Raw genomic sequence first — 56,565 nt, 5'->3', positions numbered from 1 at the left:
GGCTCTTTTAGTTCTATCTCCACATGATACTTTTCTTGCAACAGTGCACTAATCACTTCCATTTGTACTTTCCCTAAGAAAGAAAGTATAATTTCATGTGTCGTAGAATCCACGTAATATCGTAGAAGCGGATCACTATCTGAGATTTCCAAAAGGGCATCAAGCAACATTTCTCTCTGTTCAGGTTTACTCGGTTCAACAGTTGTTTGTAGTAGAGGGTGCGGATTTTCAATCTTTTTTCTCTGTGGCAATAGTTTTGTATCTCCAAGAACACTATTTAACTTCAAAAACTCATTTTGCAAAATAACAATTTCTCCAGAATAAGCTCTATCAATCTTACATAATTCACCATTTATTGAAGTATACATTTCTGTAATTTTTATTTTTTCCTTTTCCGATATTCTAACCGAATCTCGCAAATGCAGTACGCCACTATAAAGACGTATATATGCAAGACGCTGTCTTTTTTCCGAATACTCAATTTTGAAAACTTTTCCGCAAAGTTCAGACTGACCTCGATGTGTTGATGAATAAAATTTATTCGTAATCACTTCTATAAGGTTATCAATCCCTATATTGTTTTTTGCACTTCCGTGATAAACAGGGAACAGAGAACAATTCTGAAATCTTATGCTTTCCTCTTGTTCGAGTTCCAATGCTTCTAATGATTTACCGGACATATATTTCTCTAAAAGGTCATCGTTTCCCTCTATTACCGTATCCCATTGTTCAGATTCGGTAAAGTTCGTCACACACATATTAGGATACAGTTCTACCTTCTGTTTGATTACAATTTCGGCAGAAAGTTTCTCTTTAATATCCTGATAAACCGTTGATAAATCAATTCCATTTTGGTCAATCTTATTGATAAAAAAGATTGTGGGAATCCCCATTTTCCTAAGTGCATGAAATAATATACGAGTTTGTGCTTGTACGCCATCTTTTGCAGAAATCAGTAGAATTGCCCCATCTAAAACTGATAATGAACGATATACTTCTGCTAAGAAATCCATATGTCCTGGCGTGTCTATGATGTTCACCTTCGTATTTTCCCACTGAAAAGAGGTTATTCCTGTCTGAATTGTAATTCCTCTCTGACGTTCTAAAAGCGTATTATCCGTCCTCGTTGTACCTTTGTCCACGCTTCCTAATTCTGTAATCGCTCCACTGTTATATAATAAGCTTTCTGTTAAGGTAGTTTTTCCTGCATCAACATGAGCTAAAATTCCAATATTAATAATTTTCATGTGATTTTCCTCCATTCAAAAACCCAAAAGGGCATAAAAATCCCAGTGATAAATACTCTTATCACTGGGATTTTTATGCATAACCATAGGCATACAAAGCATACAGATATTCTCCGGATACTTTAGAATCACATGATAAAGGTATTCTTAAACTGGGTACAAAAAACTAAGCCCTCCTAAAAAAGGACATCCAATTATTTGTTCCCACTATCAAATTGACAGTTTATTTAAGAATACCTTGCCGCATATTTATTAACTCCTTTTAAATAGATACTTAAATAATAGCACGTAAGAGCATATTTGTAAAGGAATCTCCAATTTTTTATCAAAGAGAGTACGTGATTACAAAATAGCTGTAATAATGTACCAATATTTGTTATTCTATAATCTTCCAATTACTCCCGTTCTTTTCAAGTACCAAATCAAATTGAGATACCTGCGTTGCTTTGGTCTGCTGGTCGATATACTCCACTGTCAGCGATACCGTGACTTGATTATCCTTACGATTGTGAATAGGATTTACCAGTTCTTGAAAGATGTACTCTTTTCCGATTGGTTTTAATATCCCGTCATTCACATAGTAGGAAAGTTCACTGGCTGTCGCTGTAGGATAGAGCTTGAAGAACGTCGTTAAAAACTCATTGATTTCATTGGTTGTAATGGAATCAACCGTCCCCTCACTTTCAATGGCTTTTGGTTTATAACTTGATTTCTTAGGTATGTTGGTAATGGTCGGATTCTTAACCAGTACCATATTTCCAGAACCATCTACATAGACACTCACTATATAAGCAGAGTGGACGGTCTTTGTATTTTCTCCCTCTGTAATGAGCTGGTCTACACTGTAGGTTACATTAAACTCATTGTCGCCAGTTGGCTCTACCGTCCATATCTGAAATCCTCTTACAGAAGACGATACAGGAATATCTTTGCGTACTGTATCAACATTGAGAGCTTGAAGTTCATCTGTCAGATAGCCTTTTAGACTTTCCATTCGATTATCAATGGACTTATCGGATTGCTCCCATGAATAGTAGACTTTCGCAAAGTTCTCTACAAAATTTTCTACATGATGAGTATCAACGTATTCCTTTTCTATGATAGTTGTTTCGTGAATAGTATGAGTATCTATAGCTGTAAAGTGCTTGAATATCGCAAAGCTGAAACTAAGCCCTAAAAGTACCCACAAGGCAATCACAACCTTTTTATGAGGATTGACCTTATAGTAGACACGAGGTTTCTTTTCCTTTGGTATCTGTTTTTCTTTATTCTGATTTTTTCTAAATTTCATCATTAAATCTTCCTTTCTCATTGTTTGATTCGTCCTGCTCCCACTAAATGCTGTTGCCAGTAGGGGCTTGTTAAGTCGGCATAACCGATTGGGTCGCCTGCATGAAACATACGGTTATTGCCAAGGTATATCCCAACATGAGTAATATAAGAGCCAGCGTTATAGGTAGAATGAAAGAAAACCAAATCGCCAGCTTGTGCTTCCGATAGTGGGATATGCTGGGTCACATCATATTGCTGTTGTGCGGTTCGTGGTAAGTTAATTCCAGCTTTTCCATACGTCCATTGTGTCAGTCCGCTACAATCAAAAGAAGTAGTCGGGGAAGCTCCACCGTAAACGTATCGCCAGCCCTCATATTTCAGTGCTTCGTCCATGATGGCTTGTACCGTATCATCATCAAACTCTGTTGTGACAAGATACTGCGTTACCAGTTGCACATAAAACATATTGCCATAGTTGTATCGCCAGCCCCCATTGATAGGTATGGCTATGGGATTGGGGTAAGACACTTTTTCGCCACCTGAATACTCTTTTGAGAAACTTTGAGCCAGTTCAAAGGTATATTTATTTCCACGATTAGCCACATACCCTAAGAAACCACCACCATAATTGTAGGACTGGATAACCGATTCTAAATCTACACTGAGCCTTTCGCTACTGGCTAATAATTCACTGAAATACTTCACACCTTGCTTAATGGATTCTTCTGTACTCAATGAATTAGGTGGAAGACCGAGGGATTCCGAGGACTGCATAACATCTTCCGCAGTACCGCCCGATTCCACCTGTATAATCGCAAGAAGTATGTTGACATATTCTTCAACGCCATATTCTTTGGCATATTTTTCTACCATAGGCTTATGAGCCAGCACTTCTGCGGAAACATTCACACCTCCATAATGAATATTGGAAATTCCGCTGTCCTGTTCATCTGAAAATAAAATGGCAACAAACAGAAGCAGTGAGAAGACCATCAAGAATAATCCAGAACCACCAATCACTAAAGTTTTCAACTTCATGGTTTCTTACCGACTTTCTTAATGGTGGCGGTTTTGATTGGTGGTCTACTTCTTGTATTTTGTAGTGGTACTCTTTGAACAGTAGACGGACGTTCTTTTGTGATTGGACGTTGTGAAGTTCTATCTGCTGTAGTGGTTGAAGTTGCTGGCTTTTGAACGGTTTTTTCTTGAACGGTATTGCCTTGGCGTTCCACTTTTGGACTTGAAAAATCGGACTTAACTGCTGGACGCTCTTGTTTGGCTTGTTGAGATTCCTTATATGAAGTCTGAATATTAGACTGTTTTGAGGTCTGTTCATCATGATATTGTTCTTGTCTTGTAGTCGGTCTTTCATGAACAGAAGAAGCAGGCTGTTTTTTCTGTTTGACCTGTTCCATTTCAGAGCGACGCTTCGCAATGGTTTTTCGCCTTTGTTCCTGCTGTTCCTTGCGTCCACTGGCTCTGTCCGCTTTGGTTTGAGAAATACTACTGGTTAAATCACGGACATTCTCTTTTACTTTGGATTTTCCTTGATATACTGCATATCTTGCATTGGTCGGCAAATCTTTAACCTGTTCTTTCAAACCACTAGCAGTGTCTACCATTCTGTCTTTGGTATCAGCTACTGTACCGATGGTTTGACCGATACGTTTTCCAAGTGTTGATTTTTCCTTTCCGTCTGGTCGGGAGTGATCTGCTTGTGTCCTTGCAGAACTCCCCGAACCCGACTGTCCTTTTTTACCTGTAACAATGGCAGACCCAGCCCCTAGAGTAGTCATGGAACGTCCAAGTTTCCGCTGTAGACGGTGCATGTGAGCGTGCATAAGCATACGAGGTTTTCTCATCACACGACTTCCCACACTTTGAGAATCGTTACTCTGTAGAGAAAACATACTCATTAAATCGCCCAGCTTGAAGTAGATTCCTGCAAAGGTCACAATCTGTAGAAAAGCAATCAAAAAGAACGGATAACCAGCCGATAAGGTATAGAGCATGGTTGAAATACTAAATGCTGTCGTAATAATCAATGTGATTCCAGCTCGTGTCAAAATGGTATTAAAGAGCTTTGTTATGGCTCGTTTTGACATACCATCAAATGATGGAATCATGCTTAAAATAAAGCTCACAGGCAGAAACATAGCATAGATGATAAAAAGTACCTGCGAGAAAATCATGATTCCTGTTAATAGGAATACAAATATGGAAATCCCAATATTGAAGACAAATAGGAAGAAGACTGTACCTAAACGGTTAATGGTCTTTGTAATGGTTAGATTGGTATTGCTTCTGTCTTCAATTTCTTCCGCAACAATTTTTTCTCTGTCTTCGCCATTGTTGGAATCTGGGCTGGTGGAGAGCAGGCTTTCCACACGGTCAATACCGATACTTTCAATGTCTGAACTGTTGTATTGAAGCAGTAGCCACGGTTGCTGAACCTGTATGGAAAACAGGCTATCTCTGATTAAGTCCACGCTGTCCTTGCCTTGACTATCGGAATGGGGCATGACAATCTTCGTGCCAAGTGATAAACTGGCATTACTGATGTCTGATGAAAAGTCATTGATTTTTTTAATGTAGTCGGGAGCGTAGGCAATAAAGGAAGCCGATAGGATAAACACCAGCACAAAATTCATAATGGCATGAATTGCCTTTGTGGTTTCTCTCTTTATCAGTCCCGTATAGGCAACATAAACCCCAAGAACCAAAATCAAGAGTAAGAGGAATCCAACATAGAAACCCTCTGTTGAAAATCCGTTTGCACTCACACCAGCTAAGGTCTGCATATTCTTACCAATGGAATCTGCTGTAGCGGAAATGAAGTCTAAGGAATAGGCTTCCTGTACTAAGTAACCTGTCGCATTGGAAACATACAAACTGATTGTCCAAATAAAATTGGTAATGGCATATAGTCCATACATGACCTGTTTTCCAATCCCGTCCGACCAGTTCCACGGAAGCCAGCCCCAGCTATTATCCACATAAAAATCCAGTTGATAGTTTTCAAGTGGGTATCGGCTGTATTCATTTGCCACATTGACCGTATCATCTACCAAGCCCGCAGCTTGAACCACCGTTCCCAGCATGGCTAAAAGAAAAATGGCAATCACAAGTGTGAAAGCCACTGTCATTGCCACTTTACCTAGACGTTTCAGCGTCCAGTTTGATTTTATTCTGTTTACTATTGATGGTTTCACATTTACACCTCTTTTCGCACAGGTGGTCTGGTATCAAAGGCATGGAGCAGTTCTTCAAATACAGGGTGGAACTGTATCACACCGACACGACCATATAAATCACTGATAAGGCATTGCCCGTTTTCCAAATCACGCAATCGCTTCTGATTGTTTTCGTCCTCTGGGTCTACACCAAAAAAGGCTAAGGTCTTTTTAATCTCGTTAAGGTCAGTGGAACGAAATGCAAATTTTAAGCCGAGGTTATTTTTCAGTTTTTCATCTAAGAGGTCGTCTGTATTTTGGGTCACGAAATATACCCCAGCGTTCATAGCACGACCAGCCCGAACCAGCTTCATAGATAGTGTTTTTCCTTGTGCTACCTGTAAAAAGCTCCATGCTTCGTCTAAATCTACAATCTTGAAAATGCTTCGGTCTGTATGGATAAAGTCTAAAGCAAAGGTACTAATGACAATCAGCATAGCAACGGATAAAAGCTCCATAGTGGTATATTCCTCAAAGGAAGTTTCCTTGTCGGGAAGTACCAAGTCCGCAACCTGTATAATGTTCAGTTGTTTTTCTAAGCTGATAGACTGCTCCACATAACCATTACTGAATAATAAATGTGCAAAGTCATAGTCTGTAAAACTTTCGATATGGTCGGCTATACTGGTACTTAGTGGCGTATTCTCAACCCGTAATTCCTCAATCACTTTCATCAACCCTCGTACTTCACTATTGGTTACTGCACGAATGGCTTTTCTAAGGATTGGGAAGCGTTCCCCATCACGAGAGGAAATCCCCGTAAGGAATGTCAGAATATCAATAGCCAGTGATTCAGAATCTTTGGGATTTTTCATAATCACATAAGGGTCAAGTAAGCCTTTGTTTTTCTCATCAGAAGTCAGAGTGACGATATTGATTTCATGGGAAATCTCTGGCAAGGTTTCTTTCCATCTGCCACGTTCTGCTTTTGGGTCTACAATCACTGCTTGTGCCCCATAAAGCACCGCATAATAGACGATAAGGTTATTCGCAAAGGATTTACCACCACCCAGCGAACCAACAAAAGCCGACGCTAACGCATTGGTTACTGAACCCTTAACCCCTTGACTGGCAAGAGCAGGTTTCAGATAGACATTGCGTCCAGTATCTAAGCTGTAGCCAACATAAATCCCCTCATTTTCCCCCAGCATTTGAGTAGCACCAAAACCTAAACCAGCGAGGAAATCAGAGGTCACGTATTGAATATAATCATTCATATAACGCTTGCTGGCAGGTAAAAATTCTTCATGTAAGCCGAGCATATCCCCAAATGGTCGTACCAGTTTTACGCTTAAATCGTCATAAAAATCTTTCACTTCATTACAACGACGTTTGAGTTCGTCAAGATCATTTGCTGATACCCTTACCACATAAGACAGCTTGTACATAGATTCCTTGCTTTGGTCTAAATTGGTTTCCAGCTCATTCACACTTTCCAGAGCTTCCGCCACATTGGAGCTGGTTTCATTATCACTTTGCCAAGCGTGGTTATCCAAGTCTTTCAGTTCTTTCTTTTTATTGCGGACAGTAGATAGGGCTTTACGATTCGCTACAATTTCCACATTCATTGACGTATCAATCGGGAATGTAAATTGCTGTTGCTGGTAGTAGAAGATTTCAGAGGACGGGAAGTCCAGTTCTCCGACAATGCTGTTAATGGTAAAGTAAGCTACATAGACGGTTTCATCTTCCTGCTGGATTTTCAAATATCGCTGTTTTTCTTCCACCAAACAGCGAGTAGGCTTAATCAAGTCATAGTATTTAATCAGCGTTTCATTATCCAGCTTTTTCTTTGATAGATGGTACTCATACTCTTCATAGGCAGTGCCTGTCTGTCCGTAAAGGTGTTCAATCAGATAGCCGAAGTCGTCCTTATCTAACCTGCGGATTTTGAAACGACGAGAGATTTTATTTTCTAAGAGCTTTTCCATCTTCTGAAAACGCAGGATTTCATCATTACTCATACTAACAAAATCGCCCATCAGCTTATGGTTCACATCATAGACAAAATCAGACAAAGCATTTTTTGCTTCAACGGTAAGACTTTTCATAGAAAACTCCTGATCGTTGAGAAGCAACTTAAAGCCGATAAAGAAACGGTAGTTCACTTGATTTTCGCCAATCATGGATATTAAAGCGTCTGTCTGTTGGTCGATTTTGTCATAGGCAACCGCTTTGAGCTTGCCAGTGACTTCATTTTTGGAACGCTCTTGTGCAGAACGTATGCTGGATTCTGTACTGATTTGTAAAGCATGAATTTTGCCATCACGATTTTGTGCGATAAGCTGTCTGAAAGAATCATGCACTTGTATTTTCTGTTCTGGACTTAGAAATGAGTAATTGTAAGGAACAAGCTCATAGTAAGCATAACATTCCCCGTCTTTATTCCAGACGAGATTGTTTTCAATGTATTTAATTGGATATGCCATAAAATTCACTCCTAACTGCTGTAATGGCTTCTTGTGGCTGGTTTCTGCCAAGCGTTACTTTTTTTCCTGCATAGGTCAGCTTTGGTCGCAGTGCATAAGCAATGACAGACTTCAAAAATCCATAAGGCTTTTTACCATCAAAAGTTTTTGTAGACATAAACCATGTGAAAGCCACAGGAATCCCAAAGTATTTGAGAAATGCTCCCTCTATCATGGAAAGAGGGGGCAAGTTGCCAAGTATCATCACTGCAAAGAGTGACACGACAAACCATGTCATTTGCGTAAAGGTTATGGGAAACGGAAGTCTAAAATCATTGATAGAATACAGTACCTTTTCCACAGACCAGATACTGGTATAGCTTCGTATTTTCTTCATGTAATCAATCCTTTCATAAAAAATAGGGGTAGCTGATTGAGCCACCCCGTAAAATAGAAAATCTGCCAGTAGTAATGTACCGACAGATTTAATAGACGATTTCAAAAATCCCATGATTGGTTGAGATAAACGTTCCTGAAAGGTCTAAATCCCGACCATAGGCTTGATAATCAATATAGTTTTGAAGACTAGCTGGTACTTCGCCTAAAGCACCCGTTTCTTCAATGTAGTAGCGTGCCACGTCATACATATCATCACAATCGGAATGAATGATAATATCCTCTTGATGTTCGCTTAGTTCTTCAATGCTTGAAAAATGAGTGAGCAGAGCAGATAGCTCCGATTGTAATTCTTCGGGTAATTCCGATACCATTTCCCATAGTCGATTGAGTTCGCCAATGGAAGTGTATTCGTCAACCGTAAAGGGTAACTCGTAGTCATGAATGGCGTATTCCTCATATTCATCATTCAAGCCGATTTTCTCTTTGACTTCCTCAAAGTCAATGGGAAAGGTAAACCACGCACCGACCAATTCGCCCTCATTGTATTTGCCTAAATTCGCAATATAGACTTGCATATCGTCCATATATTCACGTCCTTTCTTTGTAGAGATTCAAAAATCCCTACCGCACTTCGTTTGGTGTACCATTCCTTTGCGGAACATAAGAAAACCACTTATATTCCACAAAAGAACGGTTTTATTTAAGCACCAATAATGCGATTGAATAGCTCTAGTAAAATGTCTTTTACTCCAGCAGCGTTGAAGACTAAGCCAACCGCAATAATCGCAATAATTAAAAAGCCAATCAGTTTGCTAAACTCACGCTTGAAGCCAAGATACAAGCCAATCACAACGATTGCTAAAAGCACCAGTGATTGAGCGTTTGATAGAAACCAGTTATAAAGGTTTTGTCCAAAATTCATAAAAATGTTCTCCTCTCTATATTCAATGAATTTGTATTTGAGTTATTTTTTTGTTGTTATCACGTCCTGTTCTTTTACTGACTGTTGCTTCAAAATCTGCTTGTGTCGGTCTGTCAGTTTCGCATGGTCGAGAATGTCTTTTACAACCTGCGTCTGGTTGATTTCATCAAGTTTAATCGCAACCTTTAAGGTCGGGGCAACTTGATGAGATAGCCAGTCCAGCGTCCTTTGGAAGGAGTAAGGCTCTGGTTTTGTGGTTAGTTTTAATCGTTCACGATTGTTCCCAATAAACCAAGCCCATTCTTCATTCAGTTTCCAATCAGAACGAGGTTTGGAATCGTCTTTATCTACAAAACGGATATACCGATTGATAATTTTAAAGGCGGTATGCTCTGGATTGTCATAGACGAGTAAATCACGGACTGCATAATAGGCACGCTCATTTTTCAATCGAATCTCAAAACGGTTTTTTACTTCTGCGTCTTCAATGGGAATATCATTTTTCTTGTACTGCTCGTAGTCCTTTTCATAGATACAGAAATAAACTTCACTTTGTAATGAACCGATATAGAGGGTGTTTCCCATACATTCCTTTTCCTCTTTGCGTACCAGTTCGCCACTGCGATAGCTTTTAAAACTGCGGAAGACGGAGATACATTCTTCCTGTTGGCACTTTTCAGTGAGTACAGGGATATTCAAAATCCCTGTCTTATCGTTAATGGCAAGGTCAAGGCGTTTCATCACACCGCCAGCCACCAAAACGTCCATAAAGAACTCATACCAGCTTCTTTGTTGTGCCAGAAGATAGCTTTCAAATTGTCTGCACCCACGACCTTTCAATTCCACCAGAACTCCTTTGTCCAGTTCATGGGAGCAAAGGACGAATATGTCGCCTAAAGCATAATGCTCTGAATAAGAATAGAAACCATAGTCCTCATGAAGAAAATAGGACAGTTTCAGTTGTAAGATGTTTTCGACCACCTGCTGTACGTCTGTTGTCGGAAAGCGAATCCTTACATAATCAAACAGCATTTCAAGGGGAGCGTCGGGATTGAAGCGTTCCAGAGCTTCCCAAAGGGACTGCTGTAAATCCTCTAATGGCTTGACTTTTCCTGTTTCAATATCGCTTAGATACTGCCTTGTAATACCAGTCGCAACAGCTAAACGGTTTTGAGATAGTCCATAAGCCAAGCGTTTTTCTTTTAAATGCTGTAACCAAGTTTGTTCATTCAGTAAAAATCCCTCCAATCAAAAAGGCGTATGTCAACTTTTAAAGCCCATTTGACATACGCTGAAATTTTGTAAATCCCTTGTAACCAAAGGATTTTCTAATGTTTTTTTGACTGTTTCCTGTCGATTTGTACCCCCCTGTTAGATACGGGGGGTTAAGTGCTGGCGTGGCTATTGCCACACCAGCCAGCAAGATCAGTCCACACCTGCGACTTCCGCTTCGCACGTCGCCTGCGTGGACTGTCTGCTGTTGGATAACTTTTTAATTTCCTCCAAGAAATCATATCCTTTTGGTACAAGGGGAGTATAAAACTCTGATATGACACTTGTTCCTACATCAACATAGCCACGACCTTTGATTCGCTTTAAGAAGAAATCCTTTTGTACGTCACTGCCAAACATCATGCCATAGCCCATTTCAGACATACGACCTAAAGCCACTCTGAAATTAAACTGATCACGGATTCCGTCGCCTAAATATTTTGCGTCTGGACGTTGACAAGCCAGTATTAGAAAGAAGCCAGCTTGACGACCTAACATGACAATCTGTTTCAGCTTATTCATAACTGCGGTGTTTTCTTTTGTTCCCAGCATTTCCATGAAAGCGACGTATTCATCAAAGATTAAGAAGTGTGCCGGGAGACCTAAGTAAGCATAATTTTTGCCAGTCTTATAGTTCTTCATCTGCTTCATTTCCTCACTACGTTTCATCATTTCTTCATAGAATGTTTCAATGCAAGAAAGCAAGTCTTCTTTTCTATAGTAGACATTTGCCATCACAGAACCTAAGTCCGCAAGGTCAGCATTTTTCGGGTCAAGAATATACAGTTTTGAATCTGTATGAAGCAAGGCTTCAATCAGTGTCAGTATAAAGTAAGTTTTACCGCCACCTGTACCACCAGCAATCAACATATGAGGGAGCTTATCATATTCCCACCATACGTTTTTCATTAAGCGAAGTTTACCATCTTTAGCTTCTACTTCATCAATAGAAATACGACTGGCTATGGTGTCATAGAGCAAAGTATATTCCACATAGGAATCCTTTAACTCTTTATCCGTCAGCTCACAGTACAAGCCACTCTCTAATTTCTTTTCCAAGTGTAAGAGTTGGTCTTGATATTTTCCCAGCGTGATTTCCACCCGTATCTGTATCAAGCCATTTTTAAGTCGATAATACATTTTAGGGAAGTAGGTTATCTTTTCCTTTGTACGACCAGCACTATCTTTAAAGAAACCCTCTGTTTTGACCTGTTCAGATTCATACCACTTGTTTTCAAGTATCATCTTTGCCAGTTTTTGACGGTGGTAAAGTTGTTTAACCGTATCATAGCGAACCCGTTTGAATACAAACGCTACCAGCAAGCAGATAAGAATTGCGACACTGAAACTGATAATTAAATAGGGAATGTCAATCTTATCTGCTTGTGATAGGTTAAAATCCTGCCAGTTGATCTGCTGGATTGTCTTCACATGAAACAGTCCGACAACCAGCAGGAAAACAGGCAGGAGTGACGCTATCGTAAAATGAAAGACTAAATCTTTACCAGATGGGCGAATCCTTTTACCACGCTGTTTCATGCGAAAAAGTCTCCTTTCTACCTAGCGACTATTTGTCTTGTGTCGGTTCTTTCTTTGCTTGTGGTTGAGCTTTGAATGAACTAGAATCCTTTGTCAGCACAATATCGTCTGCCTTGATATACCAGTCAACATCTGCTCCTTGATAGGTGGCAGTAGCAACGGTGTCCGCAATGGGATTGATAAGTTCCACCCGTGCGTTATAATCAAACTCTTTCAAAGGCACGCTGGCAGGAATACTTACTTGAATCATGCGTCCTTGTCCTTTGGATTTTAAGTCATAGGTACGTTCCTTGATTTCATCTGAAACCGACCCGTCTTCATTTTGGATTCTCACTTCACGACGTAGAGCAGAGAATTTCAATTCTCCAAAAGTCGTGTCTTTATCTAATACAATGCCATTTGCTAATCTCATCATTTTTCCTCTCTTTCTTTATTCTTTTATCATGTCGTCAGCATGTAAAAGGTAATTTGTAAAACCACGAGTGCCGATTTTGTAGCCCTCTGCGGTAATACGTGGATTGACTAACTTCACACGTTCCTCAAAGCCGAAATGTTTTTCGCCAGCTTCAGCAGGAAGCACCACCACAATATCATCTGCTCTTTGAACATCAGAATAGAGATTATAGCTTCTTGATAAGACAGTTAGCCGTCCGTTGATTCTTCGCTGAACGACTTTATCCTCGCCAGCAAATTCTAAATTGCCGAATGTTTTTTCCATGTTGGGAATCACAAATTTAAGTTCCATATTTTTACCTATCCTTTCTTTTTTATTGGCTGAATGAATGTTTGATGGTCTTAAAGAGTGGGGAACGACCTTTTGATTCTTGATTTTTTGTTTTCATAAGTTCACTTCCTTTCAAAATCGGGTAAAAAAATAGACACCTCATTTTTTGAAGTGTCTACCTATTAAATATTCAAATTTTATTGGAAGTATCTTTATATCTTCACTTTTCAAGGATAAATCGTCGTATCAAAGCTCATTCATAAGTAGTAAATTAGTAGTAAATTGAGTGGTTTTGACCTTGATAAAGTGTGATAAGTCCAGTTTTTATGCGGATAACTAGATTTTTATGCTATTTTTAACACGAAAAAAAGGGCTAAGCCCTTTTTTACATATAAGCCAGAGAGACATTTAGCCTTCTTTGACTTTTCCTGTCCAGTAATCAAAGCCATCGTTTAAGACATACAAGTTTGTAAAACCTGCTCGTTTTAGCGTTCTAATCACGCGTGGAAGGGCAGTGCTTCTGCTTTCAGCGTACAAAAGAACGGGTTTGTCCTTGCGAATAGCTGATAATGACAAGTCTATCTGGCTTGCTGGAAGGTTGCGTGCACCCATGATGTGTTTGGCTTTAAAAGAAGTCGCTTCACGAATATCAATCACTTGACTGGTATGAATGCGGCTTGCAAAGTCAGCATTGTCAATAAAATGCGCTGCACGGCGAATGCTGTAATAATTCCACGCAAACCAAGCCACAACAACAAGGATAACCAGTATAATAATAATCCAGTCCAATGTTTTCCCCTTAATCTAAGAATTGGCTTGCAAGGCTAGCTGCACCGATGATACCAGCATCGTTACCAAGTTCTGCAATTTTGATTTTAGTTGATTGGCGAACTTGTGGGAAAGCGTATTGGATAAAATATTTTTCCACACGGATACGCAAGAATTCACCAGCTGCAGATACCCCACCACCGATAACAACAGAATCTGGGTTCAATATGTTAGCGATGTTAGCTGCTGCAAGACCAAGGTAGAAACCAACTTTTTCAACAACAGAATCCGCAAATTTATCACCAGATTCAGCCGCTTCAAAGATGTCTTTACTTGAAACCGCATCGCCATTGTCAATAGCTGCTTTGATGCTAGAATCACCTTCGTAGCTTTCAGCCAAGTAGCGTGCCACACGGACAATACCTGTTGCAGAAGCAACTGTTTCCAAGCAGCCTTTGTTACCACAAGTGCATTCAAAACCGTTATCAGGTTCAATAATCATGTGACCAATTTCGCCACCAGCGCCTGCAACACCGTGGATAAGGTTCCCATCAGCGATAACACCACCGCCAACTCCAGTTCCTAGAGTGACAAAGACAACGTCTGGATTGTTAGCACCAGCACCAACCCAACGTTCACCAAGCGCCGCAACGTTAGCATCGTTATCAATGGCAAATGGAATACCAAGTTCACGTTCGATAACATAGCCCACTTCTTCTGTGTGTGCCCAGTTCAAGTTGAAAGCACCTGTAACTGTTTTTGCTTCACGGTCAACCGCACCAGGAGAACCCATTCCGATACCAACGAAATCGTCCTTAGTCAACCCATACAAGCCCAAGCGATGTTTCAAAGAAGCCACGATATCTGGTACGATGTGTTTACCATCTTCAAGGATGTTTGTGTCAATCGCCCATTTTTCTTGAACTTCACCTTTAAGGGTCAAAATCCCAAATTTAATGGTTGTTCCACCCAAGTCGATTCCTAGTAATTTTTGTGTCATTTATTTTCTTTCTCCATTTCTAAGCGGTGCTCATGTCGTAAAACTAATTCAGCCTCTAGGTATTCTGTCTTATCAATCAAGCCATTCTCATACAATTTTTCAAGTTCTAATTTCATGACTTCGATATCATAAAGACGTTTCCCAATATAGATGTAAATGCCAAACCGTTTTAGCAATTGTTGCACATCGAATAAAGTTTTCATGATAAGCATTTTATCAAAAAAAAAAACCATTTTCAACCGCTAACGCAAACTATTGCAATCGTTTTCTTAGAATCTGCTTATTGGACATAAAAATAAGGACAGACCCTAAAGACTATCCTTATATTCTTACCCTATTTATTTAATTCTTATTTAATTCCTGATGCTTGGCCACGTTCTGCTTGCAACATCCAGATAGTCTTTTCAGCTTCAGCTTGCGCTGCTGTGAAAAGATCATTAGATGGTGCATCGCCTTCTTCATCAGTCACATCAAGACCTACTTGATAAAGAGCTGATAAATAAGTATAAACATCTACCAAACGTGCCAAGTGTTCATCCATTGTTTTTTCAAATGAACCTGGCACCTCTTCTAGTTTTGAATGGTCATCAAATTCTTTAAGCGTTGAATAAGGTGCTCCCCCGATGGTAATCAAACGTTCACTCATTTCATCTAGTGAAGCATTAAGACTGTCCATCAATTCGTCCATTTTTGGGTGCAAGTAATAGAAACCTGCTCCACGCATGTACCAGTGAACTTGGTGAACAATTGAGACAGCCTTTGACAAATCAGCGACCGCCTGGTTAAGAACAGCTTTTGTTTTGGCATTTTTAGCAGTTGATTTTTGTGAGATATTATGTGTTACAGATGCGTAAATGTTTTCAGTGATTGTTTGAGTCATAATAAACCTCCTCGTCAAATAACATTTTGAGACACTTTAGGATTTCTCATCCTTTACTTTACAATCCTATTTTATAATAATTCTAAATAAAGAGCAAATAATATGCTCTCTTTTTTAATTATTTTTCGAATAAACTAGTATGGACATTTTATTATTCTTTTTTCTAGGGGCTTCTTTAGCCTCTTTTATCGGTGTTGTGGTCGAGCGTTTTCCTGAAAAATCCCTCATTACGCCAGCTAGTCATTGCCAAGCTTGTGGTACAACCTTGCCTACTTGGGACTTGATTCCCATCTTGTCTTTTTTGATCAACCGTGGGCGTTGCCGTTTTTGTCAGGTTAAATTGCCCATTTGGTACTTGCTTATTGAGTGTTTCTTGGGAATTGTTAGTGTCGGTTACTACCATCATATCTTATCAGGACAAATCTGTATGACCATTCTCCTGAGCGTTTTGCTTAGCCTTTACGACTTGAAATCCCTTGGCTTTCCTATTCTGGCTTGGCTACTTCCGACACTTGGCTTGTTCTTTTTTGCTCCCCTTTCCCCTATCTTTCTCATCCTTTGTTTGCTTGGGATTTTAGCAGAAATGACAGATATTAAGATAGGCAGTGGGGATTTTTTCTATCTCGCCAGTTTGAGCTTAGGACTTAGCCTTACGGCATTATTATGGGTAATTGAACTAGGGGCTTTGGCAGGCATTCTCTCCTATTTATTAAAATTAAAGCGTTGCAAACACATTCCCTTGGTGCCTTTTTTATTTTTAGGATACTTGTTAGTTATCTTTTTTAAGTTAACTTAATTTTTTAGTTAAACAGACTTTATTTTTTGAGCTTTTCTGATATAATAGGTTTTAGAAATATACAGAAAAGAGGTTGGGGTTTGGAAATATCTACAACTTACTCAAAATCACTTGGTGAGGTCAATCAAAGTATCGCTGTTCCTCAAAACGCTCCCTTTTGGCGCACGTTGAAAGCTTTTATCGGTCCTGGTGCTTTAGTGGCTGTTGGATACATGGACCCTGGTAACTGGATTACAAGCGTTGTTGGTGGAGCAACTTATAAATACGTTCTTTTGTCTGTTGTCTTAATATCATCTCTCATTGCGATGCAGTTACAACAGATGGCTGGAAAACTAGGCATTGTGACAAGGCAGGACTTGGCGCAAGCAACCGCCGCTCATTTGCCAAAAGGGCTTCGTTACGTGCTCTTTGTCATCATTGAGTTGGCTTTGATGGCAACGGATTTGGCAGAAGTTATCGGTTCTGGGATTGCCTTGCATTTGCTGTTTGGTTGGCCCTTGCTCTTTTGTATTTTACTGACAGTCTTGGATGTCTTTTTACTGCTATCCTTGATGAAACTTGGGTTTCGTAAAATTGAAGCAATCGTGTCAACCTTAATAGCAACGATTTTACTTATCTTTGTCTATTTGGTTTACCTCTCACACCCTAGTGTGTCAGGCATTTTTCAAGGTTATATCCCACGCGCATCCATTTTAAATCCTAAGCAAGTCGGTGGGCATAGCCAGCTAACTTTAGCCTTGGGGATTATCGGGGCAACGGTGATGCCACATAATCTCTACTTGCACTCTTCCATTTCGCAAACTCGGAAAGTGGATTATGACAATCACAATTCTGTTAAACAAGCTGTTCGCTTCATGACTTGGGATTCCAACATTCAGTTGAGTTTGGCTTTTGTGGTCAATTCTCTGCTCTTGGTTTTGGGGGCTGCCTTGTTCTACGGTCACGCCAGTGACATTGGTGCCTTTTCTCAAATGTATGATGCACTTCAAAATTCTGCCATTGCTGGTAGCGTGGCTAGTTCCGCTCTATCAATCTTATTTGCGGTCGCTCTTTTGGCCAGCGGGCAAAATTCAACCATTACAGGTACTTTAACAGGGCAAATCGTTATGGAAGGCTTTTTGAAACTCCGTTTGCCACAATGGCTTATTCGTTTGGTTACCCGACTCTTAGCCTTGACACCCGTCATTATCGTAGCCTTGATGTATGGTAGTCAAGAAGAGGTTTTGGACCAATTGATTGTTTATTCTCAAGTCTTTCTTTCATTAGCTCTGCCATTTTCAATCTTCCCACTGCTTTACTTCACATCTAATAAGAAAATCATGGGTGAGTTTGTCAATGCCAAGTGGAACACCATTTTAGGCTATGTGGTTGCTGTCGTTCTAACCGTTTTAAACCTCAAATTGATTTTTGATTTGTTTTAATAACAATTCACCTCACTAGTATTTACGCATGATTAAAAGCCTCCGTTTGGAGGCTTTTTTAATTTGCATAGGTAGCACCATACTGGATGAAGTTTGCTAATACTTCCAAATGACCTTGGTGCAAATCATTGACGATTTTGGTTCCAACAATGACACCGTCTGATACTTTGTTAAAGCGCTCAATGTCCGCTGGAGTTGAGACACCAAAACCTGTTAAAACAGGAATGTCAGCAATGGCTTTAAGATTGGTCAAATGTTTATCCAAATCCTCACGGTAATGACCTGTTTTACCTGTGACGCCATTAACAGCCACAGCATAAATGAAACCTTCAGCATCTTTACATAACGTTTTTTGACGTTCAATACCTGTTGTCAGGCTAACCAGCGGCACAAGAGCAATATCTGTGTCGGTAAGATATGGTTTTACCATATTTTCATGTTCGTGTGGTAAATCAGGAATAATCAACCCTTTAACAGACGTATTTTTCAAGTCAGCAATAAATTTCTCAATGCCGTATTGATAGACAGGATTGATGTAAGTCATGATGACCAAAGGAACTGTCGTTTGTTTTTCTTGTAATTTTTGAACAATCGCTGTTAAACTCACATCGTTAGCCAAGCTTCTTTGTCCTGCGAGTTCAATAACAGGTCCATCAGCAACGGGGTCAGACCAAGGAATTCCCACTTCAATGGCAGAAGCTCTGCTATTTTCCAAAAAAGCAATGGTGTCGTATAAACCGTCTAGGCCTTTTTCGTGGTCACCTGCCATGATATAGGGCACAAAAATCCCTTTTCCACTTGCCTTAATTTTCTCCAAATGTTGCGTGAGTGTTTTGGTCATGGGCTACTTCCTTTCTGTTTCCAAACGTTCTTTGACTTGCATGACATCCTTGTCGCCACGACCAGATAGGCAGACGATGATCGATTTATCTGGCCCCAATTGCTTGGCGACTTTCTTGGTCAAGGCAATAGCGTGGCTGGATTCGAGGGCTGGGATAATACCTTCCAAGCGAGATAGGTGCATAAAGGCTTCTAAGGCTTCTTCATCTGTAATGGCATCATAACTAGCACGGCCAATGTCTTTAAAGTGGCAATGCTCAGGGCCGACACCTGGATAATCCAGCCCAGCTGAAATGGAGAAGGCTTCCATGATTTGCCCGTGACGGTCCTGAAGCACCGTCATCAAAGCCCCGTGCAAAATACCAGGACGACCTTTGGCAAAGGTTGCAGCGTGTTTTTCCGTATCCAATCCATGACCAGCAGCCTCAGCCCCATAAAGGGCAACAGATTCGTCCTCGACGAAAGGGTAAAACAAACCAATGGCATTGGAACCACCGCCTACACAAGCCAGAACAGCATCAGGCAATTGCCCACCTGATAATTCCGCGTATTGCCGCTTGGCTTCTTTACCAATGACCGATTGGAAATCTCGCACCATTTCAGGAAAAGGGGCTGGTCCAAGAGCTGAACCCATAACGTAATGCGTATCCTCGATGTTTTCCACCCATGCACGCAAGGCAGCATTGACCGCATCTTTCAAAACACGTGAGCCATCGGTCACCGAAAAGACCTTAGCCCCCAGCAACTCCATGCGAAAGACATTGAGAACTTGGCGTTTCACGTCTTCTTCTCCCATGTAAATGGTACACTCCATGTCAAATAGGGCAGCGGCTGTGGCTGTGGCAACTCCGTGTTGGCCTGCCCCTGTTTCGGCAATGATTTTCTTTTTCCCCATGCGTTTAGCAAGCAAAACTTGTCCGAGAGCATTGTTGATTTTATGGGCACCTGTGTGGTTGAGATACTCGCGTTTCAGGTAAATTTTCGCCCCACCAAAATGCTTGGTCAAACGCTCCGCATAATAAAGCGGCGTTTCACGTCCCACATAATCTTTCAAAAGTTGATTCAATTCTTCTTTAAAACTAGGATCTGCTTTTGCTTGGCGGTAAGCTTTATCCAGCTCTAGCACCGCAGTCATCAGCGTTTCAGGGACAAATTGCCCACCAAATTTTCCATAAAATCCCTTACGATCAGGTTGGTTATATGTCATTGTTTCACACTTTCTATAAATCTCGCTATTTTCTCTAAATCTTTTTGACCATCCGTTTCAACACCAGAAGAAACGTCAACACCATCAGGGTGAAAGAAAGTTATCGCTTCTCGGACATTGTCCCCCGTCAATCCACCTGCTAAAAAATAGGGTTTTGAAATGGTCTTATCTTTTAACAAGTCCCAATCGAAAGTCTTGCCCGAGCCAGCTAAAGGAGCGTCAAATAAAAGGTAGTCCGCTTGGGTGTCGATATCTTCCAGTATTTGATGAACAGGGATGGCACGAATGATAGGAACGTCAAGGTGATTAAAGAGGCTATCATCACATTCTCCGTGAATTTGCACCATGTCAAGAGGTACTGTTCTAATCGCTTCCTTTAGTTCCCGCAAGGTCGGGCTTACAAAAACACCTACTTTTTGGACGGTTTTAGGAACAAACTGTGCCAAATAGCTGGCTTGTTTTAAGCCGACCTGTCGCTTGCTTTTAGCAAAGACAAATCCGATATAATCCGCTCGGCATTTGACGGCCTGCTTGACCGCCTCCTTGCTTGAAAGCCCGCAAATTTTAACCTTTGTCAATCTGCAACTCCTTCACTTTTTCAGCTACATTTTCCGCCTGCATCAAGGCTCTTCCCACTAAAATCCCATTAAAGAAGGGGGCAACTAGAGCTGCGTCAGTTTTGGTCAAAATGGCTGATTCTGAGATATATACAGGTTTCTCTTGAAAATGCTCGGATAAAGCCAAGCTGGTGTGTACATCTGTCTCAAAAGTCTGCAAGTTGCGATTGTTGATGCCGATGATTTTGACGCCTATCCGATGGGCAATTTCCAGCTCTGCCAAATGATGCGTTTCAACCAAGACTTCTAAGCCCAACTGGGTCGCAAAATCATACAAGGCCTTCAAACGTTGTTCTGGCAAAGCTGCCGCAATCAGCAAAATCACCGTTGCGCCAGCATTACGACTGCGAATAATCTGTTTTTCATCGATGATAAAATCCTTAGCCAGCGTCGGAATGCGCACCTGACTGGAAACCTGACGCAAATCCTCAATACTGCCTTTAAAAAAATGTGGGGCGGTCAGCACGGAAATCATGGCTGCCCCGTTTTCTTGATAGCATTTTGCTTGCTGGTCAATAGCCACGTCAAGATTGATATCGCCAAAGCTGGGACTGGCTTTTTTCACTTCTGCAATCACTTGTAACTGCTTAGGGGGACTTTTGAGGTAATCGTAAAGCTTGTAGGTATCACGCAAGGGTTGCAATTCTTCGGTTGCCATCGTTTCAACTTCCTTGGCTTTTTCGGCTAAAATGCGCGAAAGAAATGTCTGTGTCATACTTGTACCTCTCTGAGTTGCTGCAATTTGGCTAAGGCAGAACCATCTGCCAACAATTGACGAGCCAAGGCAATGCCTTCTTCTAGACTAGCCACCTTGCCATTGGCGTAAAAACCAAGTCCCGCATTGAGCGCTGTTGTTTCCAGATAGGGACTAGGTTCATTGTTAAGAACGCTGAGCAAAATAGCGGCGTTTTCCTTGGCATCTCCGCCGACAATGTCATCCAAAGTGACTTTTGGCATGCCAAGATCTTGATAAGTAAATTGGTGTTGGCTGATATGGCCATTGTCGAGGAGGGTGTAGGTGTTGGTACCGTAAAGAGCGGCTTCGTCCATGTGATTGGGGCCTGTGATGATAATGGCACGCTTACGCCCCAATTGCTGCATCACTTGAGCAGCTGTTCCCTGCAAATCCTCACTGTACAAGCCCATCAATTGCGTTTCAAGGTCCAAGGGATTGGCCAAAGGGCCTACCAAATTCATAATAGTCGGAATGCCAAGTGTCTTGCGGGCTGGAGCAATAAAACGCATGGCTGGGTGCATGGTTTGGGCAAAGATAAAGGCAAGTCCCACTTCTTGCAAGGCTTGGGCTAAGGTTTCAGGAGCAGCCGCAATGTTAATACCTAAAGCCTCCAGCACGTCGGCAGAGCCAGATTGTGACGACACCGAACGATTACCAGCCTTGGCCATCCGAATGCCACCCGCCGCTAAAATAAAGCAAGCTGTTGTCGAGATATTGAAACTATAAGATTGGTCGCCGCCTGTCCCACAATTACACATGGCATCTTCAAAGGTCTGTGGCAGAGAAACCGCATGGCGTTTTAGCGCTCGCACAATGCCTGTAATCTCAGCAGATGTTTCTCCCTTGACCCTAAGCCCCATAAGAAAAGCAGCCAACTCGCTTTCAGACACCTCTTGATTTAAAATCGCGTCAAACAAAGCTTCTACTTGTTCTTGTGTCAAATCTTCTCCATTAGCCATTTGATGAAATACTTCTTTCATTTTCTCTTCTCCCTTTATCTTCCCTAACCAATTGCACAAATTGCTCTATCATCTGCAAGCCATCTGGCGTTCCTATGCTTTCTGGGTGAAATTGCAGCCCGTAAATCGGTAATTCCTGATGTTGAATGGCCATGATTTCTTGGTCATCAGTTGTTTTGGCCACCACCTCAAATCCCTTAGGCAAATCCGTCACCACGATGGAGTGGTAGCGCATAATCAGCAAAGTACTTCCCATTCCTTCAAAAAGCGGTGAATCTGCTATCACTGCCATCTCACTTTGTTTGCCGTGCATGACCTTATGAGCAAGTCCAAGCTGACCGCCAAAGGTTTCAGCGATGGCTTGATGCCCAAGGCAAATCCCCAAAATAGGCTTTTCTTTCGCAAAGGTCTCAATCAAAGCCTCCATTTTTCCAGAGTCGGCTGGCCAACCTGGACCTGGGGATAGGACCAAAGCGTCTGCTGCTTGGGCTGCCACTTCTAAGCCTACGTCGTCATTTCGCAAGACCTGAACCTCAGCAAAGGTTCCTAGGTATTGGGCTAAATTGTAGGTAAATGAATCATAATTATCAACTAATAAAATCAACGGCTTTCCCCTATTCGTGTTATGGCTTTGGCTTTATTGAGCGTTTCAGCAAATTCCTTTTCTGCTACGCTATCGTAAACAATTCCTGCTCCTGCTTGCACATAAGCTCGCTGATTTTTGAGAATCATGGTGCGAATGGCAATGGCAAAATCCATATCACCCGAGGCAGACAAATAACCAATAGCACCTGCGTAAACACCGCGTTTTTCCTGTTCCAATTCGTAAATGCGTTTCATGGCTCGAATTTTTGGCGCACCTGATACCGTACCAGCAGGCAAGGTCGCCTTCAAGGCTTCAATGCTCTGCACCCCAGGCAGCAATTTTCCCTTAACCACACTAGTCAAATGCATGACGTAGCGAAAATATTCCACCGCCATATAGGTCGTAACCTTGACCGTTCCATTTTGAGAAATCTTGCCAATGTCATTTCGGCCCAAGTCCACCAACATACGATGTTCAGCCGTTTCTTTGACGTCGGTTTGTAAATCCTTGGCTAACGCAGCATCTTGAGCATCATTTTGCCCCCGCGGACGCGTCCCAGCAATGGGATTGGTGGTTACCACATCTTTTTTCACCGATACCAGACTCTCTGGACTAGCTCCAATAATCTGATAATCCCCAAAATCAAAGAAATAAAGGTAATTAGACGGATTAGCCACGCGCAACTGACGATAATAATCCAAAGGCTCACCAGAAAAGGGACTTGAAAAGCGCTGACTCAGCACACATTGAAACATATCCCCCTCACGAATGTAGCGCTTAGCCTTTTCCACCACCTTTTCAAAAGCCGCCTTTTCCATATGCGGTTTAAAATCCAAAGAGGAAGGCCTTAGGGGCGCACATTCCTTGTCAACTTGCGTTTGTAACTCCTTAGTTACCTTGTCAAGCGTTTGACGCATAGCTTTTTGATCACGCTGGCTATAACAATTATCCTCAACCACGTGGACTTTTTCGGTTTTATAGTCAAAAATCACATAAGATTCGTAAACAAAGAAACGCAGATCTGGCATGCCAATGGTATCCTTGGGAATATCCCCGATCGCCTCATAAAGCCCGATCATGTCATAACCCACAAAACCAATTGCCCCACCAGCAAAAGGCAAATCACTCTCACTATTTTTAACCGTTAGATGATTGAGGTAATCCAAAGGATCTGCCGCAATCTCCTTTCCATTTTGAGTCAACTTGCCCTCGTCAAAACTGATGTCAAAAACGGGATTGTAAGCCACGATGGAAAAACGAGCATTTTCTTTTTCTCTGGGAATAGACTCCAAGATAACCTTATGTTTTCCTTGAATGCGTAAGTAAGCCAAAATAGGCGTCAAAGTATCAGCTGTTAAAATCGTTCTCATACATAGTCCTTTCTATTCTTGAAATATTTGGGTTATCAGCTGATTCGCCAGCCTTTATCGCGTCTTTTCATCAGTCACCTCCAAGGTAAAGAAAAAGCCCCACACAGCAAAAAATAGCTGTGTGAGGGCGTCTATTTAGCGCGGTGACACCTCATCTTGACGGAAAAAAGTTATCAAACTGCCGTCATCTCTATCTCCTCTAACAAGGAGTTGCACGATAAGGGGTGCCTACCTGAAACTTGCCGCCCATAACCTGCCTAGATCATCAGCGTTCATTTCACTATTATAGGATTGAAAATCTTATCACCATATAAAACAAAAACCCTCACACAGAAAAAAACTATCTGTGTGAGGGCGTCTATTTTAGCGCGGTGCCACCTCATTTTGACGGAAAAAAGCTATTAAACTGCCGTCATCTCTATCTCCTCCAACAAGGAGTTGCACGATAAGGGGTGCCTACCTGAAAAACATGTGTTATTTTCAACCATTACCATCAGCCCAATTTTCACAAAAAAACATTACCTATTCGCAGTTACCATGGGCTCCCTGAAAATCATTTTCTGTTACTTTCTGATTGCCTTATATTATACGAGCTTCAAATAGGCTTGTCAATAGATTTTTTTAAATTTTCTAAAAATATTGTTTTCATTAAAAAATCTCTTAACCAAACGAGGTTAAGAGATGAGTTTTTTTATTCAATGGTTAGGTGCACGATTTTCTTATCCGTCACGATGAGTTGCTCTAAGTGGTTGAACAGCCTTATCAGCCAAGTAAAGGCCAGCAAGAAAGCGCTGATTTCAAAGGCAGTCAAAGACAAGTAGTGCACACCTTGGAAGGCAATCTGCAAGACAACTAGCATGCCACCAATGGCGTAAGACATAATCAAAAAGTCCTTGGTGACATTGGGCAGTAGCCAGCGAACACTGATGATTAAAGCGATGATAATCAAAACCAAATAGCCTGCCACACGCGTATGAAGAACATGAGAATTGGCATTATTTGGGAAATAACCAACCGCTCCCAAATCAAGCCCCAGCAAGGTCAACATCACGCGCATCAGCGTCAATTTCCAGTTTTTAGCGTATTTTTCACCCAAGGCGACAAAGAGGTAATCCACCAAGGTCACTAAAATCAAGGCAGACAGCATCAAAGTCAAGTTGAATTGCCAACTGTCCCTTGCCTCTTGCGTGCCTAGGAAACTCAGGTTAAAGTGCCACCATTCCCTAGAACTATTGGAAGCCATGGAAGCAAAGACACCGCTAATCATGATAATGGTAAATACAGTGGTCAACCAAGTCGCCCTAATCTGCTCTGCTATTTGTCCCCAAAAAACGCTGACGGCATAAAGGGCAGCGCCCAAAATCAAGCTAGCCGTGAATTTGTCAAAGGATGCTCCTGTGAAAATCTGCTCCAAAAGCCAGCCCAAAGCCAGCAAGGCCAGCAGCAAAATCACCGTAAAAGATGCCACGATGATGGGCAACATCCGCCAGAATACACGCGCCTTTAGTCCTCCTAAAAATAGCTGACGGTTTCGAATCAAATTGATGGTGAAAACCGTCATCCCTAAAACCCCCGCAAAAGCAATAAGGAAGGTAATAATCGAATAATCCCCCACTAATAAAATTTGGTTTCTATTTTGAAGAGCACTAAGGGCATAAAAAAGCGAACATAGAACCAGTGTTGCCACGATGACGACCCAGCTGGATAGCGTCTGACGCTTGGGTTCTTCGCCCGTTTGGATGAGCAGGCGATTGACATCTAACTCCGCTTCTACCACCTGCCCCTTCTCCAAATGGAGCTGCTGAGCAATCTCTTGGTTTAAAACAATTCGAACATTTTCATTTGCCATACCTACCATTATAATACGCCTACGGAAACTTGTAAAACCTAGGAGAACGTTTACATCATAAAAACCAATTTGCCAAGGCAAATTGGTTAATGACTTGGGTTAAGAAGGCGCACCAGCCAGCGATAAACCAGAAAGGCCAGTACACCACCCAAGGTATTTGTCCATAAGTCATCAATCTCAAAAACACGGTTGGCATTGTACAAGACATCCACCAACAATTGCGTGCTTTCAATGCCTAGGCTAATCAAGAAGGCTAAAAGCGCTGCTTGGCTCAGACTTCGCCACCTTGGAAAAAGGGCAATCAAGCCCAACATCAAAGGAAAGAGTAAAAAGACATTCATGACATTTTGGAGAATGACCCAAAAGATTTCCTTGAAACCTTCTAACTGCCCAAAGGACAAAAAGGTATTAAAAGGTACAAGCAATAAACGCAAACGACCGTAAGCAATCAAGTTTGGGGTTTCGACACCATCAATGATAATGGGTTGTGGAGAAAAGCACATCCAAGCTACCATGAGGGCGTAGAGAATTACCAAGATGCGCGTTAGACGACGCATGGAAGGCACGAGTTCCCCACGGCTATCCAACCAATTAGGCATCTGCTTGCTCTTTCACCGCTGCTTTTTGACGGTCTTTTTTCATGGTATTTGAACGCAATTGACCACAAGCCGCATCAATATCAGTTCCGTGTTCTTGACGCACCACACAATTAACGCCGTTTTTCTTGAGCACATCGTAGAAGGCTGCCACACGCTCCTTACTTGAGCGGCTATATTGGTCGTGCTCTGATACAGGGTTGTAAGGAATCAAGTTGATGTAAGATAATTTGCGGATTTTCTTGGTTAAATCAGCCAATTCTTGAGCATTTTCTGGCGAATCATTGACACCGTTTAGCATGATGTATTCAAAGGTTACACGGCGGTTAGTGGTTTCAATGTAGTATTCAATCGCTGAAAAGAGTTTTTCCAGTGGGAATGAACGGTTGATGCGCATGATTTGAGAACGCAATTCATTGTTTGGCGCGTGAAGAGAAACCGCAAGGTTGACTTGCAAGCTTTCTTGGGCAAATTCACGGATTTTATGAGCCAAACCTGAAGTTGATACGGTAATATGGCGGGCACCAATAGCCAACCCATTGTCATCGTTAATGGTGCGTAAAAAGCGCAGCACATTGTCATAGTTATCAAATGGTTCACCAATTCCCATGACCACCACATGGCTGACGCGTTCACCTTGATGACGTTCGTCAAAGTATTTTTGCACCATCATGATTTGTGATGTGATTTCACCGCTGGTCAAGTCACGTTGTTTTTTAATCAAACCGCTGGCACAAAACGAACAACCGATGTTACAACCCACTTGGGTCGTCACGCAGACTGACAAACCATAGTGTTGACGCATCAATACGGTTTCAATCAGCATGCCATCTGGCAATTCAAATAAGTATTTCACCGTTCCGTCAGAAGCTTCTTGAACAATGCGTTGTTTCAAAGGATTGACACAGAAATTCTCATTTAAAACCGCGATAAAGTCTTTAGAGATGTTGGTCATTTCTTCAAAAGATTGGACGCGTTTGCGGTACAACCAATCCCAAATTTGTGTCGCACGGAATTTCTTTTCCCCGTGTTCAATCGCCCATTCAATCAATTCATCGCGTGTCAAGCCATAAATAGAAGGCTTAACTTCTTTTGTTTCTGTTTGCATGTTGTAAATACAAAATCCTTTCTATCGTTTCTTTTTGGAAATCACAAAATGGTGTGATGTCGAAGTAACTTCTTTTTTGGTCTGACGTTCAGTCAGTGGTTTTTGTTTTTTATCAGAGTGGTGTTTTTTGGTAAAAGATTTGTGATGAGAGCGTTTACGCCCTTTGTCATTCATTTCTTTTGATGCGGACGCTGAGCACTTGCTATGTCGGCTGCTTTTACCTTTTCGGCGCTCATCTGCCTTTTCCTTTCTCGGTGCCTTGTTTTCGAGCACAAAGTAAGCACACCCAAAATTACAATATTCTTTTAAATAGTCTTCTAAATGCGAAATGCAACGTGATTTTTTGACATATCTGTCATCTTTATAAAATCCCTTAAGACGTAACTGGTCGTTGCCCCAGTCACCAACAATGTAATCGTATTTGAGCAAAATATCTGAAAAACGTTGGCTAAAGACAGTCACATCAAGGGCATCTTTTGTATTTTCCAAAATGAACAACTCAATCGTTTCACTTTTAATACGGTCAGGAAAGGCCACAAACTGTGGACCAGGAAACTTGTTGTAGTTGTACATTTCAGGAGAGATCTCTTTTCTCATCGGTCTCCTCTCAATCCATAGTTAAACGCATGCTGCCAGCAAAAAACTTGCTCATTAAAAAAGCTTGGTGGCAGTCGTAACCTTTTTATTATACACTATTTTTTGATTTTTGAAAATCGCCAACCGCTAGTCGCTAGAAAGCTTCCAATAGACTAAAAAAGAAGCTTGTCAGGTTCTTTTGACGCACTTCTTTTTTCTTTTGGTTGACAAACGAGGCTTAACTCCCACTTCTTGCTGATTTGCGACGTTTAAACAGCACATACCCTAAAATCTGACCCAGACACACAATCGCGTAGCAAAGTGCCCAAACAAAGAAGGTTTCCCATTTCATTGCCGTGGTCTGATAAATCCCTTCGTGGTTAATCGAGCGAACAAATATCAGTAAACTGACATCTAAAAAAACAAACAAAATGGCCAAGTTAAACCAGATGATAAAGCGCTTCTGCCAGTTTTTCATAAGTTACTCCTACAAACAATCTATTATTTACGCTTAGTGACATTGTAGCGGAGAAAGCTTAAGAAAAAATTAAAAAATTCATTAAAAAGCCCCTAGGACCTTCTTTCTGCTAGGAGAAGAAGAACTAGGAGCTTTGTTTGTTTATTTATCCGTGTCACGAAGATAGTCAATGGCTTCTTGAACCGTTGTGACAGGGACGATTTTCATATCTGTATCGATGCTTTTGGCAGCCTCAACCGCTTCTTCATAGTTGGTCTTAGCATCGGGGTCTTGCTTCAAGGTTTCCTCATCTACCGGGTTATTTGGCACGAATAAAATATCCGCACCTGATTTTGCCGCAGAGATAACCTTAAGAGCCGCTCCACCGATGTCGCCCACAGAACCATCACTTTCAATGGTTCCTGTTCCAGCAATCTTGCGCCCTTTACGAAGGTTTTCTTGGGTCAATTGGTCGTAAATATCAAGGGTGAACATCAAACCAGCACTTGGACCGCCAACACCACTGGTGTGAAAGTCAACAGGAATGTCTGACGATACTTTGGTATGGTCCACCAAACCAATACCAATTCCATTTTTACCATTTGACAATTCAATGATTTTACCCGTTGCTTCTTTGGCCTTGCCGTCTGAAGTGTATTGAACCGTTACTTCAGAACCCAAATCCAAATCAGCCACATAAGCCATCAGCTCTGCCGAACTGTTAAAGGTCTGACCGTTAATGCCAGTTACAGTATCGGCGATGTTTAAAATGCCCTTGAAGGTTGAATTATCGCTGACGTTTAGGACATAAACTCCTTCATAATCAAGAGTAACAGGTTGGCCAGCCAAAGTCAGTGCTTCATAAGTAGCTGTATTTTGTGAGGTCTGCATATAATAATCATTGATACGCAGGTAATCCTCATTACTGTAACCACCTGTGGTTTCCTTAGCTGTGGAAATCTCGGTATGCGGAGTCAACCAAGCATAAACCAGCTGGGCCAAGGTCGCCTGACTGACCGATACCGCTACAAAATTATAAGACCCTTCTTCGTCATCCTCTTTATTATTAACCGTCAGAACACTGCGCACATCATAGGCACCACCAGGCATTTCGATATAGTAATTCAGCGGGTAAAAGAGGCTAAACAGGAGAAAAAGAACTCCCACAACACCTACAATCCACCACTTAAAACGCTTCAAAAAATGACCGACTTTGCCGAGTGTCTTCTTAAAGCCATTGTTTTTTGTCATTAATTTCCTCCACTTTTGTCATCACACTTTTTGGCACAAAATCAGCAATATCTGCTTGAAAAGCAATCAATTCACGAATGCGGCTCGACGAAATGTGTTGCCACTGAGGCGCTGTCAGCAAAAAGACACTCTCAATCTCTGCTGCCAAATGGTGATTGTAAAAGGCCAAATCTGCCTCGTATTCCAAATCTTTAGCATTTCGAATACCACGCACCAAGTAGCCAACACCCAAACGCTTGGCAATAGCTACCGCCAAGGAATCGTGCGCCATAATCACCGTCACATTGGAAAAAGCCGCCAAAGCTTCTTCCAGCATTTGCTTGCGTTCTTCCACGCTAAAAAAGCCTTTTTTATCACGATTGTAAAAAATGCCCACATACAGCTTATCAAACAAGCGACTTGCACGCGCAATGATATCCAAATGCCCATTTGTCACAGGGTCAAAAGAACCCATCATTAAACCAATTTTAGCCATATGCTTTCCTTTCCAATAGCTCTTATCTCACGTAAACCGTGACCTTGCTAATACCGTAGGTCTTTTGCTTCCAAATACCAAAATGAGAAATCTCCTCAGGCAAATCCACCGCCTTATCGGACTCACAGACAATCATGACCTCCTCAGACAAAAGCCCAGCATCCTCCAAATCCGTGATGTTTTTGATAATCTCTTCCTTGGCATAAGGCGGATCTAAAAGCACCAAATCAAACGGACCTTTGAGCACACCAATTGCTTTATTGGCATCCATTTTCAACAAATGAAACTGATTTTGGGCCTTGGTCATCTTGATATTTTCCGTAATAATAGCCTGCGCTTGACGGTTGCGTTCCACCAAGACCGCCTCGTCCATACCGCGCGAAATAGCCTCAATAGCTAGACTGCCACTTCCCGAAAACAAATCCAAGACCCGTCCTCCATCAAAGTAAGGACCAATCATATTAAAAATAGCTCCCTTGACCTTGTCCGTCGTTGGGCGCGTGATTTTTCCATCTAGCGTCTTTAAAGGACGCCCTCCAAATGTTCCTGCTACAACTCTCATGACACCTATTATAGCAAAAAACAGGGCAATTGCCTTAAAAAACGATAAACTCTAAACGCTATTGACACAATTTTTTAGGATTGATATAATCTGATGAAAAGAATATTATTTTTGGAGGAATGATATATGAAAAAGACGGTCAAACTTGCCGTGCTCTTCATGGCAGCTGCCCTTATGGGAATGACTCCAGATCAAGGATTTTTGCCATCATCAAGTGACAATACAGCAATTGTCTTGGCAGATAGTCACACATCAACAACAAAAGCCAGCACTAAAACAAAAATAAAGAAATCAACTAAAAACAAGAAACTTAACCGAGCTAAAAAAACAGTTAAACAACTAGAAGATGACCAAACCAGAAGCAATTTAGCATACGCTAAAGCAACCGTTGATAATCTTCCTGATTCAACTCAGAAAGAAGCCTTAAACCAACGCATTAATCTTGTCGAACAAAACATCGTCAATGAAGAAGCTAAGACAGCCGTTAAAAACTTAGAAGATAACCACAATCGCGATAACTTGCAAGCTGCAAGAAATCAAGTGAATTTGGTATCTGACGAGGAAACAAAAGCTGACCTTAACAACCGCACGAATTTGGTAGAACAGGCCATTCTCATCACAGAAGCCGATGATGCGGTCAAATACTTAGAAGACAATCAAAGTCGCGACAATATTGCAAATGCCACAGATAAAACCAACTTGGTTAACGACAAGGGCACAAAAGCAAGCCTACAAAATCGTATCACCCTTGTTGAAAATGCCATTTCTACAAAAGAATTAACCGAACAACAAGCGCAGGCTCAAGCTCAAGCTCAAGCTCAGGCTCCTGCTGCCCAACAAGATGATACCACACAAGTTTATATCACTCGAACTGGAAAACGTTACCACTTCAGCCCTGGTTGTCCTGGTTTAAATAATGCTAAAAGCACCACACAAGTTACTCTATCTGACGCAGAAGCTCGAGGCTTAACGAAATGCCAACGTGAATAACATAAAAAGTTGTTAGAAGATTTTCTAACAACTTTTTTGTTTGCATCTTATTCTTCCTGTTAGAGAATGTTTTCGTAGGTATTACGCACTTCTTTTGGCCATACACTTGATTGGACTTCTCCAATGTGTTTTTTACGGAGCAAGAACATTGCTAGGCGTGATTGTCCGATACCACCACCGATAGTGAGTGGGAATAGACCGTTTAAGAGGGCGCGGTGCCACTCTAATTCTAAGCGGTCTTCGTCACCAGTAATTTTGACTTGGCGTTTTAGGGCTTCTTCGTCCACACGAATACCCATTGATGACAATTCCAAGGCAGAGTTCATGGTTTCATTCCAAACAATGATATCCCCATTCAAACCGTGGTAACCATTTTCTGATTCAGAAGTCCAGTCATCGTAGTCTGGGGCACGACCGTCATGAGGTTTTCCGTCTGGTAAAACACCCCCGATACCAATAAGGAAAATCGCACCGTATTCTTTAGCGGCAGCATTTTCACGCTCTTTTGGTGTTAAATCAGGGTAACGCTCCACCAATTCTTCTGTGTGGATAAACGTAATGGTTTTTGGCAAAACCGTTTCAATATCAAAGCGTACTTCAACGGCTAATTCTGTCAATCGAATGGCTTTATAGACTTGCTCCACCGTTTCTTTCAAATAATCAATGTCACGGCGTCCATTTGGGATGACTTTTTCCCAGTCCCATTGGTCCACATAAATCGAATGAATAGGGTCCAGTTCGTCTTCGTCTGGTCTTAGAGCTTTCATATGAACAAAAAGCCCTTCCCCTTCATTGAAGCCAAAGCGTGCTAAGGTATGACGTTTCCACTTCGCTAATGAATGAACCACTTCGTACTCAGCATCAGTGATTTCTTTCACATGGACAGATACGGGATTTTCAATACCATTCAAATTATCTTGCATTCCATCCCCGACCTGGCTAAGAATAGGTCCTTGCACTTCAACAATGCCAAGTTTATCGATCAAGTACTGAGTGAATGTATTCTTGACAAAAGAAATCTCCTGCTGTTGATGAATAAAGCTTTTCTTCATATGCTCCTCCTTAAAATCTTTTTCCCTAATAAACAAGCTCTCAAGTGCCATTCATTAGAATTGTCATACAACAATGGAGTTATTATACACCTATTTGTCTAAAAAAGAAATACTCTTTTGAAAATTTCTAAAATTTTTTAGTTTTAATGTTATATTATCTAACATATTTGGTTATATTCTCCCTAAAAAAGCAAAAAAAGCCGCTAGGACAAGCTTGTCCCACCAGCTTAATGGTTTGGAGATTCTTTTAGAAAATGGGCTTTTTACCGTCAAGCAAGCGGCTTGGTTTTGGTGGTAATTGGCATATATGTAGCAACCACGAAGAGCAAAGAGCAAGGTAATTCAACCAACGATGTAGAATCAAGGATTCCTGCTCATTGAGTAATATTGCGGACTAATGAGAACCCACATATTCCAAAGATTGAAAGACAAGACAGCTACCAAGACAAATACGATGTTAAGTTGCCAGCTAGCTCCAATACGTGTGCCACGTTTTTCCCAAAACAAACCTGGTACCACACAGAGAATGACTTGTGTGAAAATCCAGAATTTAAATATTGATTCATCGTGCAATTCCACGCGCAAGAGATTGACACTGACAAAGAAAATCAAAACTTGCAAACAAGCATCAAAATAATAGCCTTTTGCAAAGTAGTGCCCTTGCCCCAAATCTCTTCTCTTTCATAGGTCACCGCACGCCACAAGCAATACAGCTCAAAAGCCACCCAAACGACTTCACCAAAGGTTCCAAGCAAGAAGAACCAAAAATGGTCATATCGCAAGTAGGCAGAAAGAAAGACCCAAATCCCCATAAAATCAGCAGCACAATAAAAAGTATGCATCCATAGCGGATAAGATCCACTTTTTTTCACAATCAACGATTAAAAACGAGTACACGCAAACTAAAAATCCCAAAATAAGATAATGATAATCATTGTCAAGGTTAGTGCAAAACGAGTTTCTCCAAGGGTCACGTCACAAAATCTTGCAAGGTCACATCAACCTTAGGATAATGGTCAAATATGAAAAAACGTGATGTCTCCTTTATTTTTCTTCATCAGTGAAGATTTTCTATGTAATCATTATAATGAACACAGATACCTATAATAGAATCAAAAGATGTGGATGACATCACCGTCACCGAACTTGCCAAGTTAGCCAATATCGACCGCAGAGGCTAGCTCGCAATTAGACGACATCCTCAACGCACAGGAAGAATTTGATTTTTTGCTCTTTTTTAGCGAGCTAAATCAAATCATGAAAAGCCACCTGAGTTTTTACCAAATCATCGCTCAGAAAAATGCCTATGCTTACTTGATTAAAGATTTTTCACGAATTTTGGAAAAAGGATTGGGCCAACACTACCTGAAAAACCATTCTAGCTTTGAAAACCGTCTTAAAATCAGGTATATGGTAAATGGTATTATGGGAGTCTATATTAACTGGCTGGCACGTCCTGAAAATATCTCTGAAAACGAATTGATTGTCATTCTCAGTGAAATGCTAGAACACAACCTTTGCATACTAATAGACAAATAACCTTGGTGACTAGCACCAAGGTTATTTGTCTTGTCAAAGCAGTTTAGATGACATGGTAACGTTTCAAAATTTTTTCGATGTCTGTGCCTTCGGTCTTTCTTAGGGCTTGTTTCAAGATGAATTTTTCAACGAAATTCAAGTCCAAATCTGTGATTGGTTTGCCATCACGCAAGGCAACGGTAGCACGCAACAAGTCACGCACATCGTAGGTACTACCCCATACTTCTGGCACCCCACGGTCAATGTCTAACAAAGTATAAACAGCTTCCATACCTGTACGGATAGAATATTCCGTGGTGAAAATGGTATCGCGTTCGGTTTCGGCAAATTGACCTAGGAAGGCAAAGTTGACAGCACCATCAGGCACAACGTTTGGACGGTCGCCTTTTTCACGTGGCATAAAGAAGGCAGTGATGTAAGGCATCATGCAAGGAACGGTTTTGGCACTGTTTGTCGCAAGGTCTTCAATCTCATCGACGGGAACACCCATGTGATAAAGCCATTCTTCACAGATTTCTTTACCTGTACAATCACGCATTGTTTTTTTAACAAAGTCACCTTCCTTGTCAGAGAAAAGAGCATACACCCAAACCACTAATTCGTTTTCCGGTTGTGAACGGAATTGTGGTTGACGGTTGACTGTCCAACTCAATAACCAATTAGAATCACGTGCCGTTACAATACCACCTGTCACAACTTTTCCTGAAAATGGGTCACGTTTACAAATCTTTTGAATATAAGCTGGAATCTTATCATCCAAGGTCGTCACAGTCGCACTCATCCAGTTGGATTGTTCGGGGTCATAACAGAATTTATCAGGGTGACCAAAGGAGTCATCTTGAGCAGCAATCTTACGCCACATATCCCAACCGCTACCTTCACGAATGGTCTTGTTGAAGCTTGCTGGGCTGTCTTGGCTACCATAACTTGAATTTTCCACACAACCACCATTTGTGATAAAGACTAAATCATCTTCTGTCAAATCAATGCAGTCTTCTTTACCGTTATGAATAATGTCAATGCATTTTGCAACTTTTTTGTCTTTTTGGCAATCAAATTCGACATTGACCACCTTCGTGTCGTAATGAAAGACCACGCCAAAGGAATTGAGGTAGCTGACCATTGGTAAAATCATGGATTCGTATTGGTTATAACGAGTGAAACGCAAGGCTGTAAAATCAGGCAAACCACTAATATGGTGAATGAAACGTTTGATATACAATTTCATTTCAAGGGCAGAATGCCAATTTTCAAAGGCAAACATGGTGCGCCAGTACAACCAAAAGTTAGAATCAAAGACTTCATCGTCAAAGACTTCGTTGATGCGTTTGTTGTACAAATCTTCATCAGGGGTGAAGAATAATTTCATGATTTCCATGGCTGCCTTATCAGATAAACCAAATTTCTTGTCAGTATGAGCATCTCGCCCTTGTTTTTCTGTCGCACGGCAGAGAGAATAGTTGGGGTCGGCTTTATTGAGCCAATAATATTCATCCAAGACACTCACGCCATCGGTTTCAATAGATGGAATAGAGCGGAACAAATCCCACATACACTCAAAATGATTATCCATTTCACGACCACCACGCATGACATAGCCAATATCAGCGTATTGATAGCCATCACAAGCCCCACCAGGAATGGGGTCTTTTTCTAAAATATGAATGTTTTTCCCTGGCATTTGCCCATCTCGCACGAGGAAACAAGCCGCAGACAAGGCTGCCAAACCAGAGCCAATCAAATAAGCAGACTTATGCTCAACGCCTTCTGGTTTCAAAGGGCGAGCAAATGCTTCGTAATTTCCGCTTGAATAATACATATTGATGACCTCCACTATTTTTAATCGCTTTCATTTTAGGCCTTTACCCATACAAAGTCAATAAACAAATGCTTGGAAGTGATAAAAACTTTATCATTTTAGGGGTTTTGATAAGTTTTTGGACGCAAAGCCCCTCAAGGTCCCAATCAGTGGATCATGTATCAAGCTGGTCAATTGTACTACTAATTCTTGATAATCTGCCTTCATGTCTGACTTGACCCAGTCCAATAACGTACCAATCAAGGCATATTTGTAAAAATTCGCGACAAAAAGCCCTTCCTTGTCCTTCAGGCTAATGCCAGCAGTCGCCACGCTTTTTTCAATGAGTTGGCTCATCAAATGATGGATCACCAGATGCAAATAACGCTCAATCTGCTCACGGCTAACCGCGTGGTAAACACTCATGATAAAGAGCTCGTCTTTTTTAATCATCTCAAAAACGTGCTGCAAAGCCATCTCCCAACTCTCAGTGCTTGGTGCTACTTAAAAAATAGCATTGGCATCCTCAACAAACGACCACTCCACCAAATCATAAATATCCTTGAAATGGTAGTAAAAAGTCATCCGACTAATCCCACACTCATCTGCCAAGTCTTGAATTGTAATCTTGCTCAAGGGCTTCTCCAAAAGCAGACGCTTCAGCGCCTCCTCCAAAGCCCGTTTGGTTACCTGTGTCATTTGCGCCCTCTCTTATCATTATCCCTACCATTATACCAAAAAAATAAGCCCAACCAGATGGTCAGGCTTATGTTTACTTTTTAAGACTTTTGAATCATTTAGGATTTTAGTCCACGTAAATTTATCAAGGTAGCTTTTTTATACAAAACTTATCGTAGATTTTTGATAGTATTAACTGACTGATTAACATCAGTAAGATTTGAAGCAATTGTTGTATTCGTACGAGCAATGTCAGTAGTAAGAGCAATATGAGTCATTTCTAAAGCATTAGAGTACTCTAATAACTCAATCATACGGTCTTGATTAATAAGCTGTTCTTCCTAAAAAATCCCATTTCTTGCTCTACTTTTCTTCTTTATCAGTTGTTCGAATCTCTTTTTTACTTCATCAATAGCAGATTTGACAATATTCTTTGATACTTTTGTTACTGAGTTAGCCACTTTTAAACTTTTTTGACCTAACTCTTTGAAATCTTCAGAGTTAAATTCTATTTTTTCTTCTGTACCATCTTGCTTAGCTAAGAAAACATAAATTGCTATAAAAGCTGACGAAAGGAGTGTCAGGAAAAATCCAATCCCAAAAGAAGCTCCTAACCGAGTAAGTGACTCTTGGTTTGCCATAAAATCACCAATAGCAAAAATAAGTATCAAAACTGAAAGAATTAATAGTGCTAACTTGCGTTTTCGACCTAACGTTTCTGAACCTATCATTGATAACACTAAAATAACTAAAAACATCACTCCAAAACAATAACCATCGTTAAATATATCGTTAACAGCATCTAATGTATAAGAATTGTAAACAATCCAAGGCATAAAGATAGAAATAAAGCCAATAATAGATAAAGTTGCGACATAGATACGTTTATAGTTCATCATTATCTCCTTTAATCAACCTTGTAATAAAACGCACTTGGGTCTGTGTAATTATATTGTTGCCCAGTCCAAATACGATCTTTACTAACATCTGACACTTCATTTTCGAGGGTGTCTGTTACAAAGAATGTTCCTTGGGGTGCAAACTTAATCATATAGCTACCTGTTGGAGCAGCTGAAACACTAGTACTCAATATACCATTTTCAACAGTTGCATTATTAAATGGGTCTACAGTAAGATTGTCTCCTACAATGCCGTTTGCATTAAAAGTAAGGACACCCCCCTTAGTATTTTGCCATGTTCCAGCGATTGAACTGTAATCTTTATTTTGGATAGCATTAATATCCATTTGGGCATCAGCAGCATCAAAAGCAGATTGCCAAGTGAGAGTACTGTAATCCAATGTTTCAACATCTTGTAAGCCATCATCTGCTGTCTCTCCAATTTTATAATCTAACTCTTTGATAATATCCACACCTGTATTGTCAGATTTAAGCTGATAATCCGTTATAGTCCCCTCTCCATTAAATGAAGAGATGTCCATGTAAGATACTTGACCGTTTTTATAAATAGAAAATCCTTGACGAACACCGCCTACTGATGAAACATTAGATGACACTAGCTCTGTTGGAACACCATTCTCTAAATAGTAGAGTGCATAGGCAAAGCTGCCATTTCCAACAATCATTTCATCTGTTCCGTTCCCGTCAATGTCATAAAAAGTGTGCTTTCCGACACGATACTCATTTGGATATGAAGCGATAATATCTGCGTAAAGTTCTTCATCAGATTTTTGTGGTTCTTCCGATGAAGATGATTGCGTTTCTGTGCTTGATGAAGGCTTGGTTGATGAAGATGTTTGACTAGTCTTAGCTTTTGTACTGCTTGTACTTTTAACGTTATCCGTTTTTGTCCCACAAGCTGTTAATATGGCTGCACAAGATAATAGACCAATAATACACTTAAACTTTTTCATGATATTCTTCTTTTTCATATAAAACAACTAACAAGCAACTAGGCTTGTTTGCTTCATTTTTAACAATCTTTTCTCCCTTTTAATTTTATTGCTCCAAACATTCCCATGGCAGTAATAGCTAATCCCATGAGCGTAAATGTTGCTGTATTGTCATCACTTGTATTTGGAAGTTCAGCAGTTGCTTGATAAGTTGGAACGCCTCGGCGGTCAATCACTTTTTGTGTTTCTGCTTTTGTCACTACCTCATGATAAGCTGCTTGGCCATTAGTATCTGTTTGTGCAGATTCACTTGGTTTTGTATCTGTTGTTGGAGTTACAGGAGTTTCTGGTTTGTCTGGTGTTGTTGGTGTATTAGGCACAACAGGTTCATCTTTCTTAGAATCAACTTCTTTAATTTGTTCATCAAGTGAAGCAATTTCTGAAGTGAGTGTTGCAATGTCTTGTTCAATTGAGGCTTGTTTATCACGAGCTTCATTGAGTTCTACGCCCAGTTTACGAAGTAGATCTGGTGTATGCCCAAGTTGGCTGTTAGGATCAAGATCTTCAATTTTACCACCATTTGATAGATATCTATTCATTTGGTCATCAAACCATTCTTGAAGACCTTTGATGTTTTCTCCTTGTTGAGCCACAGCCACTTTAGCATCTGCAAGTTCTTGTTCTTTAGCTTCTTTGGTTTTTTCAAGTTCAGATTTTTCATCAACAATAGGTGTTGTTGGTGTATCATCACATCACCTTTATCGTTGTTATTCAATTCGTCTTGAGCTTTTACAAGGGCATCATAACGAGCTTTTACTTCTTCGTATTTAGCTTGAGCGGCGTCACTTGTTTCTTTCAATGTCGCAAGTTTTGCAAGTTCTGTTTCAAGCTCAGCTTTTGCTGTTGCCAATTTTGCATCGGCTTCTGTTTTAGCGGCTGTTGCTTTACTCAAATTGTCTTTGCTGTTTTCAAGACGATTCAAGTAGTTGATAGCATCTTCCAATGATTGTTTAGCCGCAGTTACAGCATCAATTGCATCACTCAATGCTTGTTGTTTTTCTGTTGAAACGCTTTGAAGTTCATTCAATTTAGCGATTTCTTTAGCAAGCGCATCTTTAGCTTCTGTCCATGCAACAATTTTATCAGCCAAATCAGCTTTCGCTTGTTTCAAAGTTTCTTCTTTTTCAGCTTGACTTGCATGAATAGCATCAAGAGCTTTTTGTGCTGTTTCAACATTTGCTTTGGCTGTTGCAAGGTCAGCTTGAGCTTTAGCCAAATTAGCTTTGGCAGTAGCTGTTTGTTCAGGAACAGCAACAGCGGCGTCATATTTAGCTTGAGCATTAGACAACGCTTGTTTTGCGTCAGCTAAACGTTGTTCTGCATCAGCTTTCTTAGTTTCAGCTTCTGTTTTAACAGCAGTTGCTTTAGCTTTTGTGTTTTCTGCTTCTTTCTTAGTTGCAGTTGCAGATGTGATAGCGTCTTGATATTTAGCGATTTGTTTAGCTTGCTCAGCTTTTGCTGTTTCTTCTGCTTGTTCGTAAGTTGTTACGTAATCAGCAGTATCATTTGCATCAGTATTTCCTGCGAGTGGAACACTAAATACAAAGTGAATTTGTGCGAAATCACCAAGACCTTTATAATTAGAGAAGAAGCTGTATGTTACACCCATTTGCGCTGTTTCTTCAAGAATAATTTCAGCGTGATGAAGTTCATCACTAGAAAATACCATGAGAGTAATAGCTTCATAAATGTCTTGTTTGATTTGAGCCATAGTCATATAACGACTGTCTGTGTTTGTTGATGCTATACATTCTGAACTATATGCAGAATTTGCGGCGGCTGCACCAGTTTTTAGAGCAGATTCATCATGACCTTTATTATCAAAAGCAAACCAGTTATCAGCTTCGTATTGTTTAGCAACTTGAGTAACAACATTGATAGAGTTTGTTGAAATAGTAACTGCTGGTTTACCAAGTTGTTTACGCAAATCATTAATTACTTGAGCCGCATATTCATTAATTTCTTTAAGTTGTTCTGATATTGGGTTTGAAATATCAACAGTTGTATTGCGGTCAGCTTCTGTTGTATTTGTTTGAACATTAAATGCGGGAATTTGATATGATTTGTTCAACTCCATTGTCGCCTTTTGGGCTTCTTCCATGGATGTATATCCGCCAGTACCATCCAAATCATAACCTTCAGGTAATGTTGGTTTTGGAGCTGTTGGTGTTGTTGCAGTATTTTTTTCAATTTCTTTGATTTTATCTGCGTTTTCAGAAATTGTTTTATCTGCTTCTGCGATTGTTTTATCAGCGTCAGCAATAGTGGCGTCGCTATCGGCAATTGTTTTATTTGCGTCTGCGATTTCTTGTGAAATAGCGCCTGTATCTGTTTGAGTTGCTTTTTCTACATCAGCTTTTGCATCATCAATAGCCGCTTGACGATCACTATCTGCTTTTTCTGTAGCGGCTTTATCAGCTGTTGCGTTGTTAACTGCGTCGCTAGCTGCTTGTTCGTTTGCTTTAGCATCATCAAGTGCTTTTTGCGCATCAGCGTCTGATTGTTCACCATCAACAATCTTTTGTGCCGTATCAACAGCATTTTGAGCGGCATCAACATCAGCTTTAGTATCAGCCATGGTTTGATTTGCGTCAGATACTACGTCTTGTTGATCAGATACAGCTTGGTTTGCTTTGTTAACTTCATCTTGAGCTTTATCAGCGTTTGTTTGAGCGTTATTAACAATTTCTTGTTGAGAGTCAGTAGCGGCTTGTGCTGTGTCAGCATCAGCTTTAGCGGTATCGACCTCTTCTTTGACAGTATCAAGAGAATCAGATACTTGCGCTTGTGTTTCAACAGAAGCGTCATCAATTTCATCAGCGGTACATGAGTTGTTGATTTAACGCTAACACCAGCAAGTGCAACAGTAATAGCGGCAGATGTGAGTAATTGTTTGCGATTCATAGAATTTCGTTATCTCCTTACCATTTATCACTAACTACCCGTGGTGCTAGTTAAATTTAAGATACGAAAAAAGCCCAAATGGACTATACTGTAAGTGACAACTAAACAGGAGGTAGTCCAAATGAGCCATTTACAGTATACCGCTAAATCTCATCTTAGAAATTTTAAAACTAGGATTTTTCGGGACGAACAGGCTGATATTTCCTTTAATTCAGCTAAACAAATGTGGTTTTATGGTTTCAAGGTGCATATGTTGGTAACCTTATCAGGTTACGTTGTGAACTACCTCGTGACACCTGCATCACCCCATGATAGTAAAGCCTGTGAGGAATTACTGGAAGATACAATTTTCTTATGATTTTAGCGGATTTAGGCTATATTAGCCAATCATTGAAGCAACGATTAGCACAAAAATGATACCAGCTTGGGACACCGTTACGTCAAAACCTGAGCGAAGCTAAACATCATGATAATTGGAAATTAATGGCTAAACGACGAACTATTGAAACGAGATTTTCGGTACTCTGTACAGAATTTGATATTCAAAGACCCCTTGTTCGTAGCTTATGCGGACTGGAACTGTGGTTAGAAAGTATTATTTGGGTTTATAATTTGAGATTTTTCAACTAGCACCACGGGTAATCTTTATAATAATATATTATTAAACTAGGATTGTGATTTTATGGAGACGTTACTCAAAGATATCAGCAAACGTATTAAGAAATATCGCTTGAAATGCGGATATACTCAGCAAGAACTTGCGGAAAAAAGTGACTTAAGTCTGCCTTTTATCAACCTAATTGAAAATAATCATAGGAAAATGACGCTTGAAACCCTTATTAAGATTTTAAATGCTCTAGATGTTTCTTTGAGTACTTTTTTCCTTCCCTATTCTCACGAAGAAGATAATACAGTTGATGCTGAATTAACTAGTATGATAATTAAAATTCAACAATCACAAAATAAAGAGAAATTTATTCATATCATGAATGAAATAATTGATATGACTGACTTAGAAAACTATTAAAAAAAAACACATTTGGTGTTTTTTTAATAGTTTGTTCGCTCGCTAATCTTATAAAAGACCTTGTCCGCGGGAATCTTGCTAAAGGATAGGTCGCCTGTGTTTCCAATAATCAAGCGGTCTTGTGAGGTGTCGGTCTTACCAGCAACTTGACCACGAGGGATAAGAAAGAGGGCGTTGTATTCATTACCTCCTTCAAGAGTTACTTCAAATGGATAGTAAAGATAATCGCCAACTTTTTGATAACTTGTCGTCAATGGTTGTGAGTTATCAACATCAAAACTGCCGATATATCGACCATTTGTAACATCCTCTAATAGGTCAGAATCGTAGTCAACAACTGCTATGCTAGAGCCATCAGACGCTTGATAGCTACCTAAAATGTAAATATAAGGAGTAGAATAGTTATAAGAAACAAGCCTTGAACAATTCTCATATTGGCTAACATCATCCGATATTTTGAATTGACAATAAGCATTTTCAGCAGGTGTGCCATTTTGCGTTCCAGCCATTCTATCTCGTGTGCTGTCAGTATTACCTACTTGCCAACCAGCTGGGTAAAGCAAGGGAACATAACCGCCAACACCCATAAAACCCGACGCTACTGACAATTTAATAACATCAACTTTTTCAGTTTTGGTCGAATTTCTAAAATAGATGACGCTTTGTATAGCCTCGCTAGCACCAATCAATTGCTCGACACCCCGTGTATTACCGTTGCTATCAACCTTTAAACGGTAACCATCGGGTAGAACTACCGTCACAATATCAGCTTGTTTAAAAGAACTACCGTCAGGATAATCCCACACACCAACGAGCGACGAATAGTCACCATTTAGTATGGCATCAACTGGGTCAACTGTTTCTTCTGTACTAGACTCACTAGACTCACTAGACTCTCTAAATTCACTAGAGTTGCTAGACTCGTTAGATTCACTAGATTCGCTTGTTTCCTCTTCTTTTGAATGACTTGAATGCGTGGTCTCGCTGGTCTCATGGTTCACATGATCTTGCGACTGGTCAAACCAATTGTTTTGACTTTCCGCCAAACAAGCACTTAAACCAAGCAAAACCACGGTTGATAGTAAAACGAGCTTTTTCATCGTCATAACCTCCTAAACGATAGTGCTGCCTTCTTGCCGTACTTTTTGGGCAACATTTAACGAGTGGTATTCTAAACTCTGTTCCCTTTTTGTCTCAAAATCATATCTCGTATCCTATTTCATAAATGATAGTTATGAGACTATTATAACATCTTTTTTTGAAAGCGGATACACAGAAATAAAAAAAGAAGAGGCTCAACATCATAGGCCTCTCCCTTGGAGATTATGAAAAAGAAAAGTTTTAGGATGGTTATAGTGTATAAAGACTTCCTTAAACAAACCTAAAAGTTTTCCTGAAAATACATATTTATTTCACCAATTTTTTCATATCTTCGATACGAGCAACGGTTGCGTCGTATTTGGCTTGGTAATCAGCTTGTTTGTCGCGTTCTTTTTGCACTACTTCTGGTTTGGCATTAGCGACAAATTTCTCATTGCCGAGTTTACGAGCGACCATGTCCAATTCTTTTTGCCATTTGGCAAGTTCTTTGTCCAAACGTACCAATTCTTCTTCGACATTGAGCAAATCAGCTAGTGGCAAGAAGATTTCAGCACCTGTGATGACGCTTGACATGGCCAAGTCTGGTGCTTCGATATCTGATGCGATTTCCAATTTTTCTGGATTGGTGAAGCGTTTGATGTAGTTGACATTGTCATTAAAGAAAGCTTCCAATTCGCTGTCGCTTGTTTTGACAAGGATAGTGATTGGTTTGCTTGGTGCCACATTGACCTCACTACGAGCGTTACGCACTGCACGGATAAGGTCTTTCAAGCTTTCCACACCCTTGTGAGCTGCTTCGTTTTCAAAGGCTGGGTTCACCGTTGGGTAAGCAGCCGTTACGATAGAGCCTTCAGAGACTTGTTCAAAGATTTCTTCTGTCACAAATGGCATGATTGGGTGAAGCAAACGAAGAATCTTATCAAGCGTGTAAAGCAAAACAGAACGTGTGATGACTTTTTCAGCCTCATTGTCGCTGTAAAGCACTTCCTTGGTCAATTCCACATACCAATCCGCAAATTCATCCCAGATGAAGTTGTAAAGAATGTGACCAGCCACACCAAATTCAAATTTATCAAAGTTTTCAGTGACTTTGGCGATGGTTTCATTCAAATTGTGCAAAATCCAACGGTCAGTGACATTACCAGCCTCACCAGCTACCACTTTTGCGACGTTGTCACTGGCTTGCTCAAGAGTCAAACCATCGTTATTCATCAAGATGTAACGTGAAATGTTCCAGATTTTGTTGATGAAGTTCCAAGCAGCGTCCATTTTTTCATAAGAGAAACGAACGTCTTGGCCAGGGGCAGAACCATTTGACAAGAACCAACGAAGCGCATCTGCACCGTATTTTTCAATCACATCCATTGGGTCAATACCGTTACCGAGTGATTTAGACATTTTGCGACCTTGCTCGTCACGGATAAGACCGTGGATAAGCACGTTTTCAAACGGACGGCGTCCTGTAAATTCCAATGATTGGAAAATCATGCGTGACACCCAGAAGAAGATGATGTCATAACCCGTTACCAAGGTAGATGTTGGGAAGTAGCGTTTGAAATCTTCTGAGTCCGTATCAGGCCAACCCATTGTTGAAAATGGCCAAAGGGCAGAGCTAAACCAAGTATCTAGCACGTCCTCATCTTGTGTCCAGCCGTCGCCCTCAGGAGCTTCTTCGCCGACATACATCTCACCGTCTGCATTGTACCAAGCTGGGATTTGGTGTCCCCACCACAATTGACGTGAGATCACCCAGTCATGCACATTTTCCATCCATTGAAGGAAGGTATCGTTGAAACGTGGTGGGTAGAATTTCACTTCGTCGTCTGTGTCTTGGTTGGCAATGGCATTCTTAGCCAATTGGTCCATTTTAACGAACCATTGTGTTGACAAACGTGGTTCAACTGGCACACCTGTACGTTCTGAGTGACCCACGCTATGAACCATTTTTTCGATGTTGACGAGCGCACCGATTTCGTCCAATTTTTTCACGACAGCTTTACGAGCTTCAAAGCGGTCCATACCAGCAAATTCACCTGCAAGTTCATTCATAGTACCATCATCGTTCATGACATTGACTTGTGGCAAATCATGGCGTTGACCAACCAAGAAGTCATTCGGATCGTGAGCTGGAGTGATTTTAACCACACCAGTACCAAATTCTGGGTCAGCGTGTTCGTCACCAACGATTGGAATTGGCTTGTTTACGATTGGAAGGATTACATTTTGACCAATCAAATCTTTGTAACGGTCGTCATTTGGATTGACCGCCACGGCAACGTCACCAAACATGGTTTCAGGACGAGTCGTTGCCACTTCAAGGGCACGTGAACCATCTTCCAACATATAGTTCATGTGGTAGAAAGCCCCTTCCACATCCTTGTGAATAACCTCGATATCAGAAAGTGCTGTGCGTGCTTTTGGATCCCAGTTGATAATAAATTCCCCACGGTAAATCCAACCTTTTTTGTACAATTCAACAAAGACCTTACGCACCGCTTTTGACAAGCCTTCATCAAGGGTGAAACGTTCACGAGAATAATCCACAGAAATCCCCATCTTACCCCATTGTTCCTTGATTGTTGTCGCGTATTCGTCCTTCCATTCCCAAACTTTGTCTAGGAATTTTTCACGACCAAGATCGTAACGTGAAATGCCTTCTTCAGCAAGACGGGCTTCAACTTTTGCTTGTGTCGCAATCCCAGCGTGGTCCATACCAGGAAGCCATAAAGTATCAAAACCTTGCATACGTTTTTGACGAATAATAATATCTTGCAAAGTCGTATCCCAAGCGTGACCAAGGTGAAGTTTACCAGTCACATTTGGTGGTGGAATAACGATAGAATAGGGATGAGCTTTCTTATCGCCAGAAGGCTTGAAAACATCCTCATCTAACCATTTTTGATAACGCCCAGCCTCAACCTCAGCTGGGTTATATTTGGGTGAAAGTTCTTTTGACATAATGTGTCCTTTCTACTTTTTTTCAATATCATTTAATTTTTGTAAAATAAGCTGCGCTGATTCACGAGCAGATAACTCTGTATTATTGATTTTATAATAATACTTAAGAAATTCGGGTGACTTCTCTGGATTAAACTGAGCAAAAGTCATCGTTGATAAAATATCCTTTTCAGACCATTCCAAATCACGTTTTACTGGTTTACACTGCAAACGATGTTCGGTGCGATTGCGCCGAAGCCGTTCTGTTAAATCCGTTTCAAGTTCGATAAACAAAACCTCTCTCTTAAACGAGTGAAAAACATCTTGAATTTGTCTCAAAAACGCAATGTCATTTGAATCATTAAAATCAATCACAACAGTAAAAATAAGAGGTTGATTGCTCTGAGCAAAAGCTTCGAAAAAATTTAGTCTAATTTTCCGAATGAGTTCAGCAGAGATAGGTCCATATTCCATAAAACAGCTAACAAAATCAATGCTATCGTGATTATGAAACAAAGTCATATCAGTCATCTTTTCAATTTCTTGACCAATCGTCATCTTACCTGAAGCTTGTGCACCAATAATAACAAGATTCATCATCTCCCCTCCCACTCACTTTTCAGCAATCCATAGCGCAATAGGTCACAACGTTTTCCTTGTGCGTCTTTGCGGTCACGGATTCGAGCTTCGAGGGTGAAACCTAGTTTTTCAGCAATACGTTGGCTTGCTTTGTTGTAACCATAACATTCAATTTCAATTTTGTGAAGATTGAGTAGGGTAAATCCAACTTCCAACAACGCACGCGCAGCCTCTGTCATCAGCCCTTGCCCCCAATAATCTGGATGAAGAAGATAGCCCATCTCCAGCACATCATCTGCATGGCGATGATTGAAATCAACTGAACCAATGACTGTGTTTGTCCCTTTTAGGCAAATCCCATAACCAGACGGAATCTTTTGCTCCTCCCAGCGTTTTGGTAAGATATGCTCAAGATAATAGGCCTCCTCTTCCACCGTTTTCACAGGTGGGAAGCCTGCTCGCCAAGTCACTTCTGGCAAACTTGCATAAGCAAACACGTCCTTGGCATCTATGACCAAACGCTGTCGCAAATAAAGCCGCTCCGTTTCTACATCAGGCAGTTTCTCACCTTTTATGTGACCTAGAATGTTTATCATAATACCCCCTTTTCCCAATAAAAAACCGCCCCTGCCATACGACAGGGACGAACTTTTTATAAATCCGCGGTACCACCCACATTCGAGTGACTGGCACTCGCAACTTGTTTATTCAATTACACCCTTTCAGCAACCAGCCTTAACATTTGTACGGATTTCTCAACCACACCGCTCTCTGTGACAAATGGTCCTTAAGACACCTCTGAATGGTTTTATTTTATCAGATTTAGTCCGCTAACGCAATGCTTAGGCCTTAAAGGAAACACCATTTTCCTTTAACTTATTAACCGTCGCTGGACCAATCCCTTTAAAGGCCAAAACCTCTTTTTCACTAAACTTTTCAAAATCCAAGACTGATTGAATGCCTTCATTGTACAGCGTTTCAATCAATTTTGGTCGAATGCCTTCTACGGCAGAAATTGCTGAAAATTCTTCCAAACTAAGAGTTGCTTTTGAAACTAGTTTACTGGCCGCCTCAAGCGTTGATGCGGCTGCTGTTTTTAGCATTCCCGCACGCTTTAATTTCAACATATACTCTTTTTTTCGATTCTTTTTCTTTGCCATTATTAATAATTTCTCTCTCCTAAAAGATTATCTGGTAAATCATGGAAACCTTTGCCGGCTTTATAATTCGCAAATTTTCCTTGGATAAATTTGTAAGCGTCCAACTTACTTTCATAACGAATATAAGCATCCGCAGCACGCTCATCCTTGTCCTCTTCTACAATCTTGCGGCTTGCATCCATAGCCATTTCATTGATTGTGATTTGTGAATCTACCCAAGCTTCAAAGTCTTTTAAAAATTCTTGTTCGTAAGTCATAACTCCACCTCGTCTGATTTCCTAGCACATATTATATCAAAAGCATCGCAAAAAGAGAAGTTTGTAAGGGATTTCCATGCTATTTTGACATGAAAGAAGAACCATTTTCAGAAATCTATCTGTCCTTTTCATTTTTTAGGACAATAAAGTTTCCCAGTATATCACAAAAATAATATTTTTCAACCCTTGCAAAACACAAAATATAGTGTTAACATTTTAACCGTTCACAATATATTGTGTTTTTTGATATGCAGTTCCCACAAGAAATTGATTTTCTTGCGACTACATAGATGATTCTAACAGAAAGGAGCCAGCCATGACCAAAACCTAGCCCAGCCTGAGTGCTTAATTGTCAAACCAGTCCTAGATTTAGAACAACACAATCCTTTATTGATCAATAAAAAACGTTTTGGAGGTGCATTACCATCGTGATTATTCTAGCAGGAATGATAGGAGTTGGAAAAACGACCTATACTTCTCTTTTGGCCCAAGAACTAGGAACAACAGCTTTCTTTGAACCTGTTGAAAACAACCCTATTTTAGATAAATACTATGAAGACCCTGAAAAATACGGCTTTGCTTTGCAAATTTATTTCTTAAACAAACGCTTTGCTGCTATCAAAAAAGCCTACAAGGCTGATAACAATGTCTTGGACCGCTCGATTTATGAGGATGCTTTATTTACCTACATCAACACCCTTCAAGGTAGTATCAGCGACCAAGAATACCGTATTTACCTAGACCTTTTGGATAACATGATGGAGGAAATTGACGGACTTCCTAAAAAAGCACCTGACTTACTCATCTATCTTGAAGGCAGTTTTGACCATATCATGTCCAACATCAAAAAACGCGGACGTGAATTTGAACAACCTGACCACAACGAAGGGTTAACCGATTATTACAAACTTCTTCACTCACATTATAATAACTGGTACGATAACTACCAATACAGTCCCAAAATGAAAATCAATACTGATTACATCGATGTGACCAAATCAGAGGACTGGCAAAAAGTTTATCGTATGATCCGTCAAGAAATGAAATCAATTGGAATTGGAGATTAACATTTTTTGGACACACAACTTTCACTCAAACAATCATTTGACCTCGCTTGGGGTCGTTTTACTCTCAGAGAACGCCTCTTTGTCATTGCATCCTTTACTGTTTCACTTGGCTTTACGGTCTACGGTATCCTCTCAACCCTTTGGTTAGGGCAATTAGACATGATCACCATTCTTTCTATCATCATGTCTGTCTTTGGTTTTATTGGAACCTGGACCCTCGCCTTGCAATGGCAACACACTTTCAAAGTCAACGGCATTCAAAACCTTGCTGGAATCCTCGTTGCTGGGATGCAAGGCATCTATGGTGATATGTTTACCAGTCTTTATTACCTCATCACAGAATTTATCGGTAACAGCAATTGGAAAAAACGCCGCAACAAAGACGGCGAACTGGTGGTCGATAAAGGCTTTGGTGTTAAAGACGTTCTCATTGCTATCTTTTTCTGGACGATTGGGCTTGGTTTGCTCTCCTTTTGGATGGGCGGTCAACAAATCATCCTAGACGCTCTCACCAACGGACTTTCCTTCACCGCACAACAAAGACAAGTCAAAGGACACATTGACGGTTTTTACCTCTGGCTACTGGTTGACTTGCTCAGCTTTATTTTATTCATGGCGATTGGCAATCAAGTCGTTGCCTTTAGCTACTTTGGTATGTTTGCCCAAGGATCCGTCGGTATCATGATTTGGCAAAAAGGAAAAGGCGACAATGTCGCACTCCAAAACAAAAAAGCCTCCGAAGAGACTTTATAATATAATCATCTGCCACCACCGAGAATTGAACTCGGAACGGAGCATTACCATTGCTCTATTATACCATTTAACTATAGCGGCTACTATATAATAATAACACGACACGAAAACTTTCGCAAGCTTTTTTTACCAATTTGCTCAAAAAAAGGCACACCCCACAAGCATCTGCTTTTGTGGGGCTTTTTGGTATGCCTAAGAAAGATTTTGTTTCAAAATAGTGTGAATGGATTGGACAGGAGGAGTCAACTCAAGATGTTCGCCCAACATTTTTTCCATCCAAATCATGTCATACCAACGGTTGAATTTATAACCTGATGAATGAAAAGTCCCAACCAACTGATACCCCAAGGCTTGGTGAAATCCCGAACTATGATTGGTCAAATAAGCATCCTCCACCGCCGTCGATGCAATGCAAGCATTGAGGTTTAGCACACCCATCTGACGCAGATAATGCTCCAACTGCTGGTAAAGCAAACGTCCAAGCCCCTTATGACGCTGCCTGTGATCCAAATAAATCGTCATTTCCGCTGACCAAGCATAAGCAGGTCTGACATGAAAAGGGGCTGCATAGGCATAGCCCACAATCTGCCCAGCCTCTTCTGCAACCAAATAAGGGTAAAACGATTGGATATCCTGCATTCGCGCTGCAAATTCCTCCTGGCTGGGTACCTCATAATCAAAAGTCACAGCCGTTTCTTCCACGTAATAACGGTAAATCTCCCGCAGCCTTGACACATCTTCTAAACGAGCCAAACGAATCGTAGGCGTCATCTCCTGTCCTCCTCAACTGTTTTGTCACAGTATAACGAGAAAAACAGGACCTGTCAAAAGAAAGCTGACAAGCCCTGTTATAGTATCATTTCTTGCTTAATTTCACCACGGCTTCAGTCCGTGCCGTATGAGGAAACATATCCACTGACTGAATATATTCCACTTGGTAAACCTTCGTCAAAGCCACCAAATCACGCGCCAAGGTTGCTGTATTACAAGACACATAAACCATCTTGGCTGGTTGGTAACGCAAAATCGTTTGAAGCAATTTCTCATCCAAGCCTGTACGCGGTGGGTCCACAATTAAGGCATCCGCACGATAGCCTTCTTGGTACCACTTGGGAATAATATCCTCCGCACGACCAGCTTCGTAGTAAGTATTGTCAAAGCCCATACGCTGAGCATTCTTCTTCGCATCAGCAATCGCTTCTGGAATAATATCCATGCCTCGAACACTCTTGACTTTATCAGCAAAGGCAAAACCAATCGTCCCCACACCACAATAAGCGTCAATAATATGGTCATTTTCAGAAACATCCAAGGCTGCCACAGCTTGCCCGTACAAGACCTGCGTTTGCTGGGGATTTAGCTGGTAAAAAGCTCGTGGTGACAATGAGAACTGATAATCCAAGACCTCTTCTTCAATCGTAGCACGTCCCAAAATGATTTCCGTCTTATCTCCGTAAATCTCACTTGATTTGGAACGGTTAAGATTGACCGCAATGCCTTGAATTTCCTCAAATTCCGCCGTCAAGGTCTTAATCACTGGCGCCAAGAAAAGTTCACGACTGGTCACAAAAATGAGCTGTACCTGATTCGTCGCCATTGCCTTACGAATCATCACCGTCCGCACACCTGCAGTTCGACGCTCATCGTAAATTGGAACTTGGTATTTTTCTAACAATGCCACCACACGATTGATAATGGCTTGCGTCAACTCATCCTGCACCAAACAATCTTTGATATTAACCAAACGATGACTTCCCTCTTGGAACAAGCCTGCTTTGACATTTCCTTTAAACGCACGCGTTTGAAATTGCAATTTAGCACGATAATGATAAGGAGTATCCATGCCTATCGTGTGACGAATGTCATAATTCTCATAACCCGCAGGTTTGAACTTTTTCAAGGCCTGCCTAATCAAATCATCCTTAAACTCCAACTGCTTGTCATACTGCAAATGCATGATCTGACAACCGCCACACGCATCATAAATAGGACACGGTGCTTGTACACGAAAAGGCGAGGTTTTGTTGATAGTCAAAAGCCTAGCCTGAGCAAAATTGCGTTTCACAGCCGTGATTTGACAAAAGACATCTTCACCTTTTAAAGCACCTGGCACAAAAACCAAGGTCTTTTTATAAAAACCAATACCTTCCCCGTTGATTCCCATACGCTTGATTTTCAAAGGAATTTTTTGCTTTACTTTCACATTCATTGTTGACTAAATGTAACTCCTGCTTTCTTCAATTTTTCTAAAGTGGCTTTTCCAAAAGTTGGCAAGGCAAAAGAGCCGTTTCCGTCAAAAGTTGAAAATTCTGAATCCCGTAAATACCATTTAAGGCTAATACACTAAGCTGCTTGGACGATAAAAAAGCAAGTGGTCCAAATCATCGTCACTATCAGCCACATTAGTGGTCACGTAAGCATTCAAATAAGCTTGAATGTAGGTCGATGCCGTCAGCAAAAGCGGTAAAATAGGGGAAAAAGCGAAGTAAAGACTCTCTTCTCAATTAGCTGAGCACTCCTCCCACGTTTCAACCTCCATGACACGACCTAACGGAAAGATATCTTGCTCACAAAAAGCGAGAAAATCCGTCACTTGCACACAAAAGCCCACTAATAATTGTGATGCATCGGCATGATAGCCGCCTAAAATGGCGGCTACCAAAAGTGATACTTGCATTCGCACATCTGCTGCATAGGATGTACAACTATTAACAAAAGCTTGCGCTTCATCATAGCGCGACATGAGGACATAAAGAGCCAGAATCTCATAACGACAAGTCAGACCATCTGCCCTATCCACCTGATAAATGGCTAAAAAGTGGTCCAAAGCCAACTTAACCGTCAAATAAGGGCGGCTTTTCTCATTGTCCCAAGTCCTGTCCGCCAGCGCTGACCAACTAGGAAAAAGACGCTCCTCTAACCGCTACAAATCATACAGGTCTTCCATCAAATCCCAACCTGATAAAAGGCCAGCGTCAACAGTCCCATCAAAAATGCATTCAGCAGATGCATTGGCATTTTCTTCATCAAACCAATCCAAAGAGCCTTCAGCCTCCTCAAAAACCTGACTTTGTCGATATTGGTCCAAATGGATTACCTTATCTTTTCCAACCATAGCTACCTCTTTTTAGAAAAATGCCTTTTCTTATCTCTATTCTACCATTTTTGCTATAATTAAAACTATGAAAATCACCAAAATTGAAAAGAAAAAACGCCTTTATTTGATTGAGATAGACGGTTCTAATAATCTTTATGTCACAGAAGATACCATCGTTCATTTTATGTTGAGCAAGGGCATGAGCCTAGATGACGCCTTACTAAAGGACATTCAAAGCTTTGCCCAATTTTCTTACGGCAAAAACCTCGCCCTCTACTACATTTCCTTTAAGCAACGCACTGTAAAAGAAGTCAAACAGTACCTTGAAAAACACGAGATTGACACACGTTATATTCCCGATATCCTTGACAATCTAATAGCAGAAAATTGGCTAAATGACCAGCAATATGTTGAAAACTATCTGGCTCAAAATCTCCATTCAGGCGACAAGGGACCTTATATCCTAAAACAAAAACTCATGCAAAAAGGGATTGATACACAAGTCATTGAACAGGGCTTAGCCCAACTTGACTTCTCAGAAGTGGCAGAAAAAACTGCCAAAAAACTGCTCAAAAAATACCAGAGCAAACTTTCTAGTAAGAGTCTAACAGACAAAATCATCCAAAACTTGATGAATAAAGGTTTTTCCTATGACGAAGCCAAAACCGCCTTTGAAAAACTTGATATCGACAAAGACGAAGAACAAGAGCAGGAGCTTCTCTATCAAGCCCTAGACAAACAACACCGCAAATTAAGCAAAAAATACGATGGCTATGACCTCAAACAACGCCTTATCCGACATCTCATGCGTAAAGGGTTTGCTTATGACGACATCCAAACAGCACTTCGAGATTATTTGTCGATTTAATGGCATTTCTAAGTGATTTTTTCAGAAAATTATGATAGACTATAACAGATAAGTTTAATTGTAGAAAGTTGGTAAGGCATGAAATTACCTAAGGAAGGCGACTTTATTACAATTCAAAGTTATAAGCATGATAAGAGTCTGCACCGTACATGGCGCGACACAATGGTACTAAAAACAACAGATACAGCCCTTATAGGAGTGAACGACCACACATTAGTGACAGAAAGTGATGGCAGACGCTGGGTGACACGCGAACCCGCTATCGTCTATTTTCATAAAAAATATTGGTTTAATATTATTGCTATGATAAGAGATAACGGAGTTTCCTACTACTGCAACCTTGCCAGTCCATACGTTCTGGACGAAGAAGCTCTAAAGTATATCGACTATGATTTAGATGTCAAGATTTTTGCCGATGGCGAAAAAAGACTGCTTGACGTTGATGAGTACGAGTTGCACAAGCAAGAAATGGGGTATTCACCAGACATTGATTTTATTTTAAAAGAAAATGTTAAGATACTCGTTGATTGGATAAATAACGGTAAAGGACCTTTTTCACAAGCTTATATTAACATTTGGTACAAACGTTATCTTGAACTAAAGAATCGTTAAAGTTGCAAGCATCCGAAAGGATGCTTTTACAGTATTAGTGGAGGTGTTCTATGGCATTTGAAGACACAAAGAAACGTCCTGTCAGTTTTGGAGTAGCAACCAGCATCCCATTTGAAATTATTGAAACACTCTGGGATTTATTGGACAATTATCTAAAAACCGTTGTTCAGCTAGACTCTATCCTATCCTTTCACTTAAAAAACAACCACAATAACATCGCAATCGAATACTTCAACAGTAATCAAAACCTTTCCATTACCTTTGATTACAATTTCCCCTTTGATGAGTTTTTCCCAAGTACTGTTTATATCATGGATCAAGCAGGAATGGAAACACTCCTCCTTCCATACGAATTAGATTAGCTATTAGTTTAATTCTTTATATTACCACAGTAAAAGTTCTATTTTATAGGACTTTTTTTATTAATCCCCACCCATCTAACTCTAACGGATGGTTTATTGTCACGTACCTTACGGAGCGTGACGGACTGAAAGTCACATAATAAAAAAGAAGATTGACTAACAACCTCCTCAACTCGTTTAAAACAATAGTCCGTACGGGATTCGAACCCGTGTTACCGCCGTGAAAAGGCGGTGTCTTAACCCCTTGACCAACGGACCATATTATTAAATGAATGGGCACAAGTGGACTCGAACCACCGACCTCACGCTTATCAGGCGTGCGCTCTAACCAGCTGAGCTATGCGCCCAATATAGCTAACAAATTATATCATAATTGTTATGCCGGCTACATGACTTGAACACGCGACCCTCTGATTACAAATCAGATGCTCTACCAACTGAGCTAAGCCGGCTACTTCTTATTAATGCGGGTTAAGGGACTTGAACCCCCACGCCGTTAAGCGCCAGATCCTAAATCTGGTGCGTCTGCCAATTCCGCCAAACCCGCATAGTATGATGACCCGTACTGGGCTCGAACCAGTGACCCATTGATTAAAAGTCAATTGCTCTACCAACTGAGCTAACGAGTCATACGGTCCCGACGGGAATCGAACCCGCGATCTTCGCCGTGACAGGGCGACGTGATAACCGCTACACCACGGGACCATAATCATAACACTATTGTTCTTATGATGGGAGTTAACGGGATCGAACCGCTGACCCTCTGCTTGTAAGGCAGATGCTCTCCCAGCTGAGCTAAACT

General features: G+C 40.8%; 63 protein-coding genes, 8 tRNA genes and 2 pseudogenes (1 of these 73 only partly in view). 11 read left to right on the top strand and 62 right to left on the bottom strand.

Annotated elements, in window-relative coordinates:
• The 17 genes and pseudogenes from tet(M) to HFK82_RS06860 all read right to left on the bottom strand — a co-directional run.
• Positions 1–1,247, bottom strand: partial view of a tetracycline resistance ribosomal protection protein Tet(M) gene (gene tet(M) / locus HFK82_RS06945; protein ID WP_043029018.1) — the 5' portion only. It extends 673 nt beyond the left edge of the window; 1,247 of the gene's 1,920 nt are visible here — the first part of the coding sequence; it begins with the start codon at positions 1,245–1,247; the stop codon falls past the left edge of the window.
• Positions 1,248–1,262: 15 nt separating this feature from the next.
• Positions 1,263–1,310, bottom strand: a pseudogene (locus tag HFK82_RS09320) (hypothetical protein); the annotation flags it as partial.
• Between the two features lie 313 nt (positions 1,311–1,623).
• Positions 1,624–2,559 (bottom strand): conjugal transfer protein, encoded by a 936-nt coding sequence (locus tag HFK82_RS06935; protein ID WP_001224320.1) that lies wholly within the window; start codon positions 2,557–2,559, stop codon positions 1,624–1,626.
• Positions 2,556–3,557, bottom strand: a complete 1,002-nt coding sequence (locus HFK82_RS06930) for a bifunctional lytic transglycosylase/C40 family peptidase (RefSeq protein WP_000769868.1) — start codon at positions 3,555–3,557, stop codon at positions 2,556–2,558. Before HFK82_RS06930 ends, HFK82_RS06935 begins: the two co-directional genes overlap by 4 nt.
• Positions 3,554–5,731: a CD3337/EF1877 family mobilome membrane protein gene (locus HFK82_RS06925; protein ID WP_000804748.1), complete on the bottom strand. Its 2,178-nt coding sequence runs from the start codon at positions 5,729–5,731 to the stop codon at positions 3,554–3,556. Before HFK82_RS06925 ends, HFK82_RS06930 begins: the two co-directional genes overlap by 4 nt.
• A 2-nt stretch (positions 5,732–5,733) precedes the next feature.
• Positions 5,734–8,181, bottom strand: coding sequence for a conjugal transfer ATPase TcpF (tcpF, locus tag HFK82_RS06920; RefSeq protein WP_000331160.1), 2,448 nt, complete (start codon positions 8,179–8,181; stop codon positions 5,734–5,736).
• Positions 8,165–8,557 carry a conjugal transfer protein gene (locus tag HFK82_RS06915; protein WP_000723888.1) on the bottom strand — a complete coding sequence of 131 codons (393 nt, stop codon included), beginning with the start codon at positions 8,555–8,557 and terminating at the stop codon, positions 8,165–8,167. The genes tcpF and HFK82_RS06915 overlap by 17 nt, the downstream gene beginning before the upstream one ends.
• 88 nt (positions 8,558–8,645) lie before the next feature.
• The gene (locus tag HFK82_RS06910) at positions 8,646–9,143 is read right to left on the bottom strand and encodes an antirestriction protein ArdA (RefSeq protein ID WP_000342539.1); all 498 of its coding nucleotides are present in this window, start codon (positions 9,141–9,143) and stop codon (positions 8,646–8,648) included.
• 116 nt (positions 9,144–9,259) lie between these two features.
• Positions 9,260–9,481, bottom strand: coding sequence for a hypothetical protein (locus HFK82_RS06905; RefSeq protein WP_001009056.1), 222 nt, complete (start codon positions 9,479–9,481; stop codon positions 9,260–9,262).
• 42 nt (positions 9,482–9,523) lie between these two features.
• Positions 9,524–10,729: a MobT family relaxase gene (gene mobT, locus HFK82_RS06900; RefSeq protein WP_168261261.1), complete on the bottom strand. Its 1,206-nt coding sequence runs from the start codon at positions 10,727–10,729 to the stop codon at positions 9,524–9,526.
• 177 nt (positions 10,730–10,906) lie between these two features.
• On the bottom strand, positions 10,907–12,292 hold the full coding sequence (locus tag HFK82_RS06890; protein WP_000813488.1) for an FtsK/SpoIIIE domain-containing protein: 1,386 nt from the start codon (positions 12,290–12,292) through the stop codon (positions 10,907–10,909).
• Positions 12,293–12,320: 28 nt separating this feature from the next.
• Positions 12,321–12,707, bottom strand: a complete 387-nt coding sequence (locus HFK82_RS06885) for a YdcP family protein (RefSeq protein ID WP_000985015.1) — start codon at positions 12,705–12,707, stop codon at positions 12,321–12,323.
• Positions 12,708–12,722: 15 nt separating this feature from the next.
• The gene (locus tag HFK82_RS06880) at positions 12,723–13,037 is read right to left on the bottom strand and encodes a YdcP family protein (RefSeq protein WP_000420682.1); all 315 of its coding nucleotides are present in this window, start codon (positions 13,035–13,037) and stop codon (positions 12,723–12,725) included.
• Between the two features lie 387 nt (positions 13,038–13,424).
• Complete coding sequence (locus tag HFK82_RS06875; protein ID WP_168261260.1) at positions 13,425–13,805, bottom strand: rhodanese-like domain-containing protein; 381 nt, start codon at positions 13,803–13,805, stop codon at positions 13,425–13,427.
• A 10-nt stretch (positions 13,806–13,815) separates the two neighbouring features.
• The gene (locus tag HFK82_RS06870; protein ID WP_168261259.1) at positions 13,816–14,784 is read right to left on the bottom strand and encodes an ROK family glucokinase; all 969 of its coding nucleotides are present in this window, start codon (positions 14,782–14,784) and stop codon (positions 13,816–13,818) included.
• Complete coding sequence (locus HFK82_RS06865) at positions 14,781–14,987, bottom strand: YqgQ family protein (protein ID WP_154454461.1); 207 nt, start codon at positions 14,985–14,987, stop codon at positions 14,781–14,783. The genes HFK82_RS06870 and HFK82_RS06865 overlap by 4 nt, the downstream gene beginning before the upstream one ends.
• A 146-nt stretch (positions 14,988–15,133) precedes the next feature.
• A complete protein-coding gene (locus HFK82_RS06860; protein ID WP_168261258.1) occupies positions 15,134–15,664 on the bottom strand; it encodes a Dps family protein in 531 nt (176 codons plus the stop codon).
• 139 nt (positions 15,665–15,803) lie between these two features.
• Here HFK82_RS06860 and HFK82_RS06855 point away from each other — a divergent pair, with 139 nt between their 5' ends.
• Positions 15,804–16,460 carry a prepilin peptidase gene (locus HFK82_RS06855; RefSeq protein ID WP_168261257.1) on the top strand — a complete coding sequence of 219 codons (657 nt, stop codon included), beginning with the start codon at positions 15,804–15,806 and terminating at the stop codon, positions 16,458–16,460.
• Between the two features lie 80 nt (positions 16,461–16,540).
• A complete protein-coding gene (locus tag HFK82_RS06850) occupies positions 16,541–17,881 on the top strand; it encodes an Nramp family divalent metal transporter (RefSeq protein ID WP_168261256.1) in 1,341 nt (446 codons plus the stop codon).
• 58 nt (positions 17,882–17,939) lie between these two features.
• Here the strand turns inward: HFK82_RS06850 and trpA are convergent, their stop codons facing one another.
• From trpA to rsmD, 15 genes are all read right to left on the bottom strand, one after another.
• Positions 17,940–18,722, bottom strand: coding sequence for a tryptophan synthase subunit alpha (gene trpA / locus HFK82_RS06845; protein ID WP_168261255.1), 783 nt, complete (start codon positions 18,720–18,722; stop codon positions 17,940–17,942).
• A gap of 3 nt (positions 18,723–18,725) precedes the next feature.
• Positions 18,726–19,928 (bottom strand): tryptophan synthase subunit beta, encoded by a 1,203-nt coding sequence (gene trpB, locus HFK82_RS06840; RefSeq protein WP_168261254.1) that lies wholly within the window; start codon positions 19,926–19,928, stop codon positions 18,726–18,728.
• Positions 19,925–20,506 carry a phosphoribosylanthranilate isomerase gene (locus tag HFK82_RS06835; RefSeq protein ID WP_168261253.1) on the bottom strand — a complete coding sequence of 194 codons (582 nt, stop codon included), beginning with the start codon at positions 20,504–20,506 and terminating at the stop codon, positions 19,925–19,927. The genes trpB and HFK82_RS06835 overlap by 4 nt, the downstream gene beginning before the upstream one ends.
• A complete protein-coding gene (gene trpC / locus HFK82_RS06830) occupies positions 20,493–21,260 on the bottom strand; it encodes an indole-3-glycerol phosphate synthase TrpC (protein ID WP_168261252.1) in 768 nt (255 codons plus the stop codon). The genes HFK82_RS06835 and trpC overlap by 14 nt, the downstream gene beginning before the upstream one ends.
• Positions 21,257–22,261: an anthranilate phosphoribosyltransferase gene (gene trpD / locus HFK82_RS06825; protein WP_168261251.1), complete on the bottom strand. Its 1,005-nt coding sequence runs from the start codon at positions 22,259–22,261 to the stop codon at positions 21,257–21,259. Before trpD ends, trpC begins: the two co-directional genes overlap by 4 nt.
• Positions 22,233–22,844, bottom strand: coding sequence for an aminodeoxychorismate/anthranilate synthase component II (locus HFK82_RS06820; RefSeq protein ID WP_168261250.1), 612 nt, complete (start codon positions 22,842–22,844; stop codon positions 22,233–22,235). The genes trpD and HFK82_RS06820 overlap by 29 nt, the downstream gene beginning before the upstream one ends.
• A complete protein-coding gene (gene trpE, locus HFK82_RS06815; protein WP_168261249.1) occupies positions 22,841–24,196 on the bottom strand; it encodes an anthranilate synthase component I in 1,356 nt (451 codons plus the stop codon). The genes HFK82_RS06820 and trpE overlap by 4 nt, the downstream gene beginning before the upstream one ends.
• A 691-nt stretch (positions 24,197–24,887) precedes the next feature.
• Positions 24,888–26,045, bottom strand: a complete 1,158-nt coding sequence (locus tag HFK82_RS06810; protein WP_168261248.1) for a permease — start codon at positions 26,043–26,045, stop codon at positions 24,888–24,890.
• 86 nt (positions 26,046–26,131) lie between these two features.
• Entirely contained in the window at positions 26,132–26,644 is a 513-nt protein-coding gene (locus tag HFK82_RS06805; RefSeq protein ID WP_168261247.1) for a VanZ family protein, read from the bottom strand.
• Positions 26,637–27,749, bottom strand: a complete 1,113-nt coding sequence (gene rlmN / locus HFK82_RS06800; protein ID WP_154454473.1) for a dual-specificity RNA methyltransferase RlmN — start codon at positions 27,747–27,749, stop codon at positions 26,637–26,639. The genes HFK82_RS06805 and rlmN overlap by 8 nt, the downstream gene beginning before the upstream one ends.
• Before the next feature lie 21 nt (positions 27,750–27,770).
• On the bottom strand, positions 27,771–28,346 hold the full coding sequence (locus HFK82_RS06795) for a YutD family protein (RefSeq protein ID WP_168261246.1): 576 nt from the start codon (positions 28,344–28,346) through the stop codon (positions 27,771–27,773).
• A 217-nt stretch (positions 28,347–28,563) separates the two neighbouring features.
• Positions 28,564–28,803 (bottom strand): DUF3923 family protein, encoded by a 240-nt coding sequence (locus tag HFK82_RS06790; protein ID WP_168261245.1) that lies wholly within the window; start codon positions 28,801–28,803, stop codon positions 28,564–28,566.
• Between the two features lie 141 nt (positions 28,804–28,944).
• Complete coding sequence (locus HFK82_RS06785; protein ID WP_168261244.1) at positions 28,945–30,033, bottom strand: SepM family pheromone-processing serine protease; 1,089 nt, start codon at positions 30,031–30,033, stop codon at positions 28,945–28,947.
• Positions 30,011–30,508 (bottom strand): pantetheine-phosphate adenylyltransferase, encoded by a 498-nt coding sequence (gene coaD, locus HFK82_RS06780; RefSeq protein ID WP_168261243.1) that lies wholly within the window; start codon positions 30,506–30,508, stop codon positions 30,011–30,013. Before coaD ends, HFK82_RS06785 begins: the two co-directional genes overlap by 23 nt.
• Before the next feature lie 22 nt (positions 30,509–30,530).
• Entirely contained in the window at positions 30,531–31,070 is a 540-nt protein-coding gene (gene rsmD / locus HFK82_RS06775; protein WP_154454478.1) for a 16S rRNA (guanine(966)-N(2))-methyltransferase RsmD, read from the bottom strand.
• A 126-nt stretch (positions 31,071–31,196) separates the two neighbouring features.
• On the opposite strand from rsmD, the gene HFK82_RS06770 reads away from it, so the two are divergent.
• Positions 31,197–32,060 (top strand): hypothetical protein, encoded by an 864-nt coding sequence (locus HFK82_RS06770; RefSeq protein WP_168261242.1) that lies wholly within the window; start codon positions 31,197–31,199, stop codon positions 32,058–32,060.
• 59 nt (positions 32,061–32,119) lie between these two features.
• Here the strand turns inward: HFK82_RS06770 and asnA are convergent, their stop codons facing one another.
• The 3 genes from asnA to HFK82_RS09045 all read right to left on the bottom strand — a co-directional run bounded on the left by asnA (position 32,120) and on the right by HFK82_RS09045 (position 33,954).
• Positions 32,120–33,112: an aspartate--ammonia ligase gene (gene asnA, locus HFK82_RS06765; RefSeq protein WP_168261241.1), complete on the bottom strand. Its 993-nt coding sequence runs from the start codon at positions 33,110–33,112 to the stop codon at positions 32,120–32,122.
• Positions 33,113–33,472: 360 nt separating this feature from the next.
• On the bottom strand, positions 33,473–33,733 hold the full coding sequence (locus HFK82_RS09050; protein WP_240928928.1) for a hypothetical protein: 261 nt from the start codon (positions 33,731–33,733) through the stop codon (positions 33,473–33,475).
• Positions 33,721–33,954 carry a hypothetical protein gene (locus HFK82_RS09045; protein ID WP_235281319.1) on the bottom strand — a complete coding sequence of 78 codons (234 nt, stop codon included), beginning with the start codon at positions 33,952–33,954 and terminating at the stop codon, positions 33,721–33,723. The genes HFK82_RS09050 and HFK82_RS09045 overlap by 13 nt, the downstream gene beginning before the upstream one ends.
• A gap of 415 nt (positions 33,955–34,369) precedes the next feature.
• On the opposite strand from HFK82_RS09045, the gene HFK82_RS09040 reads away from it, so the two are divergent.
• Complete coding sequence (locus tag HFK82_RS09040) at positions 34,370–34,651, top strand: hypothetical protein (protein ID WP_235280864.1); 282 nt, start codon at positions 34,370–34,372, stop codon at positions 34,649–34,651.
• Between the two features lie 43 nt (positions 34,652–34,694).
• Here HFK82_RS09040 and HFK82_RS06750 read toward each other — a convergent pair whose 3' ends face one another.
• From HFK82_RS06750 to HFK82_RS06720, 8 genes are all read right to left on the bottom strand, one after another.
• Complete coding sequence (locus tag HFK82_RS06750; RefSeq protein ID WP_168261240.1) at positions 34,695–36,470, bottom strand: oleate hydratase; 1,776 nt, start codon at positions 36,468–36,470, stop codon at positions 34,695–34,697.
• Between the two features lie 93 nt (positions 36,471–36,563).
• Positions 36,564–36,926, bottom strand: coding sequence for a TetR-like C-terminal domain-containing protein (locus HFK82_RS09035; protein WP_240928927.1), 363 nt, complete (start codon positions 36,924–36,926; stop codon positions 36,564–36,566).
• A gap of 27 nt (positions 36,927–36,953) precedes the next feature.
• Entirely contained in the window at positions 36,954–37,148 is a 195-nt protein-coding gene (locus tag HFK82_RS09030; RefSeq protein ID WP_240928830.1) for a TetR family transcriptional regulator, read from the bottom strand.
• A 320-nt stretch (positions 37,149–37,468) separates the two neighbouring features.
• Entirely contained in the window at positions 37,469–38,023 is a 555-nt protein-coding gene (locus HFK82_RS06740; protein WP_168261239.1) for a hypothetical protein, read from the bottom strand.
• Between the two features lie 11 nt (positions 38,024–38,034).
• The gene (locus HFK82_RS06735; RefSeq protein ID WP_168261238.1) at positions 38,035–39,000 is read right to left on the bottom strand and encodes a DUF6287 domain-containing protein; all 966 of its coding nucleotides are present in this window, start codon (positions 38,998–39,000) and stop codon (positions 38,035–38,037) included.
• A gap of 59 nt (positions 39,001–39,059) precedes the next feature.
• A complete protein-coding gene (locus tag HFK82_RS06730; RefSeq protein ID WP_168261237.1) occupies positions 39,060–39,578 on the bottom strand; it encodes an LPXTG cell wall anchor domain-containing protein in 519 nt (172 codons plus the stop codon).
• Positions 39,575–41,617, bottom strand: a complete 2,043-nt coding sequence (locus tag HFK82_RS06725) for an SEC10/PgrA surface exclusion domain-containing protein (protein WP_168261236.1) — start codon at positions 41,615–41,617, stop codon at positions 39,575–39,577. The genes HFK82_RS06730 and HFK82_RS06725 overlap by 4 nt, the downstream gene beginning before the upstream one ends.
• A 20-nt stretch (positions 41,618–41,637) precedes the next feature.
• The gene (locus HFK82_RS06720) at positions 41,638–41,943 is read right to left on the bottom strand and encodes a hypothetical protein (protein WP_168261235.1); all 306 of its coding nucleotides are present in this window, start codon (positions 41,941–41,943) and stop codon (positions 41,638–41,640) included.
• 154 nt (positions 41,944–42,097) lie between these two features.
• On the opposite strand from HFK82_RS06720, the pseudogene HFK82_RS09025 reads away from it, so the two are divergent.
• Positions 42,098–42,573, top strand: a pseudogene (locus tag HFK82_RS09025) (IS982 family transposase); the annotation flags it as partial.
• A gap of 52 nt (positions 42,574–42,625) precedes the next feature.
• Positions 42,626–42,970: a helix-turn-helix domain-containing protein gene (locus tag HFK82_RS06710; protein ID WP_168261233.1), complete on the top strand. Its 345-nt coding sequence runs from the start codon at positions 42,626–42,628 to the stop codon at positions 42,968–42,970.
• Between the two features lie 23 nt (positions 42,971–42,993).
• On the opposite strand, the gene HFK82_RS06705 is transcribed toward HFK82_RS06710, so the two are convergent.
• The 6 genes from HFK82_RS06705 to HFK82_RS06680 all read right to left on the bottom strand — a co-directional run bounded on the left by HFK82_RS06705 (position 42,994) and on the right by HFK82_RS06680 (position 49,004).
• Entirely contained in the window at positions 42,994–44,070 is a 1,077-nt protein-coding gene (locus HFK82_RS06705; RefSeq protein ID WP_168261232.1) for a hypothetical protein, read from the bottom strand.
• A gap of 307 nt (positions 44,071–44,377) precedes the next feature.
• The gene (locus tag HFK82_RS06700) at positions 44,378–47,029 is read right to left on the bottom strand and encodes a valine--tRNA ligase (RefSeq protein WP_168261231.1); all 2,652 of its coding nucleotides are present in this window, start codon (positions 47,027–47,029) and stop codon (positions 44,378–44,380) included.
• A gap of 12 nt (positions 47,030–47,041) precedes the next feature.
• Positions 47,042–47,605 (bottom strand): shikimate kinase, encoded by a 564-nt coding sequence (locus tag HFK82_RS06695; protein ID WP_168261308.1) that lies wholly within the window; start codon positions 47,603–47,605, stop codon positions 47,042–47,044.
• Positions 47,605–48,183, bottom strand: coding sequence for a GNAT family N-acetyltransferase (locus HFK82_RS06690; RefSeq protein ID WP_168261230.1), 579 nt, complete (start codon positions 48,181–48,183; stop codon positions 47,605–47,607). The genes HFK82_RS06695 and HFK82_RS06690 overlap by 1 nt, the downstream gene beginning before the upstream one ends.
• A 246-nt stretch (positions 48,184–48,429) precedes the next feature.
• Positions 48,430–48,747 (bottom strand): helix-hairpin-helix domain-containing protein, encoded by a 318-nt coding sequence (locus HFK82_RS06685; protein WP_154454486.1) that lies wholly within the window; start codon positions 48,745–48,747, stop codon positions 48,430–48,432.
• A gap of 2 nt (positions 48,748–48,749) precedes the next feature.
• A complete protein-coding gene (locus HFK82_RS06680) occupies positions 48,750–49,004 on the bottom strand; it encodes a DUF1912 family protein (protein WP_168261229.1) in 255 nt (84 codons plus the stop codon).
• 428 nt (positions 49,005–49,432) lie between these two features.
• On the opposite strand from HFK82_RS06680, the gene HFK82_RS06675 reads away from it, so the two are divergent.
• Both HFK82_RS06675 and HFK82_RS06670 read left to right on the top strand, forming a co-directional pair.
• A complete protein-coding gene (locus tag HFK82_RS06675; RefSeq protein ID WP_168261228.1) occupies positions 49,433–50,071 on the top strand; it encodes a deoxynucleoside kinase in 639 nt (212 codons plus the stop codon).
• Positions 50,072–50,077: 6 nt separating this feature from the next.
• A complete protein-coding gene (locus HFK82_RS06670) occupies positions 50,078–50,824 on the top strand; it encodes a nicotinamide mononucleotide transporter family protein (RefSeq protein WP_168261227.1) in 747 nt (248 codons plus the stop codon).
• 10 nt (positions 50,825–50,834) lie between these two features.
• Here the strand turns inward: HFK82_RS06670 and HFK82_RS06665 are convergent.
• The 6 genes from HFK82_RS06665 to HFK82_RS06645 form a co-directional block, all read right to left on the bottom strand.
• A tRNA-Thr gene (locus HFK82_RS06665) sits at positions 50,835–50,905 on the bottom strand.
• Positions 50,906–51,016: 111 nt separating this feature from the next.
• The gene (locus HFK82_RS06660; protein WP_168261226.1) at positions 51,017–51,595 is read right to left on the bottom strand and encodes a GNAT family N-acetyltransferase; all 579 of its coding nucleotides are present in this window, start codon (positions 51,593–51,595) and stop codon (positions 51,017–51,019) included.
• A gap of 85 nt (positions 51,596–51,680) precedes the next feature.
• Positions 51,681–53,033 (bottom strand): 23S rRNA (uracil(1939)-C(5))-methyltransferase RlmD, encoded by a 1,353-nt coding sequence (rlmD, locus tag HFK82_RS06655; RefSeq protein WP_154455495.1) that lies wholly within the window; start codon positions 53,031–53,033, stop codon positions 51,681–51,683.
• 126 nt (positions 53,034–53,159) lie between these two features.
• Entirely contained in the window at positions 53,160–53,282 is a 123-nt protein-coding gene (locus tag HFK82_RS09170; RefSeq protein ID WP_272869850.1) for a hypothetical protein, read from the bottom strand.
• Positions 53,283–53,324: 42 nt separating this feature from the next.
• The gene (locus HFK82_RS06650; RefSeq protein WP_168261225.1) at positions 53,325–53,669 is read right to left on the bottom strand and encodes a hypothetical protein; all 345 of its coding nucleotides are present in this window, start codon (positions 53,667–53,669) and stop codon (positions 53,325–53,327) included.
• 78 nt (positions 53,670–53,747) lie between these two features.
• On the bottom strand, positions 53,748–53,939 hold the full coding sequence (locus HFK82_RS06645; RefSeq protein ID WP_154455493.1) for a hypothetical protein: 192 nt from the start codon (positions 53,937–53,939) through the stop codon (positions 53,748–53,750).
• Positions 53,940–54,006: 67 nt separating this feature from the next.
• Here HFK82_RS06645 and recX point away from each other — a divergent pair, with 67 nt between their 5' ends.
• From recX to HFK82_RS06630, 3 genes are all read left to right on the top strand, one after another.
• Positions 54,007–54,789: a recombination regulator RecX gene (recX, locus tag HFK82_RS06640; RefSeq protein ID WP_168261224.1), complete on the top strand. Its 783-nt coding sequence runs from the start codon at positions 54,007–54,009 to the stop codon at positions 54,787–54,789.
• Between the two features lie 78 nt (positions 54,790–54,867).
• Positions 54,868–55,401: a nucleoside tri-diphosphate phosphatase gene (gene ntdP, locus HFK82_RS06635; RefSeq protein WP_154455491.1), complete on the top strand. Its 534-nt coding sequence runs from the start codon at positions 54,868–54,870 to the stop codon at positions 55,399–55,401.
• A 50-nt stretch (positions 55,402–55,451) separates the two neighbouring features.
• Positions 55,452–55,763: a DUF960 family protein gene (locus HFK82_RS06630; protein ID WP_168261223.1), complete on the top strand. Its 312-nt coding sequence runs from the start codon at positions 55,452–55,454 to the stop codon at positions 55,761–55,763.
• Positions 55,764–55,949: 186 nt separating this feature from the next.
• Here the strand turns inward: HFK82_RS06630 and HFK82_RS06625 are convergent.
• The 7 genes from HFK82_RS06625 to HFK82_RS06595 form a co-directional block, all read right to left on the bottom strand.
• Positions 55,950–56,021: transfer RNA gene (locus HFK82_RS06625), tRNA-Glu, on the bottom strand.
• A gap of 15 nt (positions 56,022–56,036) precedes the next feature.
• A tRNA-Ile gene (locus HFK82_RS06620) sits at positions 56,037–56,110 on the bottom strand.
• A 32-nt stretch (positions 56,111–56,142) separates the two neighbouring features.
• Positions 56,143–56,215, bottom strand: a tRNA-Thr gene (locus HFK82_RS06615).
• A 13-nt stretch (positions 56,216–56,228) separates the two neighbouring features.
• A tRNA-Leu gene (locus tag HFK82_RS06610) sits at positions 56,229–56,310 on the bottom strand.
• 9 nt (positions 56,311–56,319) lie between these two features.
• Positions 56,320–56,392, bottom strand: a tRNA-Lys gene (locus HFK82_RS06605).
• Positions 56,393–56,395: 3 nt separating this feature from the next.
• A tRNA-Asp gene (locus tag HFK82_RS06600) sits at positions 56,396–56,468 on the bottom strand.
• A gap of 27 nt (positions 56,469–56,495) precedes the next feature.
• A tRNA-Val gene (locus HFK82_RS06595) sits at positions 56,496–56,565 on the bottom strand.

The sequence above is a fragment of the Streptococcus alactolyticus genome, from assembly GCF_012277075.1.
Lineage (GTDB): Bacteria > Bacillota > Bacilli > Lactobacillales > Streptococcaceae > Streptococcus > Streptococcus alactolyticus.
This window is presented reverse-complemented; position numbering and strand designations above follow the sequence as displayed.

Excerpts from the sequence above, each read along its gene's own strand:
- HFK82_RS06935 (WP_001224320.1), bottom strand. The coding sequence starts at position 2,559 with ATGAGAAAGGAAGATTTAATGATGAAATTTAGAAAAAATCAGAATAAA.
- HFK82_RS06930 (WP_000769868.1), bottom strand. The coding sequence starts at position 3,557 with ATGAAGTTGAAAACTTTAGTGATTGGTGGTTCTGGATTATTCTTGATG.
- tcpF (WP_000331160.1), bottom strand. The coding sequence starts at position 8,181 with ATGGCATATCCAATTAAATACATTGAAAACAATCTCGTCTGGAATAAA.
- HFK82_RS06915 (WP_000723888.1), bottom strand. The coding sequence starts at position 8,557 with ATGAAGAAAATACGAAGCTATACCAGTATCTGGTCTGTGGAAAAGGTA.
- HFK82_RS06910 (WP_000342539.1), bottom strand. The coding sequence starts at position 9,143 with ATGGACGATATGCAAGTCTATATTGCGAATTTAGGCAAATACAATGAG.
- HFK82_RS06905 (WP_001009056.1), bottom strand. The coding sequence starts at position 9,481 with ATGAATTTTGGACAAAACCTTTATAACTGGTTTCTATCAAACGCTCAA.
- HFK82_RS06890 (WP_000813488.1), bottom strand. The coding sequence starts at position 12,292 with ATGAAACAGCGTGGTAAAAGGATTCGCCCATCTGGTAAAGATTTAGTC.
- HFK82_RS06885 (WP_000985015.1), bottom strand. The coding sequence starts at position 12,707 with ATGATGAGATTAGCAAATGGCATTGTATTAGATAAAGACACGACTTTT.
- HFK82_RS06880 (WP_000420682.1), bottom strand. The coding sequence starts at position 13,037 with ATGGAACTTAAATTTGTGATTCCCAACATGGAAAAAACATTCGGCAAT.
- HFK82_RS06870 (WP_168261259.1), bottom strand. The coding sequence starts at position 14,784 with ATGACACAAAAATTACTAGGAATCGACTTGGGTGGAACAACCATTAAA.
- HFK82_RS06865 (WP_154454461.1), bottom strand. The coding sequence starts at position 14,987 with ATGAAAACTTTATTCGATGTGCAACAATTGCTAAAACGGTTTGGCATT.
- HFK82_RS06860 (WP_168261258.1), bottom strand. The coding sequence starts at position 15,664 with ATGACTCAAACAATCACTGAAAACATTTACGCATCTGTAACACATAAT.
- HFK82_RS06855 (WP_168261257.1), top strand. The coding sequence starts at position 15,804 with ATGGACATTTTATTATTCTTTTTTCTAGGGGCTTCTTTAGCCTCTTTT.
- trpA (WP_168261255.1), bottom strand. The coding sequence starts at position 18,722 with ATGACCAAAACACTCACGCAACATTTGGAGAAAATTAAGGCAAGTGGA.
- trpB (WP_168261254.1), bottom strand. The coding sequence starts at position 19,928 with ATGACATATAACCAACCTGATCGTAAGGGATTTTATGGAAAATTTGGT.
- trpC (WP_168261252.1), bottom strand. The coding sequence starts at position 21,260 with ATGACACAGACATTTCTTTCGCGCATTTTAGCCGAAAAAGCCAAGGAA.
- trpD (WP_168261251.1), bottom strand. The coding sequence starts at position 22,261 with ATGAAAGAAGTATTTCATCAAATGGCTAATGGAGAAGATTTGACACAA.
- trpE (WP_168261249.1), bottom strand. The coding sequence starts at position 24,196 with ATGAGAACGATTTTAACAGCTGATACTTTGACGCCTATTTTGGCTTAC.
- HFK82_RS06810 (WP_168261248.1), bottom strand. The coding sequence starts at position 26,045 with ATGGCAAATGAAAATGTTCGAATTGTTTTAAACCAAGAGATTGCTCAG.
- HFK82_RS06805 (WP_168261247.1), bottom strand. The coding sequence starts at position 26,644 with ATGCCTAATTGGTTGGATAGCCGTGGGGAACTCGTGCCTTCCATGCGT.
- rlmN (WP_154454473.1), bottom strand. The coding sequence starts at position 27,749 with ATGCAAACAGAAACAAAAGAAGTTAAGCCTTCTATTTATGGCTTGACA.
- HFK82_RS06795 (WP_168261246.1), bottom strand. The coding sequence starts at position 28,346 with ATGAGAAAAGAGATCTCTCCTGAAATGTACAACTACAACAAGTTTCCT.
- HFK82_RS06790 (WP_168261245.1), bottom strand. The coding sequence starts at position 28,803 with ATGAAAAACTGGCAGAAGCGCTTTATCATCTGGTTTAACTTGGCCATT.
- HFK82_RS06785 (WP_168261244.1), bottom strand. The coding sequence starts at position 30,033 with ATGACAAAAAACAATGGCTTTAAGAAGACACTCGGCAAAGTCGGTCAT.
- coaD (WP_168261243.1), bottom strand. The coding sequence starts at position 30,508 with ATGGCTAAAATTGGTTTAATGATGGGTTCTTTTGACCCTGTGACAAAT.
- rsmD (WP_154454478.1), bottom strand. The coding sequence starts at position 31,070 with ATGAGAGTTGTAGCAGGAACATTTGGAGGGCGTCCTTTAAAGACGCTA.
- HFK82_RS06770 (WP_168261242.1), top strand. The coding sequence starts at position 31,197 with ATGAAAAAGACGGTCAAACTTGCCGTGCTCTTCATGGCAGCTGCCCTT.
- asnA (WP_168261241.1), bottom strand. The coding sequence starts at position 33,112 with ATGAAGAAAAGCTTTATTCATCAACAGCAGGAGATTTCTTTTGTCAAG.
- HFK82_RS09045 (WP_235281319.1), bottom strand. The coding sequence starts at position 33,954 with ATGCATACTTTTTATTGTGCTGCTGATTTTATGGGGATTTGGGTCTTT.
- HFK82_RS09040 (WP_235280864.1), top strand. The coding sequence starts at position 34,370 with ATGAAAAGCCACCTGAGTTTTTACCAAATCATCGCTCAGAAAAATGCC.
- HFK82_RS06750 (WP_168261240.1), bottom strand. The coding sequence starts at position 36,470 with ATGTATTATTCAAGCGGAAATTACGAAGCATTTGCTCGCCCTTTGAAA.
- HFK82_RS09035 (WP_240928927.1), bottom strand. The coding sequence starts at position 36,926 with ATGGCTTTGCAGCACGTTTTTGAGATGATTAAAAAAGACGAGCTCTTT.
- HFK82_RS09030 (WP_240928830.1), bottom strand. The coding sequence starts at position 37,148 with ATGACACAGGTAACCAAACGGGCTTTGGAGGAGGCGCTGAAGCGTCTG.
- HFK82_RS06740 (WP_168261239.1), bottom strand. The coding sequence starts at position 38,023 with ATGAACTATAAACGTATCTATGTCGCAACTTTATCTATTATTGGCTTT.
- HFK82_RS06735 (WP_168261238.1), bottom strand. The coding sequence starts at position 39,000 with ATGAAAAAGTTTAAGTGTATTATTGGTCTATTATCTTGTGCAGCCATA.
- HFK82_RS06730 (WP_168261237.1), bottom strand. The coding sequence starts at position 39,578 with ATGAATAGATATCTATCAAATGGTGGTAAAATTGAAGATCTTGATCCT.
- HFK82_RS06725 (WP_168261236.1), bottom strand. The coding sequence starts at position 41,617 with ATGGCTGATACTAAAGCTGATGTTGATGCCGCTCAAAATGCTGTTGAT.
- HFK82_RS06720 (WP_168261235.1), bottom strand. The coding sequence starts at position 41,943 with ATGAATCGCAAACAATTACTCACATCTGCCGCTATTACTGTTGCACTT.
- HFK82_RS06710 (WP_168261233.1), top strand. The coding sequence starts at position 42,626 with ATGGAGACGTTACTCAAAGATATCAGCAAACGTATTAAGAAATATCGC.
- HFK82_RS06705 (WP_168261232.1), bottom strand. The coding sequence starts at position 44,070 with ATGAAAAAGCTCGTTTTACTATCAACCGTGGTTTTGCTTGGTTTAAGT.
- HFK82_RS06700 (WP_168261231.1), bottom strand. The coding sequence starts at position 47,029 with ATGTCAAAAGAACTTTCACCCAAATATAACCCAGCTGAGGTTGAGGCT.
- HFK82_RS06695 (WP_168261308.1), bottom strand. The coding sequence starts at position 47,605 with ATGAATCTTGTTATTATTGGTGCACAAGCTTCAGGTAAGATGACGATT.
- HFK82_RS06690 (WP_168261230.1), bottom strand. The coding sequence starts at position 48,183 with ATGATAAACATTCTAGGTCACATAAAAGGTGAGAAACTGCCTGATGTA.
- HFK82_RS06685 (WP_154454486.1), bottom strand. The coding sequence starts at position 48,747 with ATGGCAAAGAAAAAGAATCGAAAAAAAGAGTATATGTTGAAATTAAAG.
- HFK82_RS06680 (WP_168261229.1), bottom strand. The coding sequence starts at position 49,004 with ATGACTTACGAACAAGAATTTTTAAAAGACTTTGAAGCTTGGGTAGAT.
- HFK82_RS06660 (WP_168261226.1), bottom strand. The coding sequence starts at position 51,595 with ATGACGCCTACGATTCGTTTGGCTCGTTTAGAAGATGTGTCAAGGCTG.
- rlmD (WP_154455495.1), bottom strand. The coding sequence starts at position 53,033 with ATGAATGTGAAAGTAAAGCAAAAAATTCCTTTGAAAATCAAGCGTATG.
- HFK82_RS06645 (WP_154455493.1), bottom strand. The coding sequence starts at position 53,939 with ATGGTTGGAAAAGATAAGGTAATCCATTTGGACCAATATCGACAAAGT.
- recX (WP_168261224.1), top strand. The coding sequence starts at position 54,007 with ATGAAAATCACCAAAATTGAAAAGAAAAAACGCCTTTATTTGATTGAG.
- ntdP (WP_154455491.1), top strand. The coding sequence starts at position 54,868 with ATGAAATTACCTAAGGAAGGCGACTTTATTACAATTCAAAGTTATAAG.
- HFK82_RS06630 (WP_168261223.1), top strand. The coding sequence starts at position 55,452 with ATGGCATTTGAAGACACAAAGAAACGTCCTGTCAGTTTTGGAGTAGCA.